This is a genomic window from Pelagibius sp. (genome assembly GCF_028281305.1).
Classification (GTDB): domain Bacteria; phylum Pseudomonadota; class Alphaproteobacteria; order Kiloniellales; family Kiloniellaceae; genus Pelagibius.
The window spans coordinates 1-48,906 of record NZ_JANQKD010000109.1 but is presented as its reverse complement, the minus strand read 5'-3'; the positions used below and the strand labels follow the sequence as shown (position 1 = coordinate 48,906).

The 48,906-nt window shown below is 65.8% G+C and carries 38 protein-coding genes and 1 pseudogene; 19 read left to right on the top strand and 20 right to left on the bottom strand.

Translation table 11 applies throughout. From position 1 onward, the window contains the following. The 4 genes and pseudogenes from Q0982_RS20945 to Q0982_RS20930 form a co-directional block, all read left to right on the top strand. Positions 1-660 (top strand): annotated as a pseudogene (locus tag Q0982_RS20945) (vitamin B12-dependent ribonucleotide reductase); the annotation flags it as partial. Between the two features lie 361 nt (positions 661-1,021). Next, on the top strand, positions 1,022-2,809 hold the full coding sequence (locus Q0982_RS20940; protein ID WP_299399332.1) for a DUF4153 domain-containing protein: 1,788 nt from the start codon (positions 1,022-1,024) through the stop codon (positions 2,807-2,809). A gap of 172 nt (positions 2,810-2,981) precedes the next feature. After that, complete coding sequence (locus Q0982_RS20935) at positions 2,982-3,449, top strand: RidA family protein (RefSeq protein WP_299399329.1); 468 nt, start codon at positions 2,982-2,984, stop codon at positions 3,447-3,449. An 83-nt stretch (positions 3,450-3,532) separates the two neighbouring features. Beyond that, positions 3,533-4,909, top strand: coding sequence for a glutamine synthetase family protein (locus Q0982_RS20930; protein ID WP_299399326.1), 1,377 nt, complete (start codon positions 3,533-3,535; stop codon positions 4,907-4,909). A 44-nt stretch (positions 4,910-4,953) separates the two neighbouring features. Here the strand turns inward: Q0982_RS20930 and Q0982_RS20925 are convergent, their stop codons facing one another. Continuing rightward, positions 4,954-5,598: a hypothetical protein gene (locus Q0982_RS20925; protein ID WP_299399324.1), complete on the bottom strand. Its 645-nt coding sequence runs from the start codon at positions 5,596-5,598 to the stop codon at positions 4,954-4,956. Between the two features lie 139 nt (positions 5,599-5,737). On the opposite strand from Q0982_RS20925, the gene Q0982_RS20920 reads away from it, so the two are divergent. The 3 genes from Q0982_RS20920 to Q0982_RS20910 all read left to right on the top strand — a co-directional run bounded on the left by Q0982_RS20920 (position 5,738) and on the right by Q0982_RS20910 (position 9,059). Continuing rightward, complete coding sequence (locus tag Q0982_RS20920) at positions 5,738-6,895, top strand: GNAT family N-acetyltransferase (RefSeq protein ID WP_299399321.1); 1,158 nt, start codon at positions 5,738-5,740, stop codon at positions 6,893-6,895. Positions 6,896-7,091: 196 nt separating this feature from the next. Next, positions 7,092-7,508 carry an HPP family protein gene (locus Q0982_RS20915; protein WP_299399319.1) on the top strand — a complete coding sequence of 139 codons (417 nt, stop codon included), beginning with the start codon at positions 7,092-7,094 and terminating at the stop codon, positions 7,506-7,508. A 15-nt stretch (positions 7,509-7,523) separates the two neighbouring features. Continuing rightward, a complete protein-coding gene (locus tag Q0982_RS20910) occupies positions 7,524-9,059 on the top strand; it encodes a peptide ligase PGM1-related protein (RefSeq protein WP_299399316.1) in 1,536 nt (511 codons plus the stop codon). Positions 9,060-9,120: 61 nt separating this feature from the next. Here Q0982_RS20910 and Q0982_RS20905 read toward each other — a convergent pair whose 3' ends face one another. The 4 genes from Q0982_RS20905 to Q0982_RS20890 form a co-directional block, all read right to left on the bottom strand. Further along, entirely contained in the window at positions 9,121-9,933 is an 813-nt protein-coding gene (locus Q0982_RS20905; protein WP_299399314.1) for a hypothetical protein, read from the bottom strand. A gap of 192 nt (positions 9,934-10,125) precedes the next feature. Next, positions 10,126-12,495, bottom strand: coding sequence for an ATP-dependent Clp protease ATP-binding subunit ClpA (gene clpA / locus Q0982_RS20900; RefSeq protein WP_299399311.1), 2,370 nt, complete (start codon positions 12,493-12,495; stop codon positions 10,126-10,128). A 7-nt stretch (positions 12,496-12,502) separates the two neighbouring features. Continuing rightward, the gene (gene clpS / locus Q0982_RS20895; protein WP_299399309.1) at positions 12,503-12,826 is read right to left on the bottom strand and encodes an ATP-dependent Clp protease adapter ClpS; all 324 of its coding nucleotides are present in this window, start codon (positions 12,824-12,826) and stop codon (positions 12,503-12,505) included. Between the two features lie 476 nt (positions 12,827-13,302). Then, positions 13,303-14,058, bottom strand: coding sequence for a phasin family protein (locus Q0982_RS20890; RefSeq protein WP_299399308.1), 756 nt, complete (start codon positions 14,056-14,058; stop codon positions 13,303-13,305). 470 nt (positions 14,059-14,528) lie between these two features. Between Q0982_RS20890 and Q0982_RS20885 the strand changes: the two genes are divergently transcribed. Then, on the top strand, positions 14,529-15,296 hold the full coding sequence (locus Q0982_RS20885) for a hypothetical protein (RefSeq protein ID WP_299399305.1): 768 nt from the start codon (positions 14,529-14,531) through the stop codon (positions 15,294-15,296). A gap of 33 nt (positions 15,297-15,329) precedes the next feature. Here Q0982_RS20885 and Q0982_RS20880 read toward each other — a convergent pair whose 3' ends face one another. Further along, positions 15,330-16,082, bottom strand: a complete 753-nt coding sequence (locus Q0982_RS20880) for a hypothetical protein (protein WP_299399303.1) — start codon at positions 16,080-16,082, stop codon at positions 15,330-15,332. A gap of 409 nt (positions 16,083-16,491) precedes the next feature. Between Q0982_RS20880 and Q0982_RS20875 the strand changes: the two genes are divergently transcribed. After that, entirely contained in the window at positions 16,492-17,823 is a 1,332-nt protein-coding gene (locus Q0982_RS20875; RefSeq protein WP_299399300.1) for a D-alanyl-D-alanine carboxypeptidase family protein, read from the top strand. Between the two features lie 61 nt (positions 17,824-17,884). Here the strand turns inward: Q0982_RS20875 and pgmG are convergent, their stop codons facing one another. From pgmG to Q0982_RS20820, 11 genes are all read right to left on the bottom strand, one after another. After that, entirely contained in the window at positions 17,885-19,294 is a 1,410-nt protein-coding gene (pgmG, locus tag Q0982_RS20870) for a phosphoglucomutase/phosphomannomutase PgmG (RefSeq protein WP_299399298.1), read from the bottom strand. A gap of 47 nt (positions 19,295-19,341) precedes the next feature. Further along, positions 19,342-20,670 (bottom strand): UDP-glucose/GDP-mannose dehydrogenase family protein, encoded by a 1,329-nt coding sequence (locus tag Q0982_RS20865; RefSeq protein ID WP_299399296.1) that lies wholly within the window; start codon positions 20,668-20,670, stop codon positions 19,342-19,344. Between the two features lie 74 nt (positions 20,671-20,744). Beyond that, positions 20,745-21,626: a UTP--glucose-1-phosphate uridylyltransferase GalU gene (gene galU / locus Q0982_RS20860; protein ID WP_299399294.1), complete on the bottom strand. Its 882-nt coding sequence runs from the start codon at positions 21,624-21,626 to the stop codon at positions 20,745-20,747. A 121-nt stretch (positions 21,627-21,747) separates the two neighbouring features. Then, positions 21,748-22,476, bottom strand: coding sequence for a molecular chaperone DnaJ (locus Q0982_RS20855; protein WP_299399290.1), 729 nt, complete (start codon positions 22,474-22,476; stop codon positions 21,748-21,750). A 12-nt stretch (positions 22,477-22,488) separates the two neighbouring features. After that, entirely contained in the window at positions 22,489-23,190 is a 702-nt protein-coding gene (locus Q0982_RS20850; RefSeq protein WP_299399288.1) for a VWA domain-containing protein, read from the bottom strand. Positions 23,191-23,341: 151 nt separating this feature from the next. After that, a complete protein-coding gene (locus Q0982_RS20845) occupies positions 23,342-25,420 on the bottom strand; it encodes a molybdopterin oxidoreductase family protein (protein ID WP_299399286.1) in 2,079 nt (692 codons plus the stop codon). Between the two features lie 81 nt (positions 25,421-25,501). Beyond that, positions 25,502-26,488 carry a lysylphosphatidylglycerol synthase transmembrane domain-containing protein gene (locus Q0982_RS20840; protein WP_299399284.1) on the bottom strand — a complete coding sequence of 329 codons (987 nt, stop codon included), beginning with the start codon at positions 26,486-26,488 and terminating at the stop codon, positions 25,502-25,504. After that, complete coding sequence (locus Q0982_RS20835) at positions 26,485-27,531, bottom strand: hypothetical protein (RefSeq protein WP_299399282.1); 1,047 nt, start codon at positions 27,529-27,531, stop codon at positions 26,485-26,487. The genes Q0982_RS20840 and Q0982_RS20835 overlap by 4 nt, the downstream gene beginning before the upstream one ends. A gap of 92 nt (positions 27,532-27,623) precedes the next feature. Next, a complete protein-coding gene (locus Q0982_RS20830; RefSeq protein WP_299399280.1) occupies positions 27,624-28,247 on the bottom strand; it encodes a hypothetical protein in 624 nt (207 codons plus the stop codon). A gap of 99 nt (positions 28,248-28,346) precedes the next feature. Beyond that, positions 28,347-29,507 carry a hypothetical protein gene (locus tag Q0982_RS20825; protein ID WP_299399278.1) on the bottom strand — a complete coding sequence of 387 codons (1,161 nt, stop codon included), beginning with the start codon at positions 29,505-29,507 and terminating at the stop codon, positions 28,347-28,349. A gap of 102 nt (positions 29,508-29,609) precedes the next feature. After that, positions 29,610-30,449: an SDR family oxidoreductase gene (locus Q0982_RS20820; protein WP_299399277.1), complete on the bottom strand. Its 840-nt coding sequence runs from the start codon at positions 30,447-30,449 to the stop codon at positions 29,610-29,612. Between the two features lie 159 nt (positions 30,450-30,608). On the opposite strand from Q0982_RS20820, the gene Q0982_RS20815 reads away from it, so the two are divergent. Beyond that, entirely contained in the window at positions 30,609-32,261 is a 1,653-nt protein-coding gene (locus Q0982_RS20815; protein WP_299399275.1) for an acyl-CoA synthetase, read from the top strand. A gap of 12 nt (positions 32,262-32,273) precedes the next feature. Here the strand turns inward: Q0982_RS20815 and Q0982_RS20810 are convergent, their stop codons facing one another. Then, positions 32,274-32,831, bottom strand: a complete 558-nt coding sequence (locus Q0982_RS20810) for a hypothetical protein (RefSeq protein ID WP_299399273.1) — start codon at positions 32,829-32,831, stop codon at positions 32,274-32,276. A gap of 216 nt (positions 32,832-33,047) precedes the next feature. Here Q0982_RS20810 and Q0982_RS20805 point away from each other — a divergent pair, with 216 nt between their 5' ends. From Q0982_RS20805 to Q0982_RS20795, 3 genes are all read left to right on the top strand, one after another. Beyond that, a complete protein-coding gene (locus Q0982_RS20805) occupies positions 33,048-33,644 on the top strand; it encodes a 2-hydroxychromene-2-carboxylate isomerase (RefSeq protein WP_299399271.1) in 597 nt (198 codons plus the stop codon). A 168-nt stretch (positions 33,645-33,812) separates the two neighbouring features. Next, positions 33,813-34,280 carry a type III secretion system chaperone gene (locus tag Q0982_RS20800; RefSeq protein ID WP_299399268.1) on the top strand — a complete coding sequence of 156 codons (468 nt, stop codon included), beginning with the start codon at positions 33,813-33,815 and terminating at the stop codon, positions 34,278-34,280. A 27-nt stretch (positions 34,281-34,307) separates the two neighbouring features. Further along, positions 34,308-35,372 carry a hypothetical protein gene (locus Q0982_RS20795; protein WP_299399266.1) on the top strand — a complete coding sequence of 355 codons (1,065 nt, stop codon included), beginning with the start codon at positions 34,308-34,310 and terminating at the stop codon, positions 35,370-35,372. 246 nt (positions 35,373-35,618) lie between these two features. On the opposite strand, the gene Q0982_RS20790 is transcribed toward Q0982_RS20795, so the two are convergent. Next, complete coding sequence (locus Q0982_RS20790) at positions 35,619-36,608, bottom strand: hypothetical protein (RefSeq protein WP_299399263.1); 990 nt, start codon at positions 36,606-36,608, stop codon at positions 35,619-35,621. A gap of 316 nt (positions 36,609-36,924) precedes the next feature. On the opposite strand from Q0982_RS20790, the gene Q0982_RS20785 reads away from it, so the two are divergent. The 3 genes from Q0982_RS20785 (at position 36,925) to Q0982_RS20775 (ending at position 42,723) form a co-directional block, all read left to right on the top strand. Continuing rightward, on the top strand, positions 36,925-38,133 hold the full coding sequence (locus tag Q0982_RS20785) for an iron-containing alcohol dehydrogenase (protein WP_299399261.1): 1,209 nt from the start codon (positions 36,925-36,927) through the stop codon (positions 38,131-38,133). Positions 38,134-38,352: 219 nt separating this feature from the next. Then, positions 38,353-39,423, top strand: coding sequence for a Glu/Leu/Phe/Val dehydrogenase dimerization domain-containing protein (locus Q0982_RS20780; RefSeq protein ID WP_299399258.1), 1,071 nt, complete (start codon positions 38,353-38,355; stop codon positions 39,421-39,423). Positions 39,424-39,696: 273 nt separating this feature from the next. Then, positions 39,697-42,723, top strand: coding sequence for a hypothetical protein (locus Q0982_RS20775; protein ID WP_299399255.1), 3,027 nt, complete (start codon positions 39,697-39,699; stop codon positions 42,721-42,723). Between the two features lie 173 nt (positions 42,724-42,896). On the opposite strand, the gene putA is transcribed toward Q0982_RS20775, so the two are convergent. Next, positions 42,897-46,055, bottom strand: a complete 3,159-nt coding sequence (gene putA / locus Q0982_RS20770; protein WP_299399253.1) for a bifunctional proline dehydrogenase/L-glutamate gamma-semialdehyde dehydrogenase PutA — start codon at positions 46,053-46,055, stop codon at positions 42,897-42,899. A 191-nt stretch (positions 46,056-46,246) separates the two neighbouring features. On the opposite strand from putA, the gene Q0982_RS20765 reads away from it, so the two are divergent. The 3 genes from Q0982_RS20765 to Q0982_RS20755 all read left to right on the top strand — a co-directional run. Further along, positions 46,247-47,116, top strand: a complete 870-nt coding sequence (locus Q0982_RS20765; RefSeq protein WP_299399250.1) for a transporter substrate-binding domain-containing protein — start codon at positions 46,247-46,249, stop codon at positions 47,114-47,116. A gap of 204 nt (positions 47,117-47,320) precedes the next feature. Further along, the gene (locus tag Q0982_RS20760) at positions 47,321-48,064 is read left to right on the top strand and encodes an amino acid ABC transporter permease (RefSeq protein ID WP_299399248.1); all 744 of its coding nucleotides are present in this window, start codon (positions 47,321-47,323) and stop codon (positions 48,062-48,064) included. Positions 48,065-48,087: 23 nt separating this feature from the next. Beyond that, on the top strand, positions 48,088-48,906 hold an 819-nt coding region (locus tag Q0982_RS20755; RefSeq protein ID WP_299399246.1), incomplete at its 3' end, for an amino acid ABC transporter permease.

Sequence of the window (48,906 nt, the reverse complement as noted above, 5' to 3'; positions counted from 1 at the left end):
GCCTTCCGCAGCCTGATGAACAACTTCGCCATCGCGATCTCCATCGGCCTGCAGTACGGCGTGCCGCTGGAAGAGTTCGTCGAGGCCTATACCTTCACGCGTTTCGAACCCTCGGGCATGGTCGAAGGCAACGATGCCATCAAGATGTCGACCTCCGTGCTCGATTACATTTTCCGGGAGCTGGCCATTTCCTATCTTGGCCGCAACGACCTGGCCCATGTGGAACCGTCCGACATCAAGCCGGACGCCGTGGGTCAGGGCGATGGTCAGGGCGACCTGCCGGAGGCCGCGGTGGCGGAGACCGTCCGCCGCTACGCCTCGACCGGCTATGTCCGCAGCCAGCTTCTGGTCGTGAACGGTGGCGCCGCAAACGGCGCGAACGGTGTATCGGGGTCCCTGGGCGCAACCGCCCAGGCCCAGGCGCCGGTCGCATCGAACGGCGCGACCCAAGAGCTCGTCGGCTCCGCAGGCTCCGCCGAAGCCGTTGCCGTCGAGGCCACAGTCATGCGCGAGGTCGATACCCGCCTGGACCGCGTCCGCGAGGCGCGGATGAAGGGCTACGAGGGCGACCCCTGCGGTGACTGCGGCAACTTTACCCTGGTGCGCAATGGCACGTGCCTCAAGTGCGCAACCTGCGGCAGCACCAGTGGCTGCTCATGAGGAGTGGCTCAACAGTAACTCAGGTAGAGCCTCCTACCTGTATGACTCACGTCTGAGTTCTCCCTGTGAACTTGAGGGGTGCCCGCGGCGGCGGCACCCCGCTCTTTTTTCCGCATGCAGGTTTGTGGATTGTCGGTCGCGCCGCGCATCCCTCCGCGCCGCTTCGCAACGACAGCGCGAGATCGAACCGCTTTACCCCTCATGAGCGACTTCTCCAGCCGCAGGGTTTGAACCTCCGCGGTGCTCCTGGCAACTTACAGGGAGTCGCCCGGCGTTTCTGGTTGGCCGTAGGCGTTTTCACGCTGTCGTCGCATATCGACGCAGTGCCCCCTTGCTCCGCGTTTCCGAAAGAGCCCCCAAGATGAGCGATCCTTACGAAACCCGGGAAAATCTGCCCCGGTCCTGGGCCGGTGTCTTTGTCGGCGTCGGCCTGGTCTGCGGCCTCGGCGCCTTCGTCCTGACCGAGGAGATCGATGCCTGGGTCTGGCAGTCGGCCCCGACCTTCGCCCTGCTGATCACGGGCCTTGCCTTCTGTCTTTCGGTGAATCCGCAACGCTGGCTGCCGGCGGCCCTGGGCGCTCTAGCGCTCGGCCTGCTGCTCGGCGCCCTCGGCACCACCTTCCTGGACCGCTTCGGGCCCGGTGCCGACAGATGGCCGGAAATGCCGACGGCCAGAGTGCTGACGCTCCACCTGATCATCGCGCAGATCGCCCTGCCCTTTTTCCAGACCTGGCAAGAACGAGGGCAAGAAAGCGCACTCGAGGGTGGCCGCTTCAGCTTCCCCTACCAGCGCCTCTTCGCCCACGCCTGGAACAACACCCTGATCGTCGCCCTCAGCCTGGCCTTCGCCGGCTTGCTGTGGATCCTGCTCTGGCTCTTCGCCGCACTCTTCGATCTGGTGGGCATCGAGTGGTTCAGCGACCTGATCGGCGAGCCGGCATTCTTCTGGCCGGCGACCACCATCGCGATCGCCTTCGGTGTCTATGCCGGGCGCGACTACCACCGGGTGGTTGTTGCCCTGCGCCGCATCGTCTTCAGCCTCTTCTCGGTGCTGACTCCGTTGTTCCTGCTGCTCTCCCTCGGCTTCCTGCTGGCGCTGGTCTTCGGCGGCTTCGAGAAAATGACCACCGTGGTCAGCGCGGCAACCACCCTGGTCGCCCTTCTCGTCCTCGGCGTGGTGCTGTTGAACGCGGTCCTGCGCGACGGCAGCGCGGCCAGCGAGCCCGGGCGCGCCTTGAACCTCTGCGCCGTCGCCCTGGCCCCGGCGCTTACGCTGCTCTGCGGCTTTGCCCTCTATGCCGTGGTTCTGCGTATCGGACAGTACGGCCTGACGCCGGACCGCATCTGGATCGCCGTCACTTCCGGCGTGCTGATGCTCTACGCGCTGGCCTACCTGCTGTCTCTGATCGCGCGGGAACGCTGGATGGCGGTCAGCCGCCAGGCCAATATCGGGATCGCCGTTCTGGTGGCCGTGATCGCCATCGCCCTGCAGACACCCTGGGGCGACCCTTACCGCGTGAGCGCCGAAAGCCAGTACCAGCGGCTGGCCGACGGCGCCGTCGACCCGGCGCTCTTCGACTACGGCTTCCTGAAGTTCAATCTCGGCGACCACGGGGAGGCAGCCCTGGAGCGGATCGCCGAGGACGCCGGCGTCGCCGAGGAGGCGGTGGTTGCCGAACAGCTCGCAGCCCTGGCAACGGCCGAGACCCGCTGGCAATGGCGCCAGCCCGGTCAGCAGCAGGTCCGCCTGCAATCGGTCCGCGAAACCCTGAGCGATCCCGAGCGTGTGACGCTCATTCCGGCCGACCTGGAGATCCCCGAAGACCTCCACACGGACTGGCTGCATGGTGTGGTCGGGCGCTGCGGCCGGCAGGACGGGCAGGAGTGCATGCTGACCGCCATCGATCTTACCGAGGGCGAGGGCCTGGAGTACGTGCTGGCCCTGCGCGGCGACCACATGGCCCCGGTCATGCACCTGTTCGAGCGGCGCCTGGAGGGTGACGGCTGGGCCTCGACCTTCATTCCCGTCCCCGCCGAAGCCGTCACGTTCTGGTCCGACTTCGTGGTCGGGCGGATCGACGCCGTCCCGCCGGTCCACAAGGACCTGAAAGTGGGGGACCAGGTCATCCCCCTGCGCCGCTATCCCTAGGGCCGCGAACGCCCGCTCCGGAGCGATCAGCGGGCTTGTGGCCGGATAAGCGGCAGGGCTATGCTCCCGCCGCGGTCCGAACCCTTGGACCACCCGGAGCCCAGGGATCGACCCGGTCCCACCCCTCGTCACACAATACACACTCAAGCAATCACTTCGGAGGAAACGCCCCATGGCTGGACAGATTGACGCCCGCCTTGCCGAACTCGGCATCGACGTGCCGGAAGCAGCCACGCCCGTCGCCAACTACGTCGGCTTTGTGCAGACCGGCAACCTGGTCTTCGTTTCCGGTCAGGTCACGCTGAAGGACGGCAGTCCACAGTATCTCGGCAAGCTGGGCGACTCGATCTCCCTGGAAGACGGGCAGGCCGCGGCCCGGCTCTGCGCCATCAACATCATCGCCCAGGTGAAGGCCGCCTGCGGCGGCGACCTGGACCGCGTCCAGCGGGTGGTGAAGCTGACCGGCTTCGTCAACTCCACGCCCGACTTCACCGATCAGCCCAAGGTGGTGAACGGCGCTTCCGACCTGATGGTGGAGGTCTTCGGCGACAAGGGCCGCCATGCCCGCGCCGCGGTCTCCGCCGGCGCCCTGCCCATCGGCGTCGCCGTTGAGGTCGAAGCGGTGGTCGAGATCGCCTGACGCGCGAGAGCAGCCACACCGGGTTCAGGCAAGGCCGATGCGGCGCTTGACCTGGGCCCGGGGCGGCGCGACAAAGTAACGCCATGCCTGATTCGACCCGTGAGCTGCCCGCGGAGGCAGCGGATTTCCTGGCACGCCACCCCGACACCGTGGCGCTGGACTGCATCCTGGCCGACCTTTCCGGCGTGGTCCGGGGCAAGCGCTATCCCATCACCGAGATCGGCAAGATCCTGCAGTCCGGCTTCGCCATTCCCGGGTCGGTCTTCATGCTGGACAGCCAGGGCGAGAGCCACGACCCGGACGGGCTCGGCTTCTCCGACGGCGATCCGGACTGTCTGGTGAAGGTCATTCCCGGCAGCCTGAAGCCGGTGCCCTGGACCGAGCGCCCGCTGGCCCAGGCCATGATCACCCTTGAGACCGAAGACGGCGCGCCCTTCTACTACGAACCGCGCAACGTGCTGGCGCGGGTTCTGGAGCGCCTGGCCGAACTGGATCTGCGCCCGGTGGTGGCCTTCGAACTGGAGTTCTACCTGATCGACCGCGAGCGCCTGCCCGACGGGGCGCCGCAGCCGCCACGCTCGCCGGCGACCGGCCGCCGCGAGGCCGGCACCCAGGTCTATGGCATCAGCGCGCTGGACGCCTACTCAGGCTTCCTCGACGACGTGACCCGCGCCTGCGCCGCCCAGGACGTACCGAGCGGCGCCATCACCGCGGAATACGCCGCCGGCCAGTTCGAAATCAATCTGCAGCACATCGACAATCCGCTGCTGGCCGCCGATCACTGCGTGCTCTTCAAGCGCATCGTCAAGGGCGTGGCCCAGAGCCACGGCCTGCAGGCCAGCTTCATGGCCAAGCCCTATGCCGAGCGCGCCGGCAGCGGCCTGCATATGCACGTCAGCCTGCTGGATCCCGCCGGTCGCAACGTGTTCGACGGCGGCACTGCGCCGGCCAGCGAAACCCTGCTGCAGGCCATCGGCGGCACCCTGGACCTGCTGCCGGAAGCCATGGCGGTGCTGGCACCCAACATGAACTCCTACCGGCGCTTCCAGCCCGACATCTTCGTGCCGACCCAGCGCTCCTGGGGCTTCGAAAACCGCTCCGTCGCGCTGCGTGTGCCGACCGGAAAGGGCGCCGCCCGGCGCATCGAACACCGGCTGGCCGGCGCCGACGCCAATCCCTATCTGGCGCTGGCCACCCTCCTGGCCGGCCTGCACCACGGCATCACCGGCAAGCTCGATCCGGGCCCGGCCTGGGAGGGCAACGCCTCTGCCGGCTACGACGCCGGCCTGCCGTTCCGCCCGAAGCGCGCCCTGGAAAAACTGACCGAGGACTGCCGCCTGGCCGACTACCTTGGCGCTGATTACCTGCGGGCCTACCGCGCCTGCAAGGAACAGGAACTGGAGCTCTTCGAGGCGGAGATCAGTCCGCTGGAGTACCGCTGGTTCCTGCAGGCCGACTGAGCGTATCCACTTCGACTGAATCCAGTCACTACTGGGCCCACCCGCTATTCGGGCAGAGAAATCGAAGGCTCGAAGAGGTCGGGGTCCAGGGCCTGACGGCGGATGTTGCGGCGCTCGATCTGCAGCGTCTCGCGAAAACCGTCGACCAGGATTTCGCCCTCCGCCTTCATGACGATGCCGTCCGCCGTCACCCAGAGATCGAGGACGACGGGCTCCCGCTCCTCGGCGCCTTCACCGGTGGGCCGGCGGATAGCCTGGAAATGGCCGACCGTCTCGCCCTCGATCTCCTCCTCGGCAAGCTTGCGGATCTCGAAGGTCCTGAGTTCGCCGATGGGCGGCAGGAGCGCCGCCTCCGCATAAGCCATCTCGAAGAGCTGACCGCTTTGCAGGAACATCATGTAGGCCCGGTTCCGGTCGGGACGGAGAATGGTCACCTGCAGCAGTTCGTCGACGGTGAACTCCTGGCGCTCCCAGCTTCCCCGGTGCAGGGTCTTCATCTCCAGGCTGTCGCCGCCGGCATAGGTGACGAGGGTCTCGGCGGTGTAGGACGCCCGGGGCGCCGGCAGAAGGCCGGCCTCTCCTGCGTCCTGGGCCCCTGCGTCCCGGGTCTCAGCAGCAATCGGCAGAGCGCAGAGGAACACCAGGAAGAAAAGCGCATATACGCGCCGCAGTCTGGTTGAAATGGTCAAAAGAATCATTGCCTTGAAGGCTAAGGCCCGCAACCGGGAAAGTCCATGCCCCGCTCCACCGCTGTTCGCAAGGTGGCCCTTGCAACCGCCCGCATAAATGTCATCTCCTAGAGCAGAGCCCCGCCCCCGACGAGGACCCATGCCGGACGGAAACGACTCCCTTGCCGTACAAGTGATCAGCCGCATCGCGGAGGTCCCGGCCGCCGACTGGGATGCCTGCGCCGGCGACAACCCCTTCGTCAGCCACGCCTTTCTGAACGCCCTGGAGGAGAGCGGCTCGGCGACCGGGGAGACCGGCTGGCAGCCGCAGCACCTGGTGCTGCCCAATCCGGCGGGGGGGCTCTATGGCTGCGTGCCGCTTTATCTGAAATCCCATTCCTACGGCGAATACATCTTCGACTGGAACTGGGCCGACGCCTATGAGCGCGCCGGCGGCCGCTACTATCCGAAGCTTCAGTGCTCGGTCCCATTTACCCCGGCGACCGGCCCCCGGCTTCTGGTCCATCCGGAGGCGCCCTGGGAAGAGATCATGACGGGACTCACCGCGGCAATGATCGAACTGGCGCGGCGGCACCGCGTTTCTTCCCTGCATGTCACCTTCGCGCCGCGCGAGCAGTACGACCACCTGGGCGCGCTCGGCCTGCTGCAGCGGCTGTCCGTGCAGTACCACTGGCAGAACCGGGATTACGCCGACTTCGACGCCTTCCTCGCCGAGCTCAGCTCACGCAAGCGCAAGGCGATCAAGAAGGAGCGGCGCAAGGTGGCGGAAAGCGGCATCGAACTGCGTGCCCTGACCGGTGCCGAGATCGAAGCGCATCACTGGGATGCTTTCTTCGGCTTCTACATGGCCACCGCCGACCGCAAGTGGGGTCAGCCCTACCTAACCCGGGAGTTCTTTCACCAGATCGGCCGCGACCTCGGCGACAGGGTCGTGCTGATTGTGGCCGAGTATGGGGGCGAACTGGTGGCGGGCGCCCTGAACCTGCGCAGCGACACCGCCCTCTTCGGGCGCAACTGGGGGTGCCTCAGCCGTTTCAAGTTCCTGCACTTCGAGACCTGCTACTACCAGGCCATCGACTATGCCATCCGCCACGGCCTCACCTGGGTCGAGGCCGGCGCCCAGGGCGAGCACAAGATCCAGCGCGGCTACCTGCCGACGGCGACCTACAGCGCCCACTGGATCGGCGACCCCGGCTTCCGCGACGCCGTCGAGCACTTCCTGGAGCGCGAGCGCGATGCCATGAGCCAGGAAATCGCCTTCCTCGGCCGCCACAGCCCCTTCAAGGCCTGCGACTGACAGCCTTTTCCGCCGGTCTGCGGCCCCCTGCGGTCCGCCCGATCGCGCGGCGGTCAAATTGACCTAGCGCAAGGGCATTCTGCCGGCGGCAGGGGATCATGACGCTTTGTTGACAGGGTCTGACCCGGTGACGCTCCAGGGGGACGCCGGGCTGCGGCTGGCCGCCACCACGAAAAGAACAGGCAGGGAGTTTCCGATGAACGTCAAGATCGCCGATCTCATGGCCAAGCGGGTGCTGAGCGCGCAGCCGCACCACAGCCTCGACCACGTGCGCGGGATGATGGAGCGCAACCGCATTCACGCCGTGCCCATTGTCGGGCCAGAAGGCGAGGCCCTGGGCATCGTCACCACCGCGGATGCGGCGCGCAAGGTGAAGGGCGAGTCGCCGGTCAAGCGCATCATGTCGGACCATGTCCACTGCGTACCCGCCTACAACGACGTCAGCGCCGCCGCCCGCATCATGCGCAAGCACAAGATCCACCATGTGGTGGTGACCCACGAAAAGGCGGTGGTCGGAATCATCTCCTCCTTCGACCTGCTGAAGCTGGTCGAAGGCCACCGCTTCACCATGAAGCCAGCCCCCGCGCCGGCCAAAAAGCGCAGCCGCCGCTGACGCCGGCATCGGGCGATGAACACCGGGACCCCGCAGCTAAGCGAAACGCCGGCGGACAGCGGCGCGGAGCGGGACGCCTTCAGGCTGTTGCAGGCACGCCTGCCGGAGATGTTCCGCAAGGTCTTTGCCCACGACGAGGCGCCGCGCAGCGTCGTCGTCCTGCCGAGCTTCAGCCTCGATGCGGACGTCATGGCCAAGATCACCGGTGTCGAACACTATGAGGAGCGTATGCTCTGCCTGCTGTTGCTGCTGCGGCTGCCGCGCACGCGGGTGATCTTCCTGTCCAGCACGCCGATGCCGGAATCCGTGGTGGACTACTACCTGCATCTGCTGCCGGGCGTTCCCGTGCGCCACGCCCGCCAGCGCCTGACCCTGCTGTCCTGCCACGACAACACACCGCGGCCGCTGAGCGCGAAGATCCTGGAACGTCCGCGCCTGATGGCGCGCATACTCGATGCCATTCCGGACCCCACGGCCGCCCACATGACCTGCTTCAATGTCTCCGAATCGGAACGCGATCTGGCGCTCAGGCTCGGTATCCCAATCTACGGCTGCGATCCCGATCTCTTGCCGTTGGGCTCCAAGAGTGGTGCAAGGCGTCTGTTCCGCGAGGCCGGCATCGCGATCCCGGACGGCTTCGAAGGCCTGGCCGACGCAGAGGAACTGGCCGAGGCGCTCACTGCGTTGAAGGCCAGGAAACCGGACCTCCGCCGCGCCGTGGTGAAACTGAACGAGGGCTTCTCCGGCGAGGGGAACGCCATCTTCAGCTTCGAGGACGCGCCCGCAGGCCCGGCGCTGACACCTTGGGTACGCGAGCGTCTGGGCAGCCTGCGCTTTGAAGCCGCCGGGATGACCTGGGACCTCTACAAATCCAAGGTGGGGGAGATGCAGGCCATTGTGGAAGCCTTCATCGAAGGCTCCACCAAGCGCTCGCCCTCGGCGCAGTTCCGCGTCGACCCCACAGGCGGGCTGGAGGTGATCTCGACCCACGACCAAGTGCTCGGCGGCTCGGCCCAGCAGATCTTCCTCGGCTGCCGGTTTCCGGCAGACCAGGCCTACCGGCTGGCAATCCAGGAGGAAGGCCTGAAGGCCGCCCGGCTGCTGCGCGACCGCGGGGTCATCGGGCGCTTCGGCGTCGACTTCATCTCGGTGCCGGAGGCCGGGGGCTGGCGTCACTACGCCATCGAGGTGAACCTGCGCAAGGGTGGCACCACCCACCCCTATCTGATGCTGCAGTTCCTGACCGACGGACACTACGATCCCGCCAGCGGCCTCTACCTGGCGCCGGGGGGACGGCCCTGCTTCTACTGCGCCTCGGACAACATCGAGGACGCGCGCTACCGAGGGCTGACGCCCGACGACCTGATCGATATCGCCGTGCTGAACGGCCTGCACTTCCACGCCGCCACCCAGGAAGGCGTGGTCTTTCACATGTTCGGCACCCTCTCCCAGTTCGGCAAGTTCGGCATGGTCTGCCTCGGCGGCACCCCGGAGCGGGCGCGCGCGCTCTACGACGAGGCTCTCGCCGTCCTCGACCGCGCGGTCAGTTAATCGGAAGCATGGAAGACGGACGCCGAGGGCCTCATCATGGACGGCGCCGGCGCTCAGAAGGTCATCCCTTGGACTTTTCGTAGCGCTGCGCCAGGTCTCGTGCCTTGCGTAAGCTGTCCCGTTGCTGAAATCGAACCTTCGATTTCGGCGCGATGTCGTCAATGTAGCGCCACTCGCCCTCGATCCAGAACCGTTCGATGACGATCGCAAGAGAGACGACATCGACGGCACCGCCGGAGAAGAACGCCCTCTGCACCTTCAATGGCAGAGTGGCCCACATCTTCTCCATCTCGGCCGCGGTGCGCGCCTCATAAAGGTCTTCGTCGGAGTTCGCCTCTTTATCCCAGGCGTAGATGGCGCGCATCTGTGGTGCGACTCTGCTGCTCCATTTCACATCGTCACCAACGCGCTCCAGGTAACCGCAATTGATCATCAGTGTGAAGATCGGCCCATAGCCCTTCGGTACCGCAAAGGCATATCGGGTCGTCGGCATATCGTGGAACTCCGTGGTGACGCGCAAGAAGGCGCCGACCGCCTCCGACAGCTGGCGTGCTGACGTCTTCAGATTTCGGCGCAGGTGCGCTCGAATCTCAGGCACATCGTGCAAAAGCTGGTAGTAGGCGCCAGCCTCTCCCTTCCCCGTAGCCTCTGCTCCGCTGTGGGTCGATGGAGCGGCAACACCTGCCCCATGAAGCACGGCGCAGGCCGCTTCGAAGGCGCTCAGGAAGCCGTGCTCGACCACACAGCCTTTGGTCCGGACACCATCCTCGCAGGGTCTGTGATGCTCCCGAGGCAAGTCGACAATCACCTGGGTCATGCGGATGGCCAGCCAGACCACCAGTTCTTCATAGAGAGCCCTTCTGTCGGGCGACATGTTCAGACCGTCCCAGTGCCATTGGTCGCAGTTGCAAGGATCAGTCTGCGGGCCTTTTGGTTAAGATCAGGTGGCGACCGAACGGATCGCTGGCCCTGTCTGCCAGTAGTCCCCTTCAGCCAAAGGCAAAAAAGAAAAGGGCCCGGCGCCGTCAGGCGGCCGGGCCCTGTTCTCTGCCGGATCTCGATGAGGTCAGTCGGCGAGCACTTTCTCCGACTTGGCGCTGTTGCCGCCCTTGGGGCCCTTGCGGCCACCGCGGCCGCCGCCGCTGCCCTTGCCGCCGGAGCCCTTCTTGCCTTTGCTCGGCGTGCCTTCCGGGTAGCTGAACGTCGGAATGCCGTCCTCGATGTCGACGCGCACCACACCGCCCTTGGAGAGCTTGCCGAACAGCAGTTCCTCGGCCAGCGGCTTCTTGATCTGGTCCTGGATCACCCGGCCCAGGGGGCGGGCGCCGAACTGCTTGTCGTAGCCCTTCTTGGCCAGCCACTCCCGCGCCGCATCGCTGAGTTCGATGGTGACCTGGCGGTCGGCCAATTGGGCTTCGAGCTGAATGACGAACTTGTCGACGACCCGGGCGACGATTTCCGGCTTCAGGTTGTCGAAGGGGATAATGGCATCCAGGCGATTGCGGAACTCCGGGGTGAAGAGCTTCTTGATCGCTTCATCGCCGTCTTCCGTGCGCAGGTCGCGGCCGAAGCCGATGGCCTGCTTGGCCATGTCGGCCGCGCCGGCGTTGGTGGTCATGATCAGGATGACGTTGCGGAAGTCGACCGTCTTGCCGTTGTGGTCGGTCATCTTCCCGTAGTCCATGACCTGCAGCAGGATGTTGAAGAGGTCCGGATGGGCTTTTTCGATCTCATCCAGCAGCAGCACGCTATGCGGATGCTGGTCGATGGCATCGGTCAGGAGCCCGCCCTGGTCGAAGCCGACGTAGCCTGGAGGCGCACCAATCAGGCGCGAAACCGAGTGCCGCTCCATGTACTCCGACATGTCGAAGCGGGTGAGCTCGATGCCCAGGGAGTGGGCGAGCTGGCGCGCCACCTCGGTTTTGCCGACTCCGGTCGGACCGGAGAACAGATAGCTGCCGATGGGCTTTTCCGGTTCGCGCAGGCCGGCGCGGGCCAGCTTGATCGCTGCCGAAAGGGCGGTGATGGCCTGATCCTGGCCAAAGACCATGGTCTTCAGGTCGCGCTCCAGGTTCTTCAGCGCCGTGCGGTCGTCCTTGGAGACCGATTTCGGCGGGATGCGGGCGATCTTGGCCACCACGGCTTCGACGTCTTTCACGCCGACCGACTTCTTGCGCTTGGATTCGGGCAGAAGCATCTGCGAAGCGCCGACCTCGTCGATCACGTCGATGGCCTTGTCCGGCAGCTTGCGGTCGCCGATGTAGCGCGCGGAGAGCTCCACCGCCGTGCGGATCGCCTCGTTGGTGAAGCGCACGTTGTGGTGATCCTCGTAGTAGGGCTTCAGGCCGCGCAGGATCTTCACCGCATCCTCGATGGACGGCTCGGTGATGTCGATCTTCTGGAAGCGGCGCACCAGGGCCCGGTCCTTTTCGAAGTAGCTGCGGTACTCCTTGTAGGTGGTGGAGCCGATGCAGCGCAGCAGGCCGCTCTGCAGGGCCGGCTTCAGCAGGTTGGAGGCATCCATGGCACCGCCGGAGGTGGCCCCGGCGCCGATCACCGTGTGGATCTCGTCGATGAAGAGGATGGCGTGCTCCTGGGCCTCGATCTCCGAAACCACGGCCTTGAGGCGCTCCTCGAAGTCGCCGCGGTAGCGGGTTCCGGCCAGCAGCGCCCCCATGTCGAGAGCGAAGATCGTGGCGTCATTCAGCACGTCGGGCACCTCGCCGGCGACAATGCGGCGGGCGAGGCCCTCGGCGATGGCGGTTTTCCCCACCCCGGGATCGCCGACGTAGAGCGGATTGTTCTTGGTCCGGCGGCAGAGCACCTGGATCGTGCGGTCGATCTCCTCGCTGCGGCCGATCAGCGGATCGATGCGGCCGTCGCGGGCCTTGCGGTTGAGGTCGACGCAGTAGGCGTCCAGGGCCTCGCGCCCCTTGCGCACCACCTTTTCCGAGTCCGTGTCCTCGTCGGCGCCCTCGACCGTCCGGCTTTCCTCGTGCCCCTTGGCCTTGGCGATGCCGTGGCTGATGTAGTTCACGGCGTCCAGGCGGCTCATCTCCTGTTCCTGGAGATAATAGACCGCGTGGCTCTCGCGCTCGGAGAACATGGCCACCAGGACGTTGGCGCCGGTCACCTCCTCGCGCCCGGAGGACTGGACGTGGATCGCCGCACGCTGCAGGACCCTCTGGAACCCGGCGGTGGGCTTGGCATCGCCGAGCTGGGCTGTGATGAGGCTGGACAGCTCGTTGTCGATGTAGTCGAGGATTTCGGCGCGCAGCCGTTCCAAATCGACGCTGCAGGCCCGTAGGACCGCCATGGCATCCGGATCGTCGATCAGCGCGAGCAGCAAGTGCTCCAGCGTTGCATATTCATGGCGCCTCTCGTTGGCGCCGGCCAAAGCACGATGGAGCGTCTGCTCTAGATTCGCCGATAGCATCCGGGCCTTATTCCTTTTCTAGGGTGCACTGGAGAGGGTGCTGATGTTGACGGGCATAGTCTATCACCTGGGTCACTTTTGTCTCGGCTACCTCGTAGGTAAAAACGCCGCAGACCCCGACGCCACGCTGGTGAACGTGAAGCATGATGCGGGTCGCCTCCTCGCGGTTCTTGGCGAAGAACTGCTCAAGGACGTGCACGACGAACTCCATCGGAGTGTAGTCGTCGTTCAGCATTAGCACCTTGTACATGGAGGGCTTCTTCGTCTTGGGCTTGGTCTTGACGATTATGCCCGTCGAGGTGCCGCCACCGCTTCGTTTGTCTTCACTCATATTCCAGCACTACGCATCTATATGCTCTGTCCGTCCCCACCATCATATTGGTTCAATCTGGCATCGGAAAAGACCCAAGAGACTTACCGCCAGCTTAACGCGAAGGTTTCTCTTCCGGGTTAACTCCGTGCCGACAGCCGTCGGGACGCATTCGTCTGAGAGAACGGCGGACCGGGTCGTCAGGACCACCGGACCAAGGGAGGGCGAGAAGCGCCGGAGTCGCTGCCCTAACCATCCTGAAAAGTATGCCACGCCCGCACGGGGGGCCGAAGCCGACAAAGGAAGATAGGGATTTTTTCTTACGTCTCCAGTGGCTTCGCCATAGCCACCGACCGTGCTGCGCAGGCCACAGGACATGGGTGCGGACACGGCACAAAACAAGAGGGCCCGGCGCAACCGCCGGGCCCCTGCATCTCACTCTGAAGTTCTCCGCGGGGCACCGGCCAAACGGCGCCCGAGACGATGGACAAGGCCGGTCAGGCCGCCACCGGCTTCATCATTTTCTCGACCGTCACGGCGACGCGGGACTGCAGCGGCGCAAAGGCGTCGCTCGTCATCGCAATCGACAGACCGGCCAGCTTCGCCGTCTCGGCCATGAACGACTCGAGGCTCTTGCGGGAGTACTCGCTCTGCAGGTCGATCACCTCACGCAGGCTCTTGGCAGTGGCCATGGACTGCGCCGTCTGCATGCCGGTCTCCAGGGCATCGCGGGAGAAGGACGCCACCTCTTCGCCGAAGGCCTCCACGCCCTTGGCGACGACCTCGGAAGAGCGCACGCAGGCTTCCAGGTTGTCCTTGCTCAGGCGGCTGACGTCATCGTAGCGCTGGAACACGGTGGAGGAGGCTTTCTCGACCTGCTCCTGCGTCAGCGCGAAGGCCTGCTCGTAGGATCGCACCGCGGCCTGGGTTCCGGCCTTCACCACGGTCTCGAGGGTCTCCTGGCCGGCAGCGACCACCGCCTCGACCGGCTTGAAGGCCTCTTCGGCCATCGGCTGGATGCTGTCCAGGGCCTCGACCGCGGGCTCCAGCGGCAGCAGCGGGGCGACAGTCTCCGCTGCCGCAGGCGGCGCTTTGGGGGCCGCCGGTTTGGAAGCCGCGGGCTTGGGGACCGCCCTCTTGGGCGCAGCCGCCTTGGTGGAGGCTGCCTTGGTGGGGGCACGCTTCGCCGCCGTACTTTTTGCGGTGCCGCGCTTGGCGGCGGCAGGCTTGCCGGGGGACTTGGTGGTGGCCATGGGGAACTTCTCCTGGCGTTCGTCTTGTTTCGATGATTGCGGGCGCAGGGTCCGGAGAGTCGTCATCAACCAGCCGTGGTCGGAAAGCTGTTTTCCGTGCACATCCTGCGCAGCGGCACCGGTCGCGCAGGACCATCCGTGCGGCCCTGGATACCCTGAACCGGACCTCAAATGCTGCAATGCAGCAATGGGTCAAATCTAAGAGACTGCCTCGCGAAGTCAACAGCAAATTGTGCAATGCAGCAGAGAACGGATTACAGCTGTCCGCGATCCACGGCCTCATCCCCCGGGCTCCATACTGATCCGCATACTGATCTGCATACTGATCTGCATTCTGGCCGGTTGCTGGCCCTCGGCCCCTTTGGCAATATCCGCGGCAGGTGTTCAGCAGGCCCGGAGTCCCCGCACGCGAAAGCCGGCGGCGGTCGGCAGGGTGGCCGGCAAGACGGACGGAAGATACGGAAGGTGCCATGACCTATTGCCTGGGTATGAAAGTAAGCGAAGGCCTGGTCTGTCTGGCCGACGGACGCATCACCAGCGGCAATCAGGTTACCAATGCTCAGAAGCTGTCCCTGCACGGCCCGGACGGCGCCCAGTTTGCGATCATGACCTCGGGCCTGCGGTCGCTCCGCGACAAGACCCTGGCCTACCTGGAACGGGACATGCGCAAGAACCACGCGACCGGGTTTGCCGCCCTGCTGGATGCGGTGACGGCCTACTGCCGCTGCCTGCGCCAGGTGGCCGAAGAAGACCGCGAGCAGATCGAAGGCTCCGACCTCACCTTCAACCTGCACAGCCTGATTGCCGGCGCCCAGCCGGAGGACAAGGAGCCCAGCATCTTCCTGGTCTACCCGGAAGGCAACTGGATCGAGGTCGACCGGCGCACCCCTTATCTTTCCGTCGGCGCCACAGCCTACGGCAAGCCGATCCTGGATCGCGCGCTGAATTATGACACGGCGATGACAACGGCCCTGAAGCTGGCCTACCTGTCGTTCGATTCGTCGCGCTTTTCGTCCGCCGACGTGGGCTTTCCCATCGATCTAGCCACCTACAGCCCCAGCGAGCGGCGCTGGCGCACCGCGCATTACGACTACGATGACCTGCGCGAGCAGCGCATCTGGTGGAACGAGCACATCACCCAGCTTGCTGTGCGGATGCCGGACGGTCCCTGGGTGAACGAACTGCGCCCCGGCAGCCACACGGCGCATCTGACCGTCGTCTCGGAAGACGACCCCTGACATCCTCCTGAGAGCAAAGCCTGCGAATCCGCTCTAGAGAGCGAGACTGCCGGCCAGACCGTTCTCGCCGACACGCAGAGTAAAGAAGCTTCCCGTCTTGTCGCTGGCATCGCGGCGCTGCGGCACCGTGGCGCGGGCCCGCGCACCCGGCGGCGCATCCTTGGGCGGGCGGACCGCCACCTCGGTGCCGTCGTGAGCGAACAGCACCTCGGCGAAGGCGATCTCCGCGAAACGCTCCGAGGGGAACAGCCAGGCATTGAAGGAAAAGGCCCCATCCCGGCAGAGGCTGCTGACCCAGTAGGTCTCCTCCGAATAAAGATTGAGGCCGGCCGGTGCCGGCCGGAACGCGCCGCTGCGCTCCAGGGCGGCAGTCAGCCGCGCCAGGTCCTCAGCGTCGAGCGCGGTTTCGCTGGTGGTCCAGCGCGCCCAGGCCAGCGGGTCGCGAAGATCCAGCCGGCTGACCTGGAGACCGCTCGAGCCCTGGACCCGGGCCGTCAGGCGGGCGCCGCCCGCCGCCTGCTCGACGACCTCGTAGCTGCGCAGTTGTTCGTTGTAGTCCGCGTTGTAGACCATCCGGAAGGCGTCCGGCGCCCCTTCGACGCAGCGCTGCCGGATGTCGTCTCCGTTCAGGTAGCTGAACCAGGTGGCCTTTAGGGTGGCCGGGTTGTCGATATCGCCGCGATAGGTGCAAGCCGCCAGACCGATCACGACACCGGCAATCGCCAACACACAGAGGTGCCTGCGGGAACTCCCCGGGCGTTCGGCGGTCTTGGTCATACGCGTCATGGCACCTACCTCCTTTGCGCCTGTACCTCTTGCACTGCTCGGCCGGGCCTTGCGCATCGCTCGGCACCGCGGTCAGAGGCGCGCCCTTCGCCCCACGGATTGGCTGCACTGACCCGGCGCGGCGCGGCGCGGAATGTTTGGTAAACGGCGGTCCGGAAATTGTCCAGGCGATGACGCCGTCTTGCCGAGCCTCCGGCCAAGCCTCTGTATTGAGTGTATTTTAACCAACTTGTAATTGCTGCCCCATTAGACTGGACAGGGATTCGCGGAATGCCTTAGAATCGATGGGGTTTTCAGGGGGTTTCCGGATCTTTTGACAGAGAAACCTTTGCGTCGCACCGCAAGGCGCCGAAACTAAAAGCGAGTCCCGATGTTTCGAAAGTTTGCTTTCGCTTTCTTTGCGTTATTGGTGACGGCCGTTTGGGCAGGTCTGTCGAGCGAAAGCGCGCAGGCGCGCTACGCTTCCATCGTCGTCGATGCCGATACGGGACAGGTGTTGCACGCGGTGAATGCGGACACGCGGAACTATCCCGCCTCGCTCACCAAAATGATGACTCTCTACATGGTGTTCGACGCCTTGGAGAAGGGCAAGTTGACGCTGGACCAGCAGCTCGCGGTTTCCAAGCGGGCTGCCGGCATGCCGCCCTCCAAGATCGGACTGAAGCGGGGCGAGACGATCAGCGTGCGCAACGCGATCCTGGCGCTGGTGACCAAGTCCGCGAATGACGTCGCGGTTGTCGTCGCCGAGGCGCTGGCAGGCAAGGAAACCACCTTCGCCCAGGTGATGACGAAGCGGGCCCGCGCCCTGGGCATGAGCCGCACGACCTTCCGCAACGCCTCGGGGCTGCCGAACCGCGGACAGAAGAGCACGGCCCGGGACATGTCGCGCCTTGCCAAGGCGCTGATGACCGACTTCCCGCAGCACTACCAGTTTTTTGCGGTCTCGAAGTTCACCTACAAGGGCCGGACCTACCGTAGCCACAACAAGCTGCTGAGATCCTACAAGGGCACCGACGGCATCAAGACCGGCTACATCCGGGCCTCGGGCTTCAATCTCGTCTCTTCGGTTGAGCGTGAGAACCGGCGGATCATCGCCGTCGTCTTCGGCGGCAAGACCTCGAAGTCGCGTGACCGGCATATGGTCAAGCTGCTGGACCGCGGTTTCAAGAAAATCGCCTCCCAGGGCGTCAAGAAGATCCCGCAGGTGCCGGGCCGTAACCCCTTCCAGGCCCCCGCGGTGACCTTGCAGATAGCGGCAGTGCAGCCGGCCGCCCCGCAACAATCCACTGGGCAACCCGTAGACCTGACGGTGGCCGAGGCGCCCAAGGCGGAGACGCCCCAGACAGAACCCAAGGCGATCGAAACGGCAGCCGCCCTGCCAAAGCAGGTTCGGCCGGTCAAGCCGCTGATGCCCTCCTCCCAGGTCGCCGCTGTCGACGGCCTGGAGACGCCCATTCAGGGCGGCGAGACGCTCACCAACGATTGGGGCGTGCAGGTCGGCGCGTTCAGCCGCTTCAGCGCCGCCCACAGCAGCGCCAGATCTGCACTGGCGGAAGCGCCGGTGCCGCTGCGGGGCGCCAAGGTGGCGGTGCGGCGCGTTGATTCAACGAGCCTCGGCACCATCTACCGCTCCCAGCTCACCGGCCTTTACGAAAAACAGGCCCGCGATGCCTGTGCCGCCTTGAAGGCCATCGACATCGGCTGCGTTCTGGTGCAGCCCGAAGCCCAGGGATCGAACTGAGGGCTCGCACCGAGGCCGGGCACCGGAACGGCGAGCCGGCCCTTCCCCCTTTAGATCGCGTTCAGAAAGCCGGCGGTTCCAGCCCGCTGGCCTTCAGCTCGGAGCGCACACGCGCAGTGAGCCGTTCCAGGCTCGCCTGATCGCCGGCCTCGCAGCGCGCCACCAGCACATCCTGGGTGTTGGAGGCACGCAACAGCCACCAGCCGCCGCCCTCGCGCACCCTCACGCCGTCGATATCGTTCACCTCGGCGCCTTCGGCGCGCAGGCGCTCCTTGACCTCCTCGATCACCGCCTTCTTGCGGTCCTCCGGGCAGGGAAAGCGTACTTCCGGTGTGTTGAAGAGCTGCGGCAGGGAATCGCGGAAATCGGCCAGGCTCTCGCCACTCTTGTTGATCACCGATAGCACACGGATCGCCGCGTAGAGCGCGTCATCATAGCCATAGAAGTGATCGGCGAAAAAGATGTGGGCGCTCATCTCGCCGGCAAAGGGCGAATTCACCTCTTTCATCTTGGCCTTGATGATCGAATGGCCGGTCAGCCACATCAGCGGCTCGCCCCCGGCCTCGGCAATGCCGTCGAACAGCATCTGACTGGCCTTCACATCGGCAATGATGGTGGCCCCAGGGTGCTGCTTCAGAATGTCGCGCGCAAGATAGAGCATGATCTGATCGCCCCAGAGAATGCGCGCCTGGGAATCGATGATGCCGATCCGGTCCCCGTCGCCGTCGAAGGCAACACCCAGGTCGCAGCCTTGGGAGAGCACGGCGTCCTGCAGTTGCTTCAGGTTCTCCGCCACCGTCGGGTCGGGATGGTGGGCCGGAAAGGTGCCGTCGATGGTCTCGTTCAACAGAATATGCTCGCCCGGCAGCCTTGCGATGACCGCTGCCATGGCCTCGCCCATGGCGCCGTTGCCGGCATCCCAGGCAACCTTGAGGCCGCCGTCGCCTTCAAAGTCCTGGACCAGGCGGTCGACGTAGGCATCGAAGACCGAGCGCTCCTCGACACTGCCGCTGCCGCTCTCGTAGTCGCCGGCGGCGGCCAGACGGCCAAGGTCCTGGATGTCCGCCCCGAAGAAGGAGGCCTTGTCGAGCAGCAGCTTGAAGCCGTTGTAGTCCGGCGGGTTGTGGGAGCCGGTGATCATCACACCGCCCTGGACCTCAAGGGTGTAGGCGGCAAAGTACAGCATCGGGGTCGGGCCACGGCCGACATTGACCACATGCAGGCCGCAGTCGCTGAGCCCCCGGATCAGTGCCTCGGCCAGGTCCGGGGAAGAGTGGCGCCCGTCATAGCCGACGGCGATCGCGGTTGCGCCGCGGCGCCGCGCGACGCTGCCGAAGGCGCGGCCCAGGGCATAGGCATCGGCGGCGAAGAGCGTCTGGCCGACGACCCCACGCACATCGTACTCGCGCAGGATGGTGGGATCGAAGTCGTGGCGGTCCGCCGCCAGCTGTGTCGAAGTGGCTTCCGTCATCCGTCCAGCTCCTTTACCCGTCCGTTCGCTTTTCCCAAGCGAGCCTCTTATCCCTCCAGGCCGAGCGCGCTCAGGGGCCGGCCGACGGAGGTGTAGTGGAAGCCCGCCGCAACCATGTCGCCGGGGTTATAGATGTTGCGCAGATCGATCATGATCGGTGACTTCAACGCCGCCTTCACCCGCTCCAGGTCCAGCGCCCGGAACTCGTTCCATTCGGTGACGATGACCACGGCATCGGCACTGGCCATCGCCTCATAGGCATTCTGACACCACTGCACCTCCGGCAGAAGGGGGCTTGCCTGTTCCATACCCTCCGGGTCGAAGGCACGGACGGTCGCGCCGGCGCCCTGCAGCGCCGGAACGATCTCCAGGCTGGGCGCCTCGCGCATGTCATCGGTGTTGGGCTTGAAGGTGAGGCCCAGGACGGCAATCGTTTTGCCCGCCACGGAGCCGCCGCAGGCATCGATGACGCGCTCGGCCATGGCCTTTTTCCGGCGGTCGTTGATGTCGGCCACGGTCTCCACGATGCGCACCGGCGAGCCCGCCTTCTGCGCGGTGTGGACCAGGGCGACGGTGTCCTTCGGAAAGCACGAGCCGCCGTAGCCGGGCCCGGGATGCAGAAACTTGCGCCCGATCCGCCCGTCCAGCCCGATGCCGCGCGCAACATCGTGCACATTGGCGCCGACCTTCTCGCAGAGGTCGGCAATCTCGTTGATGAAGGTGATCTTGGTGGCCAGAAAGGCATTCCCGGCATACTTGGTCAGCTCGGCCGTTTCCAGCGTGGTGAAGAGGATCGGCGTTTCGATCAGGTAGAGCGGGCGGTAGAGCGCGCGCATGATCTCCTGCGCGCGGTCGCTCTCGGCGCCGATGATCACCCGGTCCGGCCGCATGAAGTCGTTGATCGCCGCCCCTTCGCGCAGAAACTCGGGGTTGGAGGCGACGTCGAAGTCTGCCTCTGGGTTGGTCTCGGCGATGATCTTCTGCACCTGCCGCCCGGTGCCGACCGGCACCGTCGACTTGTCGACCACGACCGTATAGTCCTTCAGGTGCGGGGCCAGTTCGCGCGCCGCGTCATAGACGTAGGAGAGGTCCGCCTCGCCACCGGTTCGGCCCGTGGGCGTGCCCACCGCGATGAACACCGCATCGGCCTCGCCGACCGCAGCGGCGAGATCGGTGGTGAAGCTGAGCCGGCCCGCAGCGCGGTTGTTCGCCACCAGAACGTCCAGACCGGGCTCGAAGATCGGGATTTCGCCCTTTTCGAGCCGTGCGATCTTGTCCGCGTCCTTGTCGACGCAGATGACGTCGGTGCCGAACTCCGAGAAACAGGCGCCGGAAACGAGGCCGACATAGCCCGTTCCGACCATCGCAATACGCATCTTGCGTCCTCCATTGGGACCAGCGCACCGGCAGAACCGCCGGGCGCCGTGGATCAGTCAGCAGACCAGGGAAGTCAGGATACCTTGGCGCTGTAACGGCTGAGGATTTCCCGCGCTGCGGGGGCGAGGTCCTCCCGCTCCAGAGCATAGGCGAAATTGGCTTCGAGGAAGCCCGCTTTGTTGCCGCAGTCGAAACGCCGGCCTTCGAAGCGCAGCCCATGGAAGGGCTGCCGGCCGATTGTCCGCGCCATGGCATCGGTGAGCTGGATCTCGTTGCCGGCCCCCCGCTCCTGCCGGTCAAGCTCGTCGAACACCTCGGGCTGCAGGATATAGCGGCCGATGATGGAGAGAGTCGAGGGGGCCACGTCGGGCCGCGGCTTTTCGACCAGGCCCTTGGCCTCGGCGAGGCGCCCGTCGTCAGAGACGACGTCCAGGATGCCGTAGCGGTTGGTGTGTTCGCGCGGCACGTCTTCCACCGCCACCAGATTGCCGCCGACCTTTTCGTAGGCGTCAACCAGCTGGCTGAGGCAGCCGGGCTGTCCCAGCACCAGGTCGTCCGGCAGGATGACGGCAAAGGGCTCGCGCCCCACCAGCGCGCGGGCGCACCATACGGCGTGTCCCAGCCCCAGGGCCTCGGGCTGACGCGTGTAGCTGATCTTGCCCGCGGTCGCCATCATCGAGCGAGCAAGCTCCAATTCCGCCGTCTTGCCGCGCGCCTCCAGGGTGGCCATGAGTTCCCAGTGGTGGTCGAAGTGGTCTTCGATCGCAGCCTTGCCGCGGCTTGTGACGAAGACGATCTCCTCGATCCCCGCAGCGCGTGCCTCCTCGACACCGTACTGGATCAACGGCTTGTCGACGACCGGCAGCATCTCCTTGGGAATTGCCTTGGTGGCAGGCAGAAAGCGTGTGCCGAGACCGCCGACGGGAAGAACCGCCTTGCGAATGGGACCTTGCATCGGGACGAAAACCTCGCGTGTCGGTGTCGTGAAGGCGCGGCTGTATTGCCACAGGGGCAAGCAGGCGACAAGTGACACAATTGGCCCCGAGAGAGCGGTAGCGGGCCGAGCCCCCCGCGGCTCATGTGCCTAGCAACAAATCCTTCGCTTCGTTCAGCTTCGCCGCAAGATAGTTGGATCCGCCGTGATCCGGGTGGATTTTCTGCATCAGCCGGCGATGCGCCTCGCGGATCTGCACCGGGCTCGCCCCCTCCTCCAGTCCCAGGATCTCCAGGGCCTCTTCCCGGCTCATCGGCCCGTTGGCGCCTGCCCCGGCGTGGTGTTGGTCCCCTCCACCGCCGGCGCCACTGCCCGACCCGCCTTGGGCGCGCCAATCGTCCTGGTGATTGCGGTCGATAAAGGCCTCCAGCACCGATGCGGATTCCTCGTCCTCCAGGCGATAGTCCTCAAGCAGCTTCAAGAGATCCGCCAGGGAAAGCTGGGAAAGCCACATGCCCATGAAGCGGCCATCCAGGATCTCGCCGTCCATGCGCCCGGTGTCGTGATCCAGGGCCATGTGCAGAAAGCGGGTGCGCACCTCGGAAGCCTGACCCGGGCTTGGCCCATGCATCGCCTGTGCCTGCTGCCGGGCCGCCTTCAGCACCCGGCGCATGAATACCAGGGCCACGAGCAGCATCATCAAGAGGGAGATGCGTCCGCTGATCACCAGCAACAGCGCGAGCCCGCCAAGGAAGGTCCCGCCGGCGATCTTCGCAACCGTGGCTATGCGCCGCGGCTCGGCGTCGACGAACCAGCGCGCAAAGAACAATGCGCCGACCAGAAGAGCGATCCCGAGGAGAAAATACGGCATGGACGAAAACCGCTACTTGATCTGATGCGTCAACTGCGGAACCAGGCCGCCGGCCTTGCGGCTGTAGTCGGCCAGGGCGCGGCGGCCGCCGGCGGCGAAGACAGCCACCGCGGAGAGCAGTTCGCGGAGCTGCTTGGCGCTGCGCGCATCGAAAGTGCAAAAGGCGCCGCCGCTCAGGCGGGCAATCTGCTGAAAGGCCTTGCGGGAGACCGGGTCGCTGCCTTCGTGAAACATGAAGCAGGGCACGCCCAGCAAACCGAGCTCGCCGGCCAGGTGACCGAGGTGGTCTATGTCCTCCTCCATCGCATCGCCGACGAAAACCAGGGCCGAGACCTTCTTGGTCTTGGTCTCCTTGACCGCCCGCTGCAGCACCTTGCCGATCTGGGTGCGCCCGGCCAGACAGAACACGCTGGTCATGAAGCGCAGCAGCTCCGAAGAGCGGCCGACCCAGGGGCTGGCCTTGCATTCGCCGAAACCGCGGTAATAGATCAACTGCACCTCGAGACCGCCCAAAGTCTCGGTCTCCTTGAACATCTCGGCCTGCAGATGAGAGGCCTGATCCCAGGTGGGCTCCCGGCTGGCGGTGGCGTCCATGGCAAAAATCAGCCGCCCGCGCGCCTCAGAGCTGGGGGGCGGGGTCGTCGCGACCTTGCGCAGAAAGGCATCGACCTCCGACCCAGTCGATACCTTCGGCAGTTTTGGGTCCTTTGCCATTCTTCCTCGGCGCTTCTTGAACCGGCCTCGCGGGGGCCGAAGCAGCCGAACCCGCCATTCTTACCTAGTGTCGCGCAGAGATTTTGCCAATCCGGGCAATATCCTGTCCCGCCTGGGCGGGCAATTCAATGCCCGCTTCGAAAGCCCCGATCTAGGCGGGTTTCAGCCAGACAGCCGTGTCATGGAAGACAGCGCCCCCCGCGGGCGGGCCGGGATCGGCGGAAATCAGCAGGTTGATCCCCTTCCCCTCCTCGAAGGCGCTGTTCGGCCAGATACTCTCCACCACAACCACATCGGGCTGCAGGCCGTCGAAAAGCTCAACCGCGATCACCAGGGACCCCAGATCGTTACCGATCCTCAGGCGCCCGCCGTCCTCCACGCCCAGGGCCTTTGCCGCCGCGGGATGGATCAGAATGGTCGGCCTGTCTTCACGTTTCTGCGAGCCCGGGGTCTCGGTGAAGCTGGTGTTCAGGAAGGATCGTGCCGGCGCCGCCACCAGACGAAAGGGATGCCGCGCCGTCGCCCGATCATAGGCCTCGCTGTGGCCCGGCATGGACGGCATGGCGGCGAAGTCGGGACCGTAGGCCGCCCAGTCGGCCTTGAAATGGAAGCGCCGGTCTTCGTGGCCGAAGCCGTTCAGAAAGTGCATCTCCTCGTAAGACAGGGTGCAGTCATGCCAGTGGGCGGCATGTATGGTCTCGGCATCCGGCAGACCGGAGGTTTTCAGCATCTCGTCGATGAGTTCCCAGGCGCTGAGCGTGAAACCGCGGTGTTCGGCCCCCAGGCGCCTGGCCAGGGCGCAGATCACCTCATGATTGCTGCGGCAGGCGGCCAACGGCTCGATCACCGACTTGGTGACCTGCAGGTAGGTGTGGGCGCTGGCGACATAGACGTCATCGTGTTCCAGAAAGGTCGTGGCCGGCAGCACGACATCGGCCATGGCCGCCGTTTCGGTCATGAACTGCTCGTGCACGCAGGTGAAAAGATCGTCGCGGGCGAAGCCCTGCGCGACCTTGCCGCTTTCCGGGCAGACCACCATGGGATTGGTGTTCTGGATGAACAGCGCGGTCACCGGCGGCCCATCACCCAGGTCGCGCCGGTCGCCGGTCAGGATCGGCCCGATGCGCGACTGGTCGAGCATACGGATACTCCCGTCGCGGACGTCCAGGCCCTCGATCAGGGTCGCGTCGAGGCCATAAATGCTGGACTGCCCCTGCATGGCCCCGCCGCCCCGGTGCTGCCAGGCCCCGGTCACCGTCGGCAGGCAGGCGACAGCATGGACACTGCTTGCGCCGTTGCGGGCGCGCGAGAACCCATAGCCGACGCGGATGTAGCTGCGCTTGGTGGCACCGTAGAGACGGGCGAAGTCCCGGATCTGCTGCGCCGACAGGCCGGTGATCCCGGCCGCCCAGTCCGGCGTGCAGGCCGCAAAGTGAGCCTCAAGCTCGGCATCCCAGTCGCTGTAGGCTGCCATATAGGCCCGGTCGGTGTACCCCTCGGTCAGCAGCACGGAGATCACCGCCGCAGCCAGCGCCCCGTCGGTCCCGGGCTTCAGCGCCAGATGCAGGTCCGCCTGCTCGGCCGTCCCGGTGTGGTAGGGATCCACGACGACCAGCTTCGCCCCCCGTGCCTTGCGGGCTCGGGCGATGTGGGTCATCACGTTCACCTGGGTGCTGACCGGATTGCCGCCCCAGACGACGATCAGGTCGGACTCGGTCATCTCGCGCGCATCCACGCCGCGTCTGACGCCGCAGGCTGCATTCCAGCCGGTGGCCACCAGCTTGGTGCAGATGGTCGAGTGCTGACCCGAGTAGCGCTTGGCGTGGCGCAACCGCTCGATGCCGTCGCGCTGCACCAGCCCCATGGTCCCGGCATAGTAATACGGCCAGACCGCCTCGCTGCCGTGACGCTGCTCGGCCTTCAGCAGACCCTCGGCCACGGTGTCCAGCGCCGCCTCCCAGGAGATCGGCTCGAAGGCCGATATCCCCTCCCCCTTGGGGCCGACCCGCCGCAGCGGCTGGGTCAGCCGGTCCGGGTGGTGCACCCGCTCGGCATAGCGCGCCACCTTGGCGCAGACGACGCCGGCGGTGTAGTCGTTGCCGCGGGCCCCGCGCACCTTGCCGATCTGGGTGTCGGAAAGCTTCTCCACCTCAAGGGCGCAGACGCTGGGGCAGTCGTGCGGGCAGGTGGAGTGGAAGATCTGCGGCGCTTGGGAGGCGTCAAGGGGCATGTCTTTGAGCCGTTGGCAGAGGTTGGCTGGGCACTCTAGCGGCGACCCTTTCAGGCGGCAATGCCGTCAAGCGAAGGAACGCTAGCGGGTGCGCCGCAGCCACAAAGGCAGACCGGGCAGACCTGCCAGAATCAGGGCCAGGCCAAAAAGAACGGAGAGCGCGACGGCGGTACCGCCGCCCAGCCCGACAGCCGCAAACATCATGACGCTCGCCGTTTCGCGTACACCCCAGCCGGCGAAGGAAACCGGCAGAAACGTGATCAGGATGACGGCGGGAACGACGGCGGCCGTCTCGACGAGGGAGAGCGCCACGCCGAGGCCCTGAGCGAGAAAGAAGAACGCCAGGATCGAGAAGACCTGTGCCGCCGCCGAGAGAAACAGCAGTGCCAAGGAAATGACCGGTGCCAGCGAGACCCGGCGGGCATAGACGGCCATGTCTGCCGTGACGCGCAGCCCGCGGCCCAGCAGCGGTATACGCCGGAGTCCTTCAGGCAGGCGATCGAGCCAGCAGAGCAAGCCCAGAGCTGCGAGCAGTGCTGGCAAGGAAGCAAGCAGAAGAAGGCGTAGCGTCGCAGGAAGCATGTCCCCCAGCCAGAGCACGCCGCCAACCACCATAAGGACCAAGGCGACAAGCCCACTGACACGCTCCAGGATTACGCCGATGAAGGCACGGTCCGCAGCGACGCCATGGCGCGTAAGCTGCCAGATCCGCACCGCGTCGCCGCCGATGGAGGTGGGCAGCATCTGGGTGAAGAAACTTCCGACGAACATCAAGGCGAGGATTCGCCGAAAGGGCTGTGGCGCATCTATGGTTCTGATCACCAGCCACCAGCGCAGGGCCGAGACAACCGTAACGCCCATCAGGCAGAGGATCGCCGCCAGCGCCGCCGACGGCGAGAAGCCGGCCAGCAGCGCACCGGCGGCCGAAAGGTCTGTCCCGCTGGCGACAGCGCCGAGCAGGATAACGGACACCGTCAGCTTTACGACAAAGACGGCGTTCCGACGCCGCAAGGCTGTTGCGGCGGCAGGCCGCGCATCGCTGTACCCGGGCAGGGTCAGGTTGGTCACGCGGCGATCCCCAGGGTCTTCTGGAGCGGCTTCTTTCTGACCTTCCAGATCAGGCTGTCCACGATGTAGTGGTGGAAGTTGATCGACTGATAGACCAGCAGGGTCAGCGGCAGAGCCCAGCTGCCGAACAGATCGATGACGCCTTCAATGGAGAGGTAGATCGCCGTCGACAGCGCGATGCAAACCGCAAAGTAGAGCCACATGCGGTTCGGCTGGCTGATGTAGGACAGAAACCGCGCCTTGGGGTCGATGCCGTCCTTGTAGCGGTTGCTGTTGAACAGCCAGACGAACAGCACGTATTGGGCGTTGTGCCAGATGTTGATCACCAGCCAGCCGTGGGTGATGTCCTCGATGGCGATGTAGCCGACGTAGAAGATCGCGAAGTGGGAGATCATATAGAGGGTGTGGGCCAGCGGCAGGCACCCGCGCATCCAGGCCCTGACGCGCAGGGCACCCCAGAGCGCGACGGTCGACAGCGCGGCGACGGCCGAAAGGTCGACAACCCAGCCGGGTACGGGCAGGGTCCAGATCTCCATGCCGAGGAAAGTCTCCGGCGACTGGTAGGACCGGTAGAGGATGCCCCAAAGCGGCAGCAGGTAGAGCGCCGCCTTGGCCAGCCACTCATGCTCCACGAACCCCGCTCCCGCCTTGCGGCGGTAAACCTGGGACACGCCCCAGCTCTGCCGCGTGTAGTGGAACCACTGCCAGTAGAGATAGATCGTCGGGATCGCCCAGGCGCCCAGGCCGACCGCCACCAGCAGCGTGCCGACCACCACCAGCGGCGGCAGTCCGTAAAGCAGAAAGGCGTGCTGGCGCCGGCTCTCGGCATCAAAGCAGAGCCGGGTATAGGTGGAAATGACGTGGTGGTAGCCCAGCAACCAAAGGTCGATCAGCAGGATCGGTAGGAAGAGGCGCGGATCCGCCACGACGATTGCGCCGGACAGCAGCGCGACCGCCGAGATCCCGGCGATGAAAGTGAGATCAAACCCGGGACCGCGCAGCCAGCCGGCCGGCAGGTGCTCCGACTCCGCCGTCGCAACCATGAGAAACTCCCGCTTTCAGCATCGCGGGCCATGATGCCGCCGCAGAGGTAAAGAAAGTCTCAGCATGAACAAACAATGAACATTCCAGACTCTCACCAGCCCCCGTCTTCAAAGCTCAACTGCCGCAGGCTTTCGGCCAGGTTCGCACGCGCCGGGGCCTCGAAACGGGGCGCGAAGTGGTCGGAGAAGTAGAGCCTCTCGCGGGCCAGGAAGCCCTCCAGGACCCGGCGCCGGCCTGCGCGGAAGGCCGCCGCGTCGACATGGGCGTACTCGCGCCGGATGGCGGCCTCGTAAGCCTCGAACGCGGCCCGCTCCGCCGCCAGGATCGAGAGATCCATATCGAGAAACAGCCGCGCGTCCTCCAATCGGCCGCCAGTTAGACCCTCCCCGGCCAGATCTTCGGGCAGGCGGTGGCCCGCCGTCGCTTCCACCATCCCTGCGGCATGCTCCAGGCTTTCGGGCGGCAGGACCCCGGCGCAGGCTTGGCGCAGCAGCGCGGCACTCCGCGCCTCATTGTCCGTGGCCTGCGGGTCGTAGACGGCGTCGTGATAGTAGAGCGCCGCCTCGACGGCGCCCGGGTCTTGCAACTGGTCCCTCACCTCGGCGAAGAGGCGCAGCAGCGATTCGATATGGGCCCAGGTGTGATAGTGGCGCTGCGCTTCGCCGTAGCGGTGGCGCAGATCGTTCAGCAAAGCCGCCGGCAGGAGGTCGCTCACGGGTCCGCCCTCTCCCTCACCCCTTCCGCACTCGCATGGCCTTCCCGCTCTGGTCCCTCTGGCCTGCTAGCAAGCTGACGGTCAGGTCATCATACTCCGTCAGTTCCTGTTTCCAGTCTGATGGAAACTCAGTCGAGAACGCCAGAACTCAACGATCGCCCCACTTGAGGCTTCATAGTATAAGTTTAGAGGACTCCCCAACTGCCACGGGATTTCAGTTGAGCCGACCAGTATCCCGCTGTCTCCTCCGGAGGGCCGGCCTGGATCATCTAGGTAGTAAAGAATGATGCCTTCGACGTCAGTCATCGCAACCAAGGCATCGTTCGTCCTTTGCACAGGGAAAATGTCGTACACGACAACTCCAGAGCGCGCTTCTCCACCGGACGGCGCTTGACGAACTCGAGAGTCTAAATCTCCCCCAACTCCGTAGAGGATATGGTTTGCGCGTACCTTGAGTCCGCTGTGCAACGCTGCCTGGAGGCGCGGCTCCAGGAAGCGAGAGTCGGGGCTTGGGCTCAGCGCAGCATTCAGCTCTGGAACTGTTCTCCAGTCCTCTTCATCAGCAGATATCAGGTAGTAGCCTGTGTAATTCAGGTCCCTCTTAGGGCGATGCCCTTCGGGATTTCCTACATAGCGTGCAGTGCTCATCACGCCGAATTCGTTGGGCGAAGGGCTTGGCTTTAAGGTCGGGTCGTTTCTCAGAGAGATGCTCTTGAAACGCACCCGCGAGTCCGGACGGTTCAGCGCGGCGAAGGAATGGTAGCCTTCCAGCACCTCCGGATTGTCGGCATCGGCGGTCCAGAAGATCAGCGGCACGTAATCATCGGGAAAATCGGGAGAGGCTCTCCACTGCGGCGCACCCGCAGGCTGCGGATGAGCAAATGCGTCGCAGAGTTTTGGAACAAGGACGATCACTCCCGAGCCATCGGGCAGACGATGGGTCATGGCATCGTTCCTCATGTACCAGCGCTTCTTGAAGTACCCTTCCCCGAAGCGATGAAAAAAGTAGGGCTCGCACTCCATTACTCGCGTGATCTCGACGGGCGCCCTCTCCACCTCCAACTTCGCGGTCACTTCGAAGTATCGCGGTCCGTCATGGTAGCGCGCGCGCATCCACTGCGAACCCGCGCCGCCGTCCGCGTCGGTGCCTTCGCTCGACCACCACACGATGTTCAAGAAGATCATGACGCTGCCGATCAAGAGACCGGCGGCGCTGAACAGGGCGGTCAACAGCCATCCGATGACCTTCAGAATCGTCACAAAAGCTCCTTAGCCTTGCGTTAGAAACTCCGTTCCACCGCAACCTAGCTTTGTGAAGCTTACCAACCGTTAAGGCCAGGGCCGGCAGTACCAGCCCTGCCTTCAGCCCTTGCGGGCCCGCATGGCCTCCCAGTCCTGGTCGCTGAGCGCCTCCATCAGGCTGAACTGGCCGGCGCCCTTCAGCCATTCGCCGCCGTCGATGGTGACCACCTCCCCGGTGATGTAGCCGGACTGCTCGGCCAGCAGATAGGCGGCGAGGTTGGCCAACTCGATATGCTCGCCGACGCGGCCGAGCGGGATCTTGTTCTTCCAGGCGGCGTCCAGCTCCGGATTGGGCACCAGGCGGTCCCACGCGCCCTTGGTCGGGAACGGCCCGGGAGCGATGGCATTGAGCCGAATGCCCCGGCGCCCCCATTCCACGGCCAGCGAACGGGTCATGGCCAGCACGCCGGCCTTGGCCATGGCCGAGGGCACGACGTAGGGCGACCCGGTCCAGGCATAGGTGGTGACGATGGAAAGCACGTTGCCCGGGCGCTCCGCCTCCAGCCAGCGCTTGCCGCAGGCCAGGGTCACGTAGGCCGTGCCGTGCAAGACGATGGAGAGCACAGCATCCAGGGCGCGCGGCGACAGGCTTTCGGTCTTGGCGAGGAAGTTTCCGGCGGCGTTGTTCACCAGCGCATCGAGCGGCGCCTTGGCCCAGGCCGCCTCGACCATGGCCTCCACCGCAGCGGCGTCGCGCAGGTCGCAGGGCAGCGCCAGGGTGCGGCCCGGATGAACCTCGTCGAACTCCGCTTGGGTTTCCGCCAGCACCGCCTCGCGGCGCCCGCAGATGACGAGCTTCGCGCCCAACTCCAGGCAGCGTCTGCCCATGGCCTTGCCCAGGCCGCTGCCGCCGCCGGTGATGAGGATGCACTTGTCTTGCAGCAGGTCGCTCTGGAACATCTCGGGGTCTTTCCTTTGTCGGTGCCGGCCTTTGTCGGTGCCGGCCTTTGTCGGTGCCGGACGGCGGTGGAGCGGGGCAGTACCGCAGAAGCTTAAGTCTGGCTATGCTAGCGGGCCAAAGACCAGAAGCAAGATTGAGCAGGGAGAGACCGAGGGGCAATGCTTGAGCGAACCTCCACCTATGAGACGCTGTACCAGACCTTCCGCTGGCGGGTGCCGGAGCGCTACAACATCGCCGTCGACGCCTGCGAGAAATGGGCATCAGAAGACCGCCTCGCCCTGGTCGACGTGAAGGCGGACGGCCGCGCGCAGCGCTATAGCTTTCGCGATCTGAGTCACCTGTCCAACCGTCTCGCTAACGCCCTGGAAGCACAGGGCCTCGTCAGGGGCGACCGGATCGCCGTGCTGCTGTCCCAGGGCGTGGAGACCGCCGTCGCACACCTGGCGATCTACAAGATGGGCGCCATCGCCGTGCCCCTCTTCACCCTCTTCGGCGAGGAGGCGCTGGAGTACCGGCTGGAGAATGCGGGCGCCGCGGCGGTGATCACGGATGCAGCGGGCCTGGGCAAGCTGGCACCGCTGCGCGCGCGCCTGCCCGCCCTCAGGACCCTGATCTCCATTGACGGTGCCGGCGAGAGCCCTGGGGATGGCGCGCTGGGCTGGCAGGCGCTGCTAGACAAGGCCTCGGACCGCTACCGGCCCGCCGACACCCTGGCCGACGATCCGGCACTGATCATCTACACCTCCGGCACCACCGGGCCGCCGAAGGGCGCGCTGCACGCCCACCGGGTTCTGCTCGGCCACCTGCCCGGCGTCGAGCTGCCGCAGAACTTCTTCCCCCAGGCGGGCGACCTGTTCTGGACCCCGGCGGACTGGGCCTGGATCGGCGGGCTGCTGGACGTGCTGCTGCCGGCCTGGCACCACGGTGTGCCGGTGCTGGCCTACCGTTTCGCCAAGTTCGACCCGGAGGAAGCGTTTCGCCTGATGGCCGAGCAGCGGGTGCGCAATGCCTTCCTGCCGCCAACAGCGCTGAAGATGCTGCGCCAGGTGGAGCGGCCGGCGGCGCGCTGGAACTATGCCCTCAGATCGATCGGCAGCGGCGGGGAGACCCTGGGCGCCGGCCTGCTCGATTGGGCGCAGGAGACATTCGGCATCACGGTGAACGAGTTCTACGGGCAGACCGAATGCAATCTGGTGGTCGCCAACTGCGCCGAGCTGATGACGGTGAAGCCCGGCAGCATGGGCCGCCCGGTACCCGGCCATCAGGTCGCCATCGTCGACGAGGACGGCAACGTCCTGCCGCCCGGGGCGGAAGGCAGCGTGGCGGTGAAACGCCCCGACCCGGTGATGTTCCTGGAGTACTGGGGCAACCCCGAGGCCACAGCGGCCAAGTTCCGCGGCGACTGGCTGGTGACCGGCGACATGGGCGCTATGGACGACGGCGGCTACCTGCGCTTCGTCGGGCGCGACGACGACGTCATCACCTCAGGCGGCTACCGCATCGGGCCCGGCGAGATCGAAGACTGTCTGCTGAAACATCCGGCGGTCGCCATGGCCGCCGCCGTCGGCGTGCCCGACCCGCTGCGCACGGAGCGGGTGAAAGCCTTCATCGTGCTGAAGCGGGACGCGGATTACAGCGGCGACGATGCGCGCGCAGCGCTGGCGCGGGAGATCCAGGACTTCGTGAAGACCAGGCTTGCCGCGCACGAATACCCGCGCGATGTCGCCTTCGTCGAGGCCCTGCCCATGACGGCGACCGGCAAGGTGATCCGCAAAGCGCTGCGCGCGTTGGACAACGCCGCCGGTGATTGATGCGATCGCCGGCTAACGGTTCGGGCGGGTTGACAGCAATGCTTGCACCAGCGCGTGCGGCGACTTGGAGGTCACCAGGACCACCTCGTAGAGAATGCGCCCGTCGTTGGAGCGATAGACCTCCTCGCGCTGATCGATGCTGCGCACGAACTCCCGGCGGTCGCCGACCTTGTCCAGCGGCAGGTTCTTGCGGCGCACGTACTCTGAGAACACCAAAGAGACCTGATCGGCGCTGGCCTGCTGGGCCATCACCGTGCAGGTGTCGTCGTTGAAGAGCACAAGCGCAAAAAGGCCGGAGTCGTTCGCCGCCGACCAGACGTCGCCGCGCTTGCCCTCCAGGAAGGCCTGGGCCTGCTGCGGCGGGAATTTGCGCAGCTGCGGCGTCGAATCGATCCAGGCGCGCAGATCGCCCGAGTCCTCCACGTACTTAAGGCAGGACTGAACGAAGAGCCCCACCGCCTCGCGAGCCTGGTCGGCCGCCGCAGGCGCAGAAAGCGCGACCGCCGCGGAAAGCGTCAGCAGCACCGCGCCGAAGGTCCGACGGGTCCACCCACAAAAAACACGAACCATAGATATGCACCTGCTGTCGGACTGCCGAAAAACGGCGCGGCAGTGTTCGCCGGCGACCCTAACAGGTCCGCTCCTTCGGACCAAGGCGGTCTGGCCAAGGCGCTCTCGACCAGGGCGCTCTGGACCAGGGCGCTCTGGACCAAAGGGCACGGACGCGCTAAGCAGCCTGCCAGCGCTTTGTTCTCTTCGACCACCCCGTGCCGAGGCCGCCAAGACATGACCAAGACCATCGACTACTATCTCACGGTGATCTCGCCCTGGGCCTACCTTGGCGCCCAGCGCCTTGCCGAGATCGCGCAGAAGCACCGCGCGGAGGTGCGGGTCATCCCCATCAATCTCGGCGCGGTCTTCCCGCGCACCGGCGGCCTGCCGCTGCCCAAGCGGGCCCCGGAACGCCAGGCCTACCGTCTGGTCGAGTTGAAGCGCTGGAGCGAGCACCTTGGCATCCCCCTGATCCTGCAGCCCAGCAACGCCCGGGTGCCGGACCTGACAGCCGCCTGCATGGTGATCGCCGCCGGCCAGGGCGGCGGGCGGCCGCTGGAACTGGCCCAGGCCTTCGGCCGTGCAATCTGGGAAGAGAACCGCAACATCGCCGAGGTGGGCACTTGCGAGGCCATCGCCACCGAGACCGGCCACCATGCCCTCGACCTGCTGGCCAAGGCGCTGGACCCGGCGGTCCGGCAACGCTACGCCGAGCAGACCGAGGCGGCCATTGCACGCGGCGTCTTCGGCGCCCCGACCTATGTCTATAAGGACGAGATGTTCTGGGGCCAGGACCGTCTGGAGTTTCTCGACCTTGCCCTCAACGGCTAGAGCGGATTCAGCGCAATCAAATTGTGCATCCCGGCTAATCGCCGTTGTTGTGGCTCGCTGACTTGGCCGGTCCGAAAATCGTCCATCCTTTGCGCGTGATTCCGCGGCGGAAACTAACAATCCCGGTATGGTACAGTAACGTTTGGTGGCTACAGACTGATCGGTGGAATGAACGACAAGACGATTGCGGAAAAGCTCTTCCAGGAACTGGGCCCTCTTCTCGACCCGGCGGCGATTGTCTATGACGAAACCGAGCCTCTCTGGGCCGTGGTGATCGACGAGACCACCCGCATCGACGTCGCCTATGACGATGACGGCGGCCAGTTCGTCTTTGCGCTCGACCTGGGTGAGGTTCCGGACCAAAGCGCCGAGCGGGTGCACGCGTTGCTGCTGCGGTTCAGCGGCGTCTGGCGTGAAACCGGTGGCCTGCACACGGCGCTGGACGGGGAGGGCCGGGCGCTTCTGATGTATCGGCACCCCGTTCAGGGGCTCGACGTTCAACGGCTGCAGACCTTGATGGGCAATCTGGCGGTGCATCGCCGGATGTGGGCCGACCTCATCGCCAGTTCCGAGACGGAGGAGCTTGACCCCGATACGGCCGAGAGCGCCGTCCCCTTTACCGGCATCCGGGTCTGAGCGCCGCCGCACCGCAGGAGAACGATCATGTCGGATAAACTTCAGGTCGACGGAAGCTTGAACGTCGAGCGACTCCGCCAATTCGTCGAAGACTCCGGCGGCAGCGTCACCGGCATCAGGTCCCAGGGCAGGGGCTACGCGGTATACGCCAGCAAAGACGCCTACGCCAAGTCCGAAGTACAGAAGCTGATAAAGAGCAATATCCCCAGCGCGGTCGCTGCCAAAGGTCAAGCGATTGCGAAGAACGCGCTTTTTGAAGCGCTTGCCAATACATACGACGAGGACACTGCGGCTCATGTCTTCGATAAAATGGCGGATAAGCTGTTTAGCGATGACATCCCGCTGACGGCCGCACTGATCGACGAGGCGGAGGACCGGGCCAATTCAGTTGACGATGAAGATGTCTTGGATGAAGAGATCTCGAAGGAAATGCAGACGCCCGGCAACGCCGGGCTCCCCGTGATAGATACGTCGAAGATCGTTCACCGTCCGCCGGACAGCGGGCCAAAACCGGAAAGCCCGGAACCCAAGCAGATGGACGACAGTCGGGCGCGGCCGTCCGGTAATCAGAGTACCATCATCCAGGTGTCGGACAATTTCAGCCCGAGCATCCATTCGAAGAAAAAAGCCGGGTTGGAAGACAAGATCACGCAGAACCGCCAGCAGGTCGAAGACATAAGGGCTACGTACAAGAAGCTCCTGAGTGATCTCGCAGCTCACAACAAGAAGAGAAAGAAGCGCCTGACCGCGCGCAACAAAGAGATGAAAAGGCTATCCGCCAAGTCCAAGGGACTGGGGAAGACACAGAGGCTATCTCGATCGGCCAGGCGGAAAGTTGGTGTAGAGTGGCTGAACCGCGCCGACAGCGGCAGCAATGCCCCTCGTGACCTTGACATTCTCATTAAGAAAGCAGGACTACCGACCGGCGATGATGACAAGGCGCAGGTCATCAAGGAGGAAGCAAAGGAATACATCCTTGGTCAGTTCGAAGCCTATGACAAAGCGGATTTACGGAGGCTCACCTACAAACAGTGCGTTATGCGTATCGCCTGGCCCGCGCTTCAGACAATGCGCAAATTGGAGGAAATCTAGTTCGACCCGTTTTGCAGGAAGACGTGGTTCGGGGTGTGCCGCGGCCGCACCTGTTCGGCCCCCTTCGTTTCGGCGGCCCCGCTTTCGGGTCCACGTTACTTCCATCTCGGCCTCTTGGATCAATCAGGCCAGGCTCTGGTTCGCCGGACAGCGCCCATCGGTCAGTCGGCTTGACGGCCAGCGCTGCTTGAAACGGCAAAGGGGCCCCGAAGGGCCCCTTTCCGACGGTTCCGACCGTTCAAGCCTTTAGGCTTCGAGGTCGAGGCTTTCCGCCTCCTCCTGAACCGTTGCATCGTCACTGCCACCGCCTTCCAGGCTGGAAATCCTGATCTGGGCATCCAGAAGCAGGCGGATAATGGTCTCGCCCTGGTCGTTGGTGGTGCGGGTCACCGAGTAGATGGCCAGACGGGTCTGGAAATCGACCGCGTCTTCCGCCAGCCGCTCACGCACCTCGGCCAGCGTCTCCTTGAGCGGGCCGGTGACACCGGAGATGCCGTCGCCGTCATCGTCGTCTTCGACTGCATCGTCATCGCCCGCCGCCGCCACGCCTTTGGCCGCAGCCTGGGGCGCTGCGCCGTCGTTCGCCGGAGCGCCGCTGCTCAGGATCTTCTCGGCCAGCGCGGCCGGGTCGCCCAGCGTCTCCGGATCGATCACCATGATCGGAGCCTGCCCGCTGGCGGTACCGCCGCCGATCCGGATATCCTGCTCGAAAGAGAGGCTCGCCATGGAGACGGAGACCTCGCCGGTGTCCTGGTTGACTTCAATCGAGAGGGACTTGGCGACCATGGAGGTCGACTGACTGAAGTTGGAGCCGGAAATCGCAGTCACCTGGCTGAAGGCAGCAAAGGAAAGCTCGGCCGTGAAGTTCATGCCCTCCTTCAAGGCAGTGAGCACCGGCTCGACAAAGGCCTTGGTGAACTCCTGGACCGACTCTGAGTCGAAGCCGAAAGCCTTCAGCACCTGACCAAGGTCGCGGCGCATGGTGTCCAGCGCCTTGCGTACGAAACCGCCGGCCTCCCCCAAGAGGGACCTGCTGTCGGTTTCGGCGGCCGCGCCTTCGCCGACACTTTCGGTGTCGTCGACGGCCTGGGCCTCGGGCGAGAGGCGGATCGGATCGCGCCCGGTGGTTGCCGGGTTGTCGAGGAAAGCCTGACGGCCCTGGCCGCCCAGCGCCTCTGGCGTGCGGCCGAACGTCCCGGGCAGCAGCCCGGGCAGATCGAGAAGTGCGGAGATCATCGAAGCTCCTCCTGAGACGGCGCGCCGGGGCCCTTAGCCGCTCCGGCCGGACGGGTTCACCTACCCGCCGCTGCGCCTGGAAAATTCGCAGTAGTTTGGATTTTACGGATCAAGGGTGAAGGAAGTCTTAGTTCCCTTTACACCCCGGACCGCCGCCCTTCCCGGCCTGCCGGCTGTGCATGGCTGCCATCCGGGGCAAAGGCCAACAAGCGTTTGAATCCGGTCCGGCATTGCGGGTATCACCAAGGTCTTGGTTACCAAAGGATGAAGCGACCGGGCACCCTGCCCCCGCTCCGCAGAACGACAAGGCCCGCCCATGACCAGCGACCCCACCAGCACCAATCCCCCCGGCAGCAACCCGCAATCCCTGAAAGGCAACTGGGGCTTTCCGACCCAGATGCTCTTCGGCCCCGGCCGCATCAGGAACCTGGGGCGAGCCTGCAAGGGCCTGGGCATGACGCGCCCGCTGCTGGTCACCGATCCCGGCCTCGCCGACCTGCCTATGGTCGCCGAGGCCCTGGCCGCCAACGAAGCCGAAGGCCTGCCGAGCGGGCTGTTCTCCGCCGTGAAGCCCAACCCGGTGGGCCGGAACGTCGATGAGGGGGTCGCCGCCTACCGCGCCGGCGGGCACGACGGTGTGATCGCTTTCGGCGGCGGCTCCGCACTGGACTGCGGCAAGGCCATCGCGCTGATGGCGGGGCAGAGCCGGCCACTCTGGGACTTCGAGGACAAGGGCGACAACTGGAAGCGGGTCGACCCGGCGGGCGTCGCCCCCATCGTGGCGGTGCCGACCACGGCGGGCACCGGCTCCGAGACGGGCCGGGCCTCGGTCATCCTCGACGAAGACACCCACATCAAGAAGATCATCTTCCATCCCAAGATGATGCCGGGAACCGTGGTCTCCGATCCGGAACTGACCCTGGGCCTGCCGGCGCACATCACCGCCGCCACCGGCATGGACGCCCTGGCCCATTGCCTGGAGGCCTATTGCGCGCCGGGCTACCACCCGATGGCCGAGGGCATTGCGGTCGAAGGTATCCGCCTGGTGAAGGACTGGCTGCCCGCGGCGGTGAAGGACGGGTCCAATCTCGCGGCCCGCAGCCACATGCTGGCCGCCGCCTCCATGGGGTCCACCGCCTTCCAGAAAGGCCTCGGCGCGATCCACTCCCTCAGCCATCCCATCGGCGCGCTCTACGACACCCACCACGGCCTCACCAACGCGGTCGTCATGCCCTATGTGCTGGCCTTCAACCGTCCGGCCATCGAGGACAAGATGACCCGCCTGGCCGCCTGGCTCGGCCTGCCGTCACCTTCCTTCACCGCGGTGCAGGACTGGGTGCTCGCCCTGCGCGCGGAACTCGGCATCCCGGAGCGGCTGGACGGCCTCGGCGTCGGCGACGAACGCATCGAGGAGATCGCCGTCATGGCCGCAGAGGACCCCACGGCTCCCACCAACCCGGTGCCCGCCGGGGCGGCGGAGATGCGCCGGATGTTCGAAACCGCCCTGACCGGTCGACTCGCCTGATTCCACGCAGTTCGGCGGGGTAATTTTCTTTCGGGCGGGCGGCGGTCCCGCGCGCCATCATGAGGCTTTGAGGACTGCTTCTATCAGGATCGGTCTATTTTGCTTGGGCCAGTTTGTTCTTATTGAATACTTAAGCCTAACCCCTGACATTTGAGGCAAGACAAACAATCACCGCCTCAGGTGATGCGCCCGACGCGGCCATAGCGAATAGGGGTTTTCATGTCTGTTTTCGAGCATCACGAATTCGACGGCCACGAGCAGGTGGTCTTCTGTCACGACGCCGACAGCGGCCTGAAGGCGATCATCGCGGTTCACAACACCAACCGCGGCCCGGCATTGGGTGGCTGCAGAATGTGGCCCTACGCCAGCGACGCGGAAGCGCTGACCGACGCGCTGCGCCTTTCCCGCGGCATGACCTACAAGTCGGCTTTGGCCGGTCTCGCCATGGGCGGCGGCAAGTCGGTGATCATCGGCGATCCGCGCAAGGACAAGTCCGAAGCCCTGTTTCGCGCTATGGGGCGCTTCGTCGACAGCCTCGGTGGCCGCTACACCATCGCCGAGGACGTCGGCATCTCGGTGCCCGACGTCGATCTGATGGGCGAGGAAACCCAGTACGTCGGCGGCGCCACGAAAGGCGGCGTGGGCGATCCCTCGCCGGCAACCGCTTACGGCGTCTTCATGGGCATGAAGGCCGCCGCCGCGCACAAGCTGGGCCGCGACACTCTGCGCGGCTTGCGCGTTGCGGTGCAGGGCGTCGGTCACGTCGGCTACTACCTCTGCGGCTACCTGGCCGAAGAGGGTGCGAAACTGATCGTTGCCGATATCGCCCAGGATTCCCTCGACCGCGTGGTCAAGGAGTTCGGCGCCGAGGTCGTGGCACCGGAGGCGATTGCTGCGGCCGAGGCTGAGATCTTCGCCCCCTGCGCACTGGGCGCCGTGATCAACGACGAGACCCTGCCGCTGCTCCAGGCCAAGATCGTCGCCGGCTCTGCGAACAACCAGCTCGCCGAAGCACGTCACGGAGAGGCGCTGCGGCAGCGCGGCATTCTCTATGCACCGGACTATGTGCTGAACGCCGGCGGCATCATCATCATCAGCCACGAGGGACCCGGCTACGACGAAGCCAAGGCGTTCTCCCATGTGGCCGAGATCAAGGACACCCTGGCGGAAATCTTCCGGCGCGCCGACGCTGCCGGTCTCGCCACCTCCGAAGCAGCCGACCGCCTTGCGGAGGAACGCTTCCGCAGCCCCGGCCCGAGAGCCAGCCCGAACCGTTCAGCGGCAGCCTGACGCCCGACCCAAACAACCCCCTCAAGCCCGGCAGTCTTTGGCTTGAGCCAGGACAAGCAGAGCGCGGGGCCCAACCTCGCGTTCTGCGCGTCCTGTCACCCAACTGCAATCTGTAAGAGAATATTCTAAACAGACTTGCAACTGCACTAGCTTACCCCCTTTGCGCTGGTTAGAATGCCCCCGGTTCAACTTGAGGGGAAACCCACCGAGATTTCGGGGGGTGGCGCCGCCGCCTGGTCCGTGGACGGCGCCAAAGCTAATGAGGGGGGTGCCATGGGCTTGTTCCAGGTGCTGGCGCTGCGTGCGCCGATCAGCCGGCCGGTTTCGAAGTTCGATCTCAACATTCCGGGAACCCGGGCGGACCAGAAGGCCGCCGGATTCTTCTTCGAGCCGGGCGATCCCGGCTTTGCTGCGGCAGCCGAGAAAGTCTGTGTGCCGTCCAGCTACAGCTTCGATCCCGGTGACGCCGACTATATCTTCGCGGGCACCTTCGGGCGCGACGACGTGGAGGGCTGGAGTCTGGACAACGGCACGCCGGTCAACGGACTGCTGATCGGCGGTTTCGGCAACGACACCTTGGAGGGCGGCGACGGCAACGACACCCTCCTCGGCGGTTTCGGCCGCGACTCGCTGAGCGGCGGCGAGGGCGACGATCTGGCCATCGGCGGCTTCGGCAGGGATACCCTCAAGGGCGACGACGGCAACGACACCCTGGACGGCGGCTTCGGGCGGGACCATCTGGACGGCGGCGCCGACAACGATCTGCTGAAGGGCGGCTTCTCGCGCGACACCCTGAAAGGCGGCGAGGGCGACGACACCCTCGACGGCGGCCAGGGCAACGACAAGCTGGACGGTGGCGGCGGCCTCGATACGGCGCTCTACCGCGGCAGCTTCGAGAACTACAAGATCGACTGCAACGACGACGGCTTCACCGTCCGCGGGCTCGGCAAGTACCGCTTCGTCGACGGCAAGGACACGCTGGAAAACGTCGAGAAGCTGGTCTTCGAGGGCGACGGCCAGACGGTCTGGCTGGTGGCCGAGGGCCAGTCCATCCAGGACGCCGTCGATGCCGCCCAGGCCGGCGACATCATCTTCATCGGCGCGGGCACCTTCACCGAGTCCGTCACGGTCGACAAGGCGCTGCACTTCATCGGCAAGGGCCCGGACGAGACCATCATCGCACCGCCCGGCGGCTCGGCCTTCACCCTGGCCGGCGATCTGGGCAGCGACGCCGCGGTCTCCTTCAAGGGGCTGGGCATCATCGGGGCAGCCGACTACGGCATCGAGGTCGACGGCACCATCCTGGGCAGCCTTGAGATCCGCGACACCCACTTCGAAGGCAACGAGCGCAACGGCCTGGGCATCGTCAACGGCCTTACCCTGGGCGCCGTGCTGGTCGCCGACTCCAGCTTCGTGCAGAACGGCCGGCCGAGCCCCTCCAGCGGCGACGGCGATCTGCTGTTCTTCCAGTACAACGGCGACGCTACCCTCAGCAACATCACCATCGACGGCGGCAACCGGCCGATCGACGGCAGCAGCTACGATCCGAACTTCGCCGCGGAAAACGCCATTCAGTTCCGCAGCGACACCGGTTCCCTCGGCACCGTCACCATCAAGGATGTCGAGATCAACGGCACCTACGAGAAGGTCGGCATCGCCTTTTACAACTACGACGACGTCGACGGCCTGGACATGGAGAACGTCGACGTCGACAGCGAAAGCGGCTGGAATCTCTCCTTCAACTTCGACGGCATCGCCGGCGACATCGACCTCTCCGCCTTCCCCGACGTGGACTACAGCCAGGTGGCCGCACTGCAGGGCGATTTGGACGAGCCCAACACGCTGATCGGCGGCGACGGCACCGATGAACTGAAGGGCGAGGGCGGCGACGACCGGCTTCAGGGCAAGGGCGACAACGATACCCTGAACGGCGGCGACGGCACCGACACCGGCGTCTATTCCGGCACCCTGGCGGACTACAGCGTCACCTTCGGCCCCGGCGTGGTGACGATCGACGGGCCCGACGGTACCGACGAGCTGATCGACGTGGAGAAGCTGGAATTTCTCGGCGACGGCGAGGTCGTCTGGCTGGTGGCGGAAGGCCAGTCGATCCAGGCCGCCATAGACGCCGCATCGCCGGGGGATACCATCCTGGTGGGCCCCGGCACCTACAATGAGAACGTCACCATCGACAAGGCGGTGACCCTGATCTCCGCCGAGGGCCGCGACTCAACGATCATCCAGGGCTCGGCCGCCGGCGGCAATCTCGGCACCATCATGGTGACCAACGACACCGACGGGGTCGAGATCGGCGCCGTGGGCCAGGGCTTCACCATCATCGGCTACGACGTCGCCACGCCGGGCATCGAGCATGCCGCGATCTATTTCCAGAAGGCCCACGCCAACGCCAAGATCGTCGGCAACGACATCCGCGCCGACGGCGAAGGGGGTCTGCTGACCGAGTTCGGCTTTGCCAACACCGATTTCCTGATTTCGGACAACATTTTCTCCGGCCAGACCTTCACCGGCGCGACGGTCGCGGAAGCCGGCTTCGGCGACCAATTCACGGTGAATAACGTGCCCCGTGCGTTGGTATACATCAGCGGCGAAAGCAAGACCGGCATCGTCTTCGAGAACAACGAGGTGACCGGTACCGCCGGCGGCCCCAAGGAGATCAGCGGCGATCTCTTCGGCAACATCCTGGTGACCATCGATGCGGAGAATTCCAGCATCACCGGCAACAGCTTCAGCGGCCTGACCTACAACTTCGCCCTGCGCGCCCGCGACCCCAACACCGACATCGAGGACAACACCTTCGACAACACGGGCGGCGGCAATACGAACGGGGTGACCCAGACCTTCACCGACGGCAGCTACGACGGCAACGTCTTCCTGGGCGGTGCGGAGGCCGACGCCTTCCTCGGCACGGCGGGCGCGGATTCCATGACCGGCGGCGCGGGCAGCGACACCCTGGCAGGCGCGGGCGGCGCCGACACCCTGGTCGGCGGGGCCGACAGCGATGTCTTCGTCTACCTCGATACGGTAGATGCCGGCGATCTGATCGACGGCTTCGACGCCGAGGCCAGCGATGTCATCGACCTCGATGTCCTGCTGGACACCCTCGACGGCGGCATTGCCGACGCCGACCGGGCCGGGCGGGTCGAGGTCGTCCAGGTCGGCGACGAAGCCACGGTCTCCATCGACACCAACGGCGACGCCATCTTCGATCTGGTGCTGGCGACGGTCGAGAACATCACCGGTACGCTGGACCAGAATGACCTGAGCCTGGGTACGCTTTAGGAGGCTGCCGAGGCTTCAGGGGTTTGCGGCCGCTCCATGCTTCGAGACGCCCCTGCGGGGCTCCTCAGCATGAGGACCAGAGTGCCTCAACACACAGACCTCATCCTGAGGAGCGCGCCGAAGGTGCGCGTCTCGAAGGATGGGCGCGCGCGATACCTTCCCTTGGAAACGCGCTAGCGCGACAACCCCTCTTGGAGCGACATGAGGGAGGCGTTGCCGCCGGCGGCCGTGGTGTCCACGGAAAGGGTCTTCTCGGTGGCGAAACGGTGCAGGTAGCGCGGGCCGCCGGCTTTGGGGCCGGTGCCCGAGAGCCCCTGGCCGCCGAAGGGCTGCACGCCGACCACGGCGCCGATGATGTTGCGGTTCACATAGGCGTTGCCCACCGGCAGGCGCCGGGTGATCTGCTCCACCGTCGCGTCGATGCGGCTGTGCACGCCCAGGGTCAGGCCGTAGCCGGTCCCGGCGATGGCGTCGAGCACTTGGTCCAGGCGGTCGGCGCGGTAGCGCACGACGTGGAGGATGGGCCCGAAAACCTCCCGCTCCAGCACGGCGATGTCGTCGATCTCGTAGGCGGCGGGGGTGACGAAGCAGCCCTTCTCCGCTTCGGCCGGCATCGCAACCTCGTAGATCGTCTTCGCGTCGCGGGCCATGCGCGCCTTGTGGGCCTCCAGCACGGCCTTGGCCTCTTCGTCGATCACCGGGCCGACGTCGGTGGAGAGCAGCCCGGGGTCGCCCACCACCAGTTCCTCCATGGCGCCGGTCAGCATGGTCAGCATCTTGTCGGCCACGTCCTCCTGCAGGAAGAGCACCCGCAGGGCCGAGCAGCGCTGGCCCGCCGACTGAAAGGCCGAGGTCAGAACGTCCTCGGTCACCTGCTCCGGCAGCGCGGTGGAGTCGACCAGCATGGCGTTCTGTCCGCCGGTCTCGGCGATCAGCGGCACGATGGCCCCTTCCCGCGCTGCCAGGGCCTGGTTGATGATGCGCGCCGTCTCGGTGGAGCCGGTGAAGGCGACGCCGGCGATGCGCGGATCGCTGACCAGGGGTGCTGCCACCGTCGGCCCGTCGCCGGGCAGCAGGTGCAGCACGTCGCCGGGCACCCCGGCGCGGTGCAGGATGCGCACGGCCTCCGCCGCGACCAGGCCGGTCTGTTCCGCCGGTTTGGCGATCACCGCGTTGCCGGCGGCGAGCGCTGCGGAAACCTGTCCGGTGAAGATCGCCAGCGGAAAGTTCCAGGGCGAGATGCAGAGAAAGACGCCGCGCCCCTGCAGCGAGATCTCGTTGCGTTCCCCCGTCGGCCCGGGCAGCGCCAGGGGCTGGGCGAACTCCGCCGCGGCCCGGGCGCCATAGTAGCGCAGGAAGTCCACCGCCTCGCGCACCTCCGCCACGCCGTCGGGCAGGGTCTTGCCCGCCTCGCGCCGGCAGAAGGCCATCAGCCGCGGCATCGCCGCTTCCATCATGTCGGCGGCCCGCGCCAGGCAGGCGGCGCGCTCCGCCGCCGGGGTGGCGTTCCAGGCAAAGGCGGCGCGCTGGGCGCGGGCCAGGGCCTGTTCGGCCTGCTCCGCCGTGGTCCAGGCGATCTCGCCCACCGTCTCGCCGCGGTCTGCCGGGTTGGTGACGCGGTGCGTTTCACCGCTGATCTGTTCGACACCGCCGACAAGAGGACCGGCGTGCCAGGACTCCTCCGCCGCTTTGTCCATGTCCCGCTGCAGCGCCGCCACGGCGAGGGGGTCGTCGAGGTCGATGCCCGCGGCCGCCGCGCGCTCCTCGCCGAAGAGGTCGGCCGGCAGGGGAATGCTCGGGTGCGGGATCTGGGCGGCGGCGCGCAGCTTCGCCGCAGGGTCGGCGACGATGGCGTCCACCGGCAGCTTCTCGTCCTGGATGCGGTTGACGAAGGAGGAGTTGGCGCCGTTCTCCAGCAGGCGGCGCACCAGGTAGGCCAGCAGGTCCTCGTGGCTGCCCACCGGCGCATAGATGCGGCAGGGGTGGTTCAGCTTGTCGGGGCCGACGACCTCGTCATAGAGCACCTCGCCCATGCCGTGAAGGCGCTGGAACTCGTAATCCTGACGATTGCCCGCCGCCTCCAGCACCCAGGCCAGGGAGTGGGCGTTGTGGGTGGCGAGCTGCGGATAGAAGGCGTCGGGCTCCGCCAGCAGGCGCTTGGCGCAGGCGAGGTAGGAGAGATCGGTGGAGGCCTTGCGGGTGAAGACCGGGTAGCCCTCGTGGCCCAGCTCCTGGGCGTGCTTCACCTCGCTGTCCCAGTAGGCGCCCTTGACCAGGCGCACCATGAGCCGCCGGTTATGGCGCCGCGCCATGTCGGCCAGCCAGTCGAGCAGCGGCAGGCCGCGCTTCTGATAGGCCTGCACCGCCAGCCCGAAACCGTCCCAGCCGGCGAGATCCGGGTCGCCGGAGACCGCCTCGATGATGTCGAGGGAGAGGTCCAGGCGCTCCGACTCCTCCGCGTCCACCGTCAGGCCGACGTCGGCGGCCTTGGCGTCGCGGGCCAGCGCCTTCAGCTGCGGCACCAGTTCGCGCAGCGCCCGCTCCCGCTGGGCGAAGGCATAGCGCGGGTGGAGGGCGGAGAGCTTGATGGAGATGCCCGGGGCCTCGATGGGCCCTCTCCCGGCTGCCGCCGTGCCGATGGCGCCGATGGCATCGGCATAGGCGCGGAAGTAGCGGCCCGCATCAGCCATGGTGTAGGCCGCCTCGCCCAGCATGTCGTAGGAGTAGCGGTAGCCCTTCTTCTCCTGGGCGCGGGCGCGCTCCAGCGCCTCCTCGATGGTGCGGCCCATGACGAACTGGCGCCCGAGGATGCGCATGGCCTGGGTGACAGCGCTGCGGATCACCGGCTCGCCGGACTTCTGCACCAGGCGGCGCAGAGTGCCGCCGAGGTCGCGGGCGTCGTGCTCGTCCAGCTTGACGACCCGGCCCGTCAGCATCAGCGCCCAGGTGGAGGCGTTGACGAAGAGGGATTCGCTCTGGCCCAGATGGCCCTGCCAGTCGGCCTCGGCGATCTTGTCCTTGATCAGCTTGTCGACGGTGGCGGCATCCGGCACGCGCAACAGCGCCTCGGCCAGGCACATCAGCACCACCCCCTCCTTGCTGGAGAGCTCGAACTCATGGAGGAAGGCATCCAGCCCGCCCTGCCCCAGCCGCGCCCCGCGCACCGCCGCCACCAGCCGCCGCGCCTGCTCGGCGATGCGGTCCTGCGCGTCGTGGGGCATGGCCGCCGCATCCAGCAGCGCCTTCACCACGGTGGCCTCATCCTTCATGAGGTGCGCGCGCAGGTTGCGGCGCAGGGGGTCGAGCACGGCGGGCTCTTGTTCGGCAAGCATGAGGCGGCCTTCCCTCGTCGGCAGTGGCTTTGCAAGCTGAGTTTGTGGGACTGTCCGCCCCTTTTCCGGCAGCGTCAAGCGAAGCGACGCAGCCGTGGCGATCCGTAGACAGCCCCGCCAAGCCCCTCTAGTCTGTCCGGTCGCAAGAACGATCTGCGCGCGAACACGCGCGAAAGAGAAAGGGGAAGCAGATGGGAAGTTGGATGAAGACCCTGGAAATGAAGACTCGGGGCATGAAGACCCAGGCCGCCGCCGCCGCGGTGGCGGTGCTGGCGGCGGGGATCGGCACAGGGGCGGGACCGGCCTCTGCCGACGTCATCGCAGAGGTGAAGGAACGCGGGAAGCTGATCGTCGGGGTGAAAGCGGACTACGCGCCCTACGGCTTTCTCGACAGCAGCGGCAAGATCGTCGGGATCGAGCCCGACCTGGCCCAGGACGTTGCCGACGTGCTGGGCGTCGAGCTGGAGCTGGTGCCGGTGGTTTCGTCCAACCGCATGCAGTTCCTGGAGCAGGGCAAGATCGACCTGATGATCGCCACCATGACCGACCGTAACGACCGGCGCGAGGTGGTGCAGATCGTCGACCCGAACTACTACTCCTCCGGCACCAACATCCTCACCAAGGGCAACTTCGCCAACTGGGAGGACCTGAAGGGCGCGCCGGTCTGCGGCATCCAGGGCGCCTTCTACAACCGCAAGACCTCCGAGGACTTCGGCGCCACCATCGTCGCCTTCAAGGGCACGGCCGAGGCGCTGACGGCGCTGAAGCAGAACCGCTGCGTCGCTTTCGTTTATGACGACAGCTTCATCGTCTCGCGCCTCGGCGATGCCGACTGGGAAGGCTGGACGATGCCGCTGCCGACCATCGACGACGCCCCCTGGGGCCTGGCGGTGAAGAAGGGCGAGGACGCCTTTGCCAAGATGATGTCGGGCATGATCGTAGACTGGCACATGTCCGGCCGCATCCTGGAGCTGGAGGCCAAGTACGGCCTGGAGCAGACGCCCTTCGCCAAGAAGATGCACGCCGCCTTCCGCGACTTCAATCCGTCGATCGAGCGGTAGGAAACAGAAGCCCCCTCACCCTCCCGCTCACGCGGGCCCCTCCCTCTCCCCGGCGGGGAGAGGGTAGAGAAGCCTTGGCGAGATCGAAGATCGAGCCTAGGCGCAGCGGGGTGAGGGGGAATGGCCGGGCGAGGGCTTCGGACTCGCCATCGAATGCGCTAGTCTTGCGCTGAGGAGCACCACAAGCAGGGGAGTGGCGGCCAGGTGGAAGCCGTCTACGAGTGGTTCCGGGTCTTCTACCAAGACACCGGGATCAACCTGACCTTCGTCTACGATTCCTTCGACCGCAACCGGCTGGTCGACGGCTTCTTCATGACGGTCTGGCTGTCGCTGATCTGCCTCGTGCTGTCGGTGGTGATCGGCATCGTCGGCGCCTGGGCCCAGGGCGCGCGCTCGGCCCTCGTGCGCCGCGGCGTCACCGCCTATATCGAATTCTTCCGCAACACCCCGCCCCTGGTGCAGCTCTACTTCTTCTACTTCGCCATCGGCTCGATCCTGCCGACCACCACCAACCGCTTCGGCCTGGAAGAACCGATCCTCGACAGCTTCGCCTGGGCGGTGATCTCGCTGTCGTTCTTTGCCGGCGCCTTCAACGTGGAGATCTTCCGCTCCGGCGTCGAGGCGGTGCCGGAGTCCACCAAGGAGGCGGCGGAGGCGCTGGGTTATACCCGGCTGCAGACCTACCTCTACATCGTCCTGCCGCTGGCCTTCCGCGTCTGCCTGCCGGCCCTCAACAACAATCTGGTGAACCTGGTGAAGACCACCACGCTGGCCTACGCCATCGCGGTGCCGGAGATGCTCTACATGGCCAACCAGATCTGGTCGGATTCGGTGAACGTGCCGGAGATGATGACCTTCCTGCTGGTCGCCTATGTCTTCCTGGTGGGCGTGCTGGTCTGGTTCATGCACAGATGGGAGCGGGCGATGCGGCTGCCCGGGTTCGGATGATGGCCCGACCGAAGCAGAATTCCGTGTCGACCCGGACTCCCGTGCCGCCCCGGACCCCCGTATTGCAGGGCGGCACCGACCTGCCGGTGCTGCTGCCGGCCGCTGAACGCCTGGCCGCCCTCGCGAAGAAGGAACGCGCCGCCGGTGCCCCGCTGCCGCGCCTGCGCGCCCGCCACGGTCTCTGGCTGCTCGCCGTCCTGCTGCTCTCCGCCGGCGTCGCCGAGGCGCAGGGCGCCGTGGCGGAGAAGGAAAGCGCCCTCAGCGCGCTGCTCAAGTGGCTGCCGGTGCTGCTGGAAGGCTTCGTTTTCAACATCGCCATCTCTTTTCTCGCCATGGCCATCGGCACCGCCGTCGGCGCCGCCCTCGGCCTCATGCAGATCTCCCTCATGGCGCCTGTGCGCAGCGGCTCCTGGGTGGTGACCCAGTTCTTCCGCAACGCGCCCTGGCTGGTGCTGCTGTTCTTCTGCATGTTCCTGCTGCCCTTCGAATTCGACCTCGGCTTCGCCGTCGTCCCCTTCCCGGACTGGGTGAAGGCGACCATCGGCCTGGCCCTGCCGGTCATGGCCAACGTCTCGGAGATCGTGCGCGGCGCCGTGCGCTCGCTGCCCTCCGGCCAATGGGAAGCCGCCGAGTCCCTCGCCTTCACCCGGCGCCAGACGCTCTGGGAGATCATCCTGCCGCAGTGCGTGAAGCGCATGCTGCCGCCCTGGATGAACCTCTATGCCATCCTCACCATGGCCACGGTGCTGGCCTCCATCGTCGGCGTGTCGGAGATGATGACCCAGACCGGCCGCGCGCTGGCCGCCGAGAACCGGCCGGAGCTGCTGATCCCCTTCTACAGC

Bases quoted from the DNA above. Each gene is read 5' to 3' on its own strand.
- Q0982_RS20940 (WP_299399332.1), top strand. From the start codon at position 1,022: ATGAGCGATCCTTACGAAACCCGGGAAAATCTGCCCCGGTCCTGGGCC.
- Q0982_RS20935 (WP_299399329.1), top strand. From the start codon at position 2,982: ATGGCTGGACAGATTGACGCCCGCCTTGCCGAACTCGGCATCGACGTG.
- Q0982_RS20930 (WP_299399326.1), top strand. From the start codon at position 3,533: ATGCCTGATTCGACCCGTGAGCTGCCCGCGGAGGCAGCGGATTTCCTG.
- Q0982_RS20920 (WP_299399321.1), top strand. From the start codon at position 5,738: ATGCCGGACGGAAACGACTCCCTTGCCGTACAAGTGATCAGCCGCATC.
- Q0982_RS20915 (WP_299399319.1), top strand. From the start codon at position 7,092: ATGAACGTCAAGATCGCCGATCTCATGGCCAAGCGGGTGCTGAGCGCG.
- Q0982_RS20910 (WP_299399316.1), top strand. From the start codon at position 7,524: ATGAACACCGGGACCCCGCAGCTAAGCGAAACGCCGGCGGACAGCGGC.
- Q0982_RS20905 (WP_299399314.1), bottom strand. From the start codon at position 9,933: ATGTCGCCCGACAGAAGGGCTCTCTATGAAGAACTGGTGGTCTGGCTG.
- clpA (WP_299399311.1), bottom strand. From the start codon at position 12,495: ATGCTATCGGCGAATCTAGAGCAGACGCTCCATCGTGCTTTGGCCGGC.
- clpS (WP_299399309.1), bottom strand. From the start codon at position 12,826: ATGAGTGAAGACAAACGAAGCGGTGGCGGCACCTCGACGGGCATAATC.
- Q0982_RS20890 (WP_299399308.1), bottom strand. From the start codon at position 14,058: ATGGCCACCACCAAGTCCCCCGGCAAGCCTGCCGCCGCCAAGCGCGGC.
- Q0982_RS20885 (WP_299399305.1), top strand. From the start codon at position 14,529: ATGACCTATTGCCTGGGTATGAAAGTAAGCGAAGGCCTGGTCTGTCTG.
- Q0982_RS20880 (WP_299399303.1), bottom strand. From the start codon at position 16,082: ATGACGCGTATGACCAAGACCGCCGAACGCCCGGGGAGTTCCCGCAGG.
- pgmG (WP_299399298.1), bottom strand. From the start codon at position 19,294: ATGACGGAAGCCACTTCGACACAGCTGGCGGCGGACCGCCACGACTTC.
- Q0982_RS20865 (WP_299399296.1), bottom strand. From the start codon at position 20,670: ATGCGTATTGCGATGGTCGGAACGGGCTATGTCGGCCTCGTTTCCGGC.
- galU (WP_299399294.1), bottom strand. From the start codon at position 21,626: ATGCAAGGTCCCATTCGCAAGGCGGTTCTTCCCGTCGGCGGTCTCGGC.
- Q0982_RS20855 (WP_299399290.1), bottom strand. From the start codon at position 22,476: ATGCCGTATTTTCTCCTCGGGATCGCTCTTCTGGTCGGCGCATTGTTC.
- Q0982_RS20850 (WP_299399288.1), bottom strand. From the start codon at position 23,190: ATGGCAAAGGACCCAAAACTGCCGAAGGTATCGACTGGGTCGGAGGTC.
- Q0982_RS20845 (WP_299399286.1), bottom strand. From the start codon at position 25,420: ATGCCCCTTGACGCCTCCCAAGCGCCGCAGATCTTCCACTCCACCTGC.
- Q0982_RS20835 (WP_299399282.1), bottom strand. From the start codon at position 27,531: ATGGTTGCGACGGCGGAGTCGGAGCACCTGCCGGCCGGCTGGCTGCGC.
- Q0982_RS20820 (WP_299399277.1), bottom strand. From the start codon at position 30,449: ATGTTCCAGAGCGACCTGCTGCAAGACAAGTGCATCCTCATCACCGGC.
- Q0982_RS20815 (WP_299399275.1), top strand. From the start codon at position 30,609: ATGCTTGAGCGAACCTCCACCTATGAGACGCTGTACCAGACCTTCCGC.
- Q0982_RS20810 (WP_299399273.1), bottom strand. From the start codon at position 32,831: ATGGTTCGTGTTTTTTGTGGGTGGACCCGTCGGACCTTCGGCGCGGTG.
- Q0982_RS20805 (WP_299399271.1), top strand. From the start codon at position 33,048: ATGACCAAGACCATCGACTACTATCTCACGGTGATCTCGCCCTGGGCC.
- Q0982_RS20800 (WP_299399268.1), top strand. From the start codon at position 33,813: ATGAACGACAAGACGATTGCGGAAAAGCTCTTCCAGGAACTGGGCCCT.
- Q0982_RS20795 (WP_299399266.1), top strand. From the start codon at position 34,308: ATGTCGGATAAACTTCAGGTCGACGGAAGCTTGAACGTCGAGCGACTC.
- Q0982_RS20790 (WP_299399263.1), bottom strand. From the start codon at position 36,608: ATGATCTCCGCACTTCTCGATCTGCCCGGGCTGCTGCCCGGGACGTTC.
- Q0982_RS20785 (WP_299399261.1), top strand. From the start codon at position 36,925: ATGACCAGCGACCCCACCAGCACCAATCCCCCCGGCAGCAACCCGCAA.
- Q0982_RS20780 (WP_299399258.1), top strand. From the start codon at position 38,353: ATGTCTGTTTTCGAGCATCACGAATTCGACGGCCACGAGCAGGTGGTC.
- Q0982_RS20775 (WP_299399255.1), top strand. From the start codon at position 39,697: ATGGGCTTGTTCCAGGTGCTGGCGCTGCGTGCGCCGATCAGCCGGCCG.
- putA (WP_299399253.1), bottom strand. From the start codon at position 46,055: ATGCTTGCCGAACAAGAGCCCGCCGTGCTCGACCCCCTGCGCCGCAAC.
- Q0982_RS20765 (WP_299399250.1), top strand. From the start codon at position 46,247: ATGGGAAGTTGGATGAAGACCCTGGAAATGAAGACTCGGGGCATGAAG.